Origin of the sequence: Pseudomonas sp. C1C7 (assembly GCF_013359595.1) — a bacterium.
Taxonomy (GTDB): domain Bacteria; phylum Pseudomonadota; class Gammaproteobacteria; order Pseudomonadales; family Pseudomonadaceae; genus Aquipseudomonas.
Genome location: NZ_JABFMP010000017.1, coordinates 1 through 55,797, shown reverse-complemented (window position 1 = coordinate 55,797; position 55,797 = coordinate 1). Strand labels below are relative to the sequence as shown.

Here is a 55,797-nt window from a genome sequence, read left to right as displayed (position 1 = left end):
GACAAGCGTTCGCTGACCGACGTGGTCGATGGTCTGCATCGCGACGTTCTGATCGCCGAAGGGCGCCTGGAACCCTGTGTGATTGCGGCGATGCGCAATGCCGCGCAGGACAAGTTGGTGGCCAGCCGAAATTGAATTGTCATTTTCACGAAACTTCCTGCAATCAGGTCAGTCAGACCCTATAACAGCAGGATCAAGCATTGTGCTCCGGTGCTTGTAGCTTGCTGCTACGGGTCTTGATTACGGACCTTGTTTAACCCCGAGTCGTCTCCCCACTTCTCGGGGTTTCTTTTTGCCCGGCGTGTCCTCTATTGCGCCGCTTGCTCGGCGAAAAACGCACGGGCCGCCTCCAGGTATTCGCTGCGACTGTCCGGGTCGAGCCAGGCGGCGTAGGCCTCGCTCAGCTGATCCCGGGGCAGGGCGTGCAGCAGTTGATTGATCTCAGAGATGACCTGCCGACCTTGTGGAGTGTCGGTGCAGCCGATATAGCCGGACAGGTATTTGCCGGTGCCGCGAATCGGATAGAACTGCAAGTCATCCTCGGCAATGCCTCGCTGCTGGGCCTGATAGCGGATTTCCGGACGATAGCCCAGCAGCAGTTGCAGGCGTCCCAGGCGCTGCATCTGTAGCAGGCTGCCCAAGGCCTCGTTGCCGTAGTGGAGTGTCAGGGTCTGGGGTGGCGCCTGCTTGAGCAGGGTATCCAGGTATTCGCCGTAGTTTCGCTCGGCGACGATGCCCAGAGTCAGGCTGCCGGTGGCGAGCAGGGCCGCCAGATCCACCTCGCCGTCCTTGATAAAAGGCAGCAACAGATCACGATCGACGCGCCGTACCGCCAGACCGTTGCTCATGGCGCGAAATACCGGGATGGAAAAGACAATCCAGGTTTCCCGTTCCTTGCTCCAGTTCAGTGCCGCATCGCAGGTCAGAGATGGCTCGTGGAGCATTTGCAGGCCGCGCGCGCGGTTGACCCGCAGGACGCTGTGCCGGTACTGCGGCAGGTCGGCGATCAGCTGGGTCAACAACTGATCGATGATGCCCTGGCCCTTTTTCGGACCCTCGAAAATAAACAGCGGCGGCAGATCACGCTTGAGCCAGATCAGGGTCGGCTTGGGTTGCGCCATTGCCGAAGACATGAGCACAGAGATCAGCAACGCACCCAGCAACGCACAGATGGCCCGTGCGCTCGGCGACAGGCCGCGCTGAATGCCGCGCGCAATCAAACGCCCGAGCTCAGATGGCCCCGTCCTTGCGCAGTTGTGTGATCTGCGACGCGTCATAGCCAAGTTCCTGGAGTACCTGTGTGTTGTGCTCACCCAACTGCGGTCCGACCCATTCACAATCTCCGGGAGTCTCTGAGAGTTTCGGCACGATTCCCGGCATCTTGAAGCCTTTGCCATCTGGCAGCTTGGCTTGCAGGAACATTTCCCGTGCCAGGTATTGCGGATCGTTGAACATGTCTTCGGCGCTGAAGATCCGGCTGGCGGGCACGTCGGCCTGGTTCAGGTGCTCGAGCACCGTATCCAGCGGCAGCGAGTTGACCCAGCGATCGATGATCCCGTAGAGCTCGTCGCGACGGCTGTCACGGCCGTCGTTGCTGGCCAGGGTCGGATCATTGGCCAGGTCTTCGCGGCCGATGATCAGCATGAAGCGCTTGAAGATTGCATCGCCATTGGCGCCGATCTGCACGTGCTTGCCGTCGGCGCTGGTGTGAATGGAAGAGGGCGTGATGCCGGGCATGATGTTGCCGGTGCGCTCGCGGATGAAACCGAATACGTCGAACTCCGGGACCATGCTTTCCATCATGGCGAAGATCGCTTCATACAGCGCCACGTCCACCACCTGGCCCTGGCCGCCGTTGACCTCGCGGTGACGCAGCGCCATCAGCGCGCCGATCACGCCCCAGAGCGCAGCGATCGAGTCGCCGATGGAAATGCCGGTGCGCACCGGTGGACGGTCCTCGAAGCCGGTGATGTAGCGCAGGCCGCCCATGGATTCGCCGACGGCGCCGAAGCCTGGCTGATCTTTCATCGGGCCGGTCTGGCCGAAACCCGAAAGCCGCACCATCACCAGTTTCGGGTTCAGGGCATGCAGGGTTTCCCAGCCAAGGCCAAGCTTTTCCAGCACGCCGGGACGGAAGTTCTCGATCAGAATGTCCGCTTCGCTCAGCAGCTTTTTCAGAATCGCCAGTCCGTCCGGGTGTTTAAGGTTCAGGGTCAGGGACTTCTTGTTGCGCGCCTGCACGAACCACCACAGCGAAGTGCCTTCATACAGCTTGCGCCATTTGCGCAGGGGGTCGCCGCCGTCCGGAGACTCGATCTTGACCACATCGGCGCCGAATTCCGCGCAGATGCGCGAGGCGAACGGGCCGGCGATCAGCGTGCCCAGTTCGATGACTTTGAGGCCGGAAAGCGGTTTGGCGGTGAACGACATACAAGATCCTGTAGGACAAAAGGCTGAGCGAGTAGAGACTTTTAACATAGCCGACTGTCAGGCGCTCACGGTAGATCGCCATCAACTCGATGATTGCCCGTCGCATCGGTTAGACTTGCCGCCTTTCCCCGTCTCAAGAAGCCCGTTCATGGCCCAGCCGTCCACGACCTACAAGTTTGAACTGAACCTCACCGACCTCGACCGCAATGTCTACGAGAACGTGAAGCAGACCATCGCCCGTCACCCTTCGGAAACCGAAGAGCGCATGACCGTGCGTCTGCTGGCCTACGCCCTCTGGTACAACGAGCAGCTGTCGTTTGGCCGTGGTCTGTCGGAAGTGGATGAACCGGCCCTGTGGGAAAAAAGCCTGGATGACCGCGTTCTGCACTGGATCGAAGTCGGCCAGCCCGATGCCGAGCGCCTGACCTGGTGCTCGCGTCGCACCGAGCGCACCAGCCTGCTGGCCTACGGCAGCCTGCGCGTCTGGGAAGGCAAGGTGGTGCCGGCGGCGAAAAGCCTGAAGAACGTCCACATCGCCGCGGTGCCGCAGGACGTGCTGGAAACCCTGGCCAAGGACATGCCGCGCGTCATCAAGTGGGACGTGATGATCAGCGAAGGGACGATCTTCGTCACCGACGACCGTGGTCAGCACGAAGTCCAGTTGCAGTGGCTGGCCGGCGAGCGCGGTTGATCGCTCGCTTTCCCCATGCATCATCCTGTTTGATCCCCAGTACTTGAGAGAAGCACCTGTCACCCCATGCGTATCGAACCCCGCCAGCTGCCCGACACCCTGCCGTTCCTCGGTGATATCCCGCCTCTGCTGACCCGCCTGTATGCGGCGCGAGGCGTGCAGTCCGAAGCCGAACTGGACAAGAGCCTGGCGCGGTTGATTCCGTTCCAGCAACTCAAGGGCATCGAGGCGGCGGTGGATTTGCTGGTGGTGGCGCTGGAGCAGCGCCAGCGCATCCTGATCGTCGGCGACTTCGACGCCGACGGCGCGACCGCCAGTACGGTCGGCACCCTGGGCCTGCGCCTGCTCGGTGCGGCCCATGTCGATTACCTGGTGCCGAACCGCTTCGATTATGGCTACGGCCTGACCCCGGAAATCGTTGCGGTGGCGCTGGAGCGTCAGCCACAGTTGCTGATCACCGTGGACAACGGCATCTCCAGCGTCGAAGGCGTGGCGGCGGCGAAGAAGGCCGGGCTCAACGTGCTGGTCACCGACCACCACTTGCCCGGCGACGAGCTGCCGCTGGCCGATGCCATCGTCAATCCGAACCAGCCGGGCTGCGAGTTCCCGAGCAAGGCGCTGGCGGGTGTCGGGGTGATTTTCTACGTGCTGATGGCCTTGCGCGCGCGGTTGCGCAGCCTGGGCTGGTACGAGAACCGGCCGCAGCCGAACATCGGTGAATTGCTCGATCTGGTGGCCCTGGGCAGCGTCGCCGACGTGGTGCCGCTGGATGCCAACAACCGGATCCTGGTGCATCAGGGCCTGGAGCGGATTCGTGCCGGACGCGCACGACCGGGGATAAAGGCGATCCTCGAAGTGGCCAAGCGTGACCATTCACGCATTACCTCCACCGATCTGGGGTTCATCGTCGGCCCGCGCCTGAACGCGGCGGGGCGTCTGGATGACATGAGCCTGGGCATCGAATGCCTGCTCACCGAAAACTCCGGTCTGGCCCGGGAAATGGCCGCCCAGCTGGACGGCATGAACCAGGACCGCAAATCCATCGAGCAGGGCATGCAGCGCGAAGCCATGGCGCAGCTCAAGGATCTGCCGGTGGAATCGATGCCGTTCGGCCTTTGCCTGTTCGATCCCGAATGGCACCAGGGGGTGATCGGTATTCTCGCCTCGCGCATGAAAGAGCGTTATTTCCGCCCGACCATCGCGTTTGCCGATGCCGGCGACGGCCTGCTCAAGGGCTCGGGGCGTTCGGTGCAGGGCTTTCATATCCGCGATGCCCTGAGTGTGGTGGCCGCGCAGCATCCGAACCTGATCACCAAGTACGGTGGCCACGCCATGGCCGCCGGCCTGACCTTGCCCGAAGCCAATTTCCCGCTGTTCGCCGAGGCCTTCGATGCCGAAGTGCGCCGGCAATTGCGCGAAGAAGACCTGACCGGCCGCCTGCTGTCGGATGGCACCCTGGCGGTCGAGGAATTTCACCTGGAGCTGGCCCGGGCGCTGCGCCATGCAGGGCCCTGGGGCCAGCACTTCCCCGAACCGCTGTTTCACGGGGTGTTCCAGTTGGTGGAGCAGCGGGTGGTCGGCGAGCGGCACCTCAAGGTGGTGCTGCGCAGCGAATGCGGCTCGGTGAAGCTCGACGGCATCGCTTTTGGCATCGACCGCGAGGTCTGGCCGAACCCGACCATCAAGTGGGTGGAGCTGGCCTACAAGCTGGACGTCAACGAGTTTCGCGGCAACGAGACCGTTCAGCTGATGATTGCCCACATCGAGCCGCGCTGACCGTTTTTGCTTTTGTGGTGAGGGGGCAAGTCCCCTCGCCACAGCTTCTGAATGACTTTTGAATCGATCGCTCCAATCTGAACCCTCCCTCATCCCCCGATGTCGACTAGGCTCTAAGCACTGCTTGATTATCCTTGTGACGTCTTGTCCAATTTTTTGCCCGCGGGGGCGGGTGCTTCGCCTTTTTCCTGTCACTCGTCGACTTTTCAAACAGAACCCTGGAGCCTGACCACTGATTTGAGAGGTGCCCCATGAGTCTGCTGCTTGAACCCTTCACCCTTCGCCAACTGACCCTGCTCAACCGCATCGCGGTATCGCCGATGTGCCAGTATTCCAGTGTCGATGGCCTGGCCAATGACTGGCATCTGGTTCACCTCGGCAGTCGCGCCATTGGCGGCGCGGGACTGGTCTTTACCGAAGCCACGGCGGTCACCGCCGACGGGCGCATCACCGCGCAGGATCTTGGTCTGTGGAACGATGAGCAGATCGAACCCTTGCAACGCATTACCCGCTTCATCGCCGCTCAAGGCGGTGTCGCCGGCATCCAGCTGGCCCATGCGGGGCGCAAGGCCAGCACCTACCGACCCTGGCTCGGCACCCATGGCAGCGTGAAACCCGCTGATGGCGGCTGGCTGCCGGTCGGCCCGTCACCGATCGCTTTCGACCCGGAACACACCAAACCCAAGCAGCTGGAAGAAAGCGAGATCGCCGACCTCATCCAGGCCTTCGTCGACGCGGCCAAACGTGCGCTGATCGCCGGTTTCAAGGTGGTGGAAGTGCACGCGGCCCATGGTTATCTGCTGCACCAGTTCCTGTCGCCTCTGAGTAATCAGCGGCGCGACCAGTACGGCGGTTCATTCGAAAACCGCATCCGTCTGGTCTTGCAGGTCACCGAAGCGGTCCGTGCGGTGTGGCCGCAGGAGTTGCCGCTGTTCGTGCGGGTATCGGCCACCGATTGGGTGGAGGACGGCTGGAACCCCGATGAAACGGTCGAACTGGCGCGCCGTCTGAAGGCGCTGGGCGTGGACCTGATCGATGTGTCCTCGGGCGGGACTGCGGTCAACGCGGAAATCCCCACCGGGCCGGGCTACCAGACCCGTTTCGCCGAACGGGTGCGCAAGGAGTCAGGGATCGCCACCGGCACCGTGGGCATGATCACCGAACCGGCGCAGGCCGAGCACATCCTGCGCACCTGCCAGGCGGACATCATCTTCCTCGCCCGCGAACTGCTGCGCGATCCGTACTGGCCGCTGCATGCGGATGATGATCTGGGCGGACGCAAGGCGGTGTGGCCGGCGCAGTACCAACGGGCGACCCACCGAGACCAGCCGATCCATGAGTCGGATCTGCGGGACTGATCGAGCGCAAAGAGCGCTTGATTAACAGATCGAACAGGCAACACGGTCACTGTGGCGAGGGGGCTTGTCGAAACGTCGCACCGCCCCGTTGGGCTGCGAAGCAGCCCCAAAAGATAGGACTGCTGCGCAGTCCAACGGGGGTAAACCCCCTCGCCACAGGTACGCGTTGACTGGCTTTCTGTAAGAACAATCAGGCCGCTTCGATCTTGCTGCGGTTCTGTTCGACCTTATTCAGGTAATCCTCGAGCTTGTCCTGCTCCGCCGCGGTGGTGAACAGGCCGAGTTTGCTGCGCCGCCAGAGGATGTCATGGGCAGTGGTGGCCCACTCTTCGCTGCACAGGTAATCGACTTCGCGGGTATAGAGACCGCCGCCGATGTGCTCACCCATATCGCCCAGGTCCTGCACGCCTTCGAGCATGCGCCAGGTGCGGCTGCCGTAGGTGGTGGCCCAGCGCCGCGAAATCTCGGTCGGGAGCCAGTCGTACTTGTCACGCAGCTGCGAGCTCAGCGCCTGCGGGGTGGTCATGCCTTCGCCGCCCGGCAGAGGCGCGCTGGCGGTCCAGCTTGGCTTGATGTGTTCGAAGTAGGGTGCCAGTTGCGCCAGCGCCGATTCGGCCAGCTTGCGATAGGTGGTCAGCTTGCCGCCGAACACCGACAGCAGCGGCGCTTCCTCTGCGCTGCCCGACAACGCCAGGGTGTAGTCGCGGGTGACGGCCGACGGGTTGTCGGACTCGTCGTTGCACAGCGGGCGTACACCGGAGTAGCTGTGCAGGATGTCGTCGCGGCCGATCTGCTTCTTGAAGTGGGCATTGACCACATTGAGCAGGTAATCGGTCTCGCCTTCGGTGATCGCCACGGCCGCCGGATCGCCGGTGTATTCGCGGTCGGTGGTGCCGATCAGGGTGAAGTGATTCAGGTACGGAATGGTGAAGACGATGCGCTGATCTTCGTTCTGCAGAATGTGCGCGTGCTCGCCTTCGTACAGTTTCGGCACGATCAGGTGGCTGCCCTGGATCAGGCGGATGCCGTAGGGCGATTCCATCTTCAGATCGTCGCGAATGAATTTCGCCACCCAGGGGCCGGCGGCGTTCACCAGCGCCTTGGCGCGGATCGAAAACAGGCTGCCGTCGGCGCGTTCCAGGTGCAGGTGCCACAGGCCCTTGGTGCGACGGGCGCTGACACAACGGGTCTGGGTGTGGATATGCGCGCCTTTTTCCCGGGCGGCCATGGCGTTGAGCACCACCAGGCGGGCATCGTCGACCCAGCAGTCGGAGTATTCGAAGCCCTTGGTGATTTCGCTTTTCAGCGCACTGTCCGGACCGAACTTGAGGCTTTTCGAACCCTGCAGCTGTTCGCGCTTGCCCAGGTTGTCATACAGAAACAGGCCGGCGCGGATCATCCAGGCCGGACGCAGGTGCGGGCGATGGGGCAGCACGAAGCGCATCTGCTTGACGATGTGCGGCGCCTTGGCCAACAGCACTTCGCGCTCGGCCAGGGCTTCGCGCACCAGGCGGAATTCGTAATGTTCGAGATAGCGCAGACCGCCATGGATCAGCTTGCTGCTGGCCGACGAGGTGTGGCTGGCCAGGTCGTCCTTTTCGCAAAGGAACACCGAAAGACCGCGACCGGCGGCATCGGCTGCGATCCCCACGCCATTGATCCCGCCACCGATGACGGCGATATCGTAGATCTCGGCAAGAGGGGGCACGGGCAAGGTAGAGGTGGGCATCGGCTAAGCCTCGGAATTCTTTGATGTTCGGTATTTGAAACCGAACAATAAATGTTCATTTGCGAAAATGTTAGCCGATAAATATGCACGCAGCCAGTCGCGTTCGATTGAAAAAACTCATCGAAAGGCGGTTAAAGGAAAATTATCGAAAAGAAATGCGCGCCACGCCCCTGTAGGAGCCGAGCTTGCTCGCGATGGACGTCAACGATAACGCGGGCTGTCAGAATGCCTGCGGTGTCTGGACGGGCATCGCGAGCAAGCTCGGCTCCTACAGGGGGGCGGGGGTTAGACGACTTCGAGGCGCACCTTGTGCTGGTTCAGCAGCTGGGTCAGTGCAGGGGAGGGTGGCTGGTCGGTGACCAGGCAATCGACCAGGCTGATCGGCCCAAGACGGATCATGGCGTTGCGCCCGAACTTGCTGGAGTCGGCGGCGAGGATCACCTGGCGAGCGTTGGCGATGATCGCCTGGGAAACCCGCACTTCCTGGTAGTCGAAATCCAGCAGGCTGCCGTCTTCGTCGATGCCGCTGATGCCGACCAGGGCGAAGTCGACCTTGAACTGATTGATGAAATCGACACTGGCCTGACCGACCACGCCACCGTCGCGGCGCACGTTGCCGCCGGTCAACAGCACGTCGAAATCGTCCTTGGCGCTGAGCATCGAGGCCACGTGCAGGTTGTTGGTGATGATCTTCAGGTGGCTGTGATTGAGCAGGGCGCGGGCGATGGATTCGGTGGTGGTGCCGATGTTGATGAACAGCGAGGCGTGATCGGGAATCTGTGCGGCGATGGCTTCGGCGATACGCTGCTTTTCATCGCGCATCTGATCGGCGCGCATGGCGTAGGCGGTGTTTTCGACGCTGGAGTCGTAAGCCGCGCCGCCGTGGTAGCGACGCAACAGATTGGCTTCCGCCAGTTGATTGATATCGCGGCGGATGGTCTGCGGAGTGACAACGAACAGCGTGGCCATTTCCTCGATGCTGACATAGCCGCGCTCGCGGACCAGTTCGAGGATTTGCTGCTGGCGGGGAGGCAGATTCATGGGGCGTCCTTTGGGCTGCCGTGCAAAATTTGCCCATGATGCCGCACGAATGGACTCCCTGCCAGTTACATCAGGGCCCGAATCGCTTATTCGGCGCCTTCCTGCGGCTCCCAGTCGCGGGTGCGGCTGACGGCTTTTTTCCAGCCGGCGTAGAGTTTTTCCTTCTCGGCTTCGTCCAGGGTCGGCTCGAATCGGCGCTCGATCACCGCCTTGCCGCGCAGTTCTTCCAGGCTGCCCCAGAAACCGCAGGCCAGGCCGGCCAGATAGGCCGCGCCCAGGGCCGTGGTTTCGCGCATCTTCGGCCGTTCGACCTGGGTGCCGAGGATGTCGGCCTGGAACTGCATGAGGAAGTTGTTCGCCACCGCACCGCCGTCCACCCGCAGGGCCTTGAGGCGTTCGCCGGCGTCCTGCTGCATGGCGTCGAGCACGTCGCGGGTCTGGTAGGCGATGGATTCCAGGGTCGCGCGGATGATGTGGTCCACGCGCACGCCACGGGTCAGGCCGAACAGGGCGCCCCGGGCATACGGGTCCCAGTAGGGCGCGCCAAGGCCGGTGAAGGCCGGGACCAGGTACACGCCGTTGCTGTCCTTGACCTTGCTGGCGAAGTACTCGGTGTCGTGGGCGTCATTGATGATTTTCAGCTCGTCGCGCAGCCACTGCACGGTGGAGCCGCCGTTGAACACCGCGCCTTCCAGCGCATAGGCCACTTCGCCACGGGGGCCGCAGGCGATGGTGGTGAGCATGCCGTGGCTGGATTTGACTGCCTTGGCGCCGGTGTTCATCAGCAGGAAGCAGCCGGTGCCGTAGGTATTTTTCGCCTGACCGGCCTCGACGCACATCTGGCCGAACAGTGCCGCCTGCTGGTCGCCGGCGATACCGCCGATGGCGATGCCGCTCTTGGTGCGCCCGTAGATTTGCGAGGAGGCTTTCACCTCCGGCAGCAGTTCCTTGGGAATGTCCAACAGCTCCAGCATCTTCGCGTCCCACTTAAGGGTGTGGATGTTGAAGAGCATGGTGCGTGAGGCATTGGTGTAGTCGGTGACGTGGACCTTGCCGCCGGTGAATTTCCAGATCAGCCAGCTGTCGACGGTGCCGAACAGCAGCTCGCCGTTGCGCGCGCGCTCACGGCTGCCTTCGACGTGGTCGAGGATCCACTTGAGTTTGGTCCCGGAGAAATACGGGTCGGTGACCAGGCCGGTGGTTTCGCTGATGTATTGCTCGTGACCGTCGCGCTTGAGCTGCTGGCAGATCTCGGTGCTGCGACGGCATTGCCAGACGACGGCGTTGTAGATCGGCCGACCGGTGTTCTTGTCCCAGACCACGGTGGTTTCGCGCTGGTTGGTGATGCCGATCGCCGCGACCTGATCGTGATGCAGACCGGCTTGCGCCAGGGCCTCGACCATCACCGCGCTCTGGGTGGCGAAGATCTCCATCGGGTCATGCTCGACCCAGCCCGCTTGCGGGTAATGCTGGGCGAATTCGCGCTGGGCAGTGCAGACCACATTCGCATCGCGATCGAAAATGATCGCCCGGGAACTGGTCGTCCCCTGGTCGAGGGCAATGATGTAGTTCTTGTTCTGTGTGTCGGTCATGTCGATTGCCTTGGACGGAAAAGGAAAAGCCAGGGTTCATAAACGAAAAAATATAGACAGGAAACGGGGCTGTCAAAGGTCGAAAGTGAACGCCCGGTCACTTTGAAAATTCACCTGCCTCCTGTAGGAGCTGCCGAAGGCTGCGATCTTTTGACTTTAAAGAGCAAGATCAAAAGATCGCAGCCTTCGGCAGCTCCTACAAGGGTGCATTGGTTAACCGGTGGAGCGTTTTATGGATCAATGTCCTAGAATCCGCCGCAGTGTTTTTCTACTGCCCACCCGTCTGGAGCTGTCATGACACCCGCGTTGGATTTGCTGAAAAAGGCTCGCGCCGAACACCGTGTGCACAGTTACGAGCATGACCCCAAGGCCGCGTCCTATGGGCTGGAAGCCGCGGAAAAGCTTGGCCTGGACCCGGCGCAGGTGTTCAAGACCCTGCTGGCGGCCAGTGAAAAGAACGAACTGCTGGTGGCCGTGGTGCCGGTGGGCGGCACGCTGGACCTCAAGGCCCTGGCCCATGCCGCTGGCGTAAAGAAAGTCGAGATGGCCGACCCCGCCGCCGCGCAGCGCTCGACCGGCTACCTGCTGGGCGGGATCAGTCCACTGGGGCAGAAAAAGCGCCTGCGGACCTTCATCGACAACTCCGCCCAACCCTTCGCGAGCATTTTCGTCAGCGCCGGTCGACGCGGCCTGGAGGTCGAACTGGCCCCGGCGGTGCTGGCCGAGCATACCCAGGCGAAGTTCGCCGACATCGGTCGCGCCTGAGCGCTCTGTATGGTGTAAAAAAGCCAGCTCTGTCACTGGTGGGTTTCAAACAACGACTTCATGCTCGGTGGCCTGACAAAGGGAGAATGTTATGCAGCTTGAGTTTCATCAGGTCGACGCGTTCAGCGATCGCGCCTTCAGCGGTAACCCGGCGATGGTCTATCGGCTGGACGCCTGGCTCGCCGACGAGTTGATGCAGAAAATTGCCGCCGAGCACAACCTGGCGGAAACCGCTTTCGTGGTGCGTGAAGGACTGGGCTGGCACATCCGCTGGTTCACCCCGACCACCGAAGTGCCGTTGTGTGGTCACGCGACCCTGGCCAGCGCCTACGTGCTGTTTGAAATCTACAAGGAACCGGTGGAGCGCCTGGACTTCACCTGCAAATCCGGTCCCTTGAGCGTGACCCGCGACGGTGGCCGGCTATGGCTGGACTTTCCGGCGATCGTGCCGTCGGAGCTGGGCGTGACTCAGGAGGTCGAGCGGGCGATTGGCACGGAGATCGTCGACGTGCTGGGTTCCAATGAATTGTTCGTGGTGCTGGAGTCGGAGCAGGCCGTGCTCGACTGCACGCCGGACATGGTCGCCCTGGCGAAGCTGCCTTGGCTGGGGGCGATCGTGACCGCCCGGGGCAGCAAGCACGATTTCGTCTCGCGCTATTTCGCGCCGGCCATCGGCATCAACGAAGACCCGGTGACCGGTTCGACCCATTGCAGCCTGATTCCTTATTGGTCCAAGCGCCTGGGCAAGTCGAGCCTGACGGCCTACCAGTGTTCGAAGCGGGGCGGTGAGCTGTTCTGCCGGCTGGAAGGGGATCGGGTGAAGATTGGCGGGAATGCGACGTTGGTGGCCAGTGGCAAACTGATGATCGCCTGAAACCTGCAGGAGCGAGCGGTGCGACGCCTTCGCGGGCAAGTCGAATCGTCGCACCGCTCGCTCCTGCGGGGTGTGGTGTCAGCTGGCGGTGCTGTAACGCCGCACACCGGACTCCACGCTCGGAATCTGCGCCGCCATGCTGCTGCTCGCCTGGAACAGCACCAGGTGTTCCGCCGCCACGCGTATCCCCACCTCGGCCCCGACCTGATGATCGACATGGCTGGGGAAGATCGACTCCAGCTGCGCGCCCGTGTGCATCTGCAGGCGGTAAAGCGTCGACGCACCCTGGAACGACTTGCCGACGATACGAGCCTTCAACGCGCTGTCCGGTGCATAAACGATATCGTCCGGACGCAGCAGCACATCCACCGCACTACCGACCGGCCAGGTGTAGGCCCGGTTGCCGCGCAATTCGCCGAGTTCGGTCTGCACCGACTCCGGGCTGCTCAACTGACCGCGAATGAAATAACCCTGACCGATGAAGCTGGCCACGTAAGGCGTCAGCGGCTCGTGATAGAGGTTGTAGGGCGTGTCCCACTGTTCCAGCCGGCCTTCCTTGAACACGCCGACGTGGTCACTGACCGCGAAGGCTTCTTCCTGATCGTGGGTCACCAGGATGGCGCTGGTGCCGCGGGCCTTGAGGATGTCGCGCACCTCGTGGCTGAGCTTGCGGCGCAGTTCGCCATCGAGGTTGGAGAAGGGTTCGTCGAGCAGCAGCAGTTGCGGCTCCGGCGCCAGGGCGCGGGCCAGGGCGACGCGTTGCTGCTGGCCACCGGAAAGCTCATGGGGATAGCGCTTGCCGAGGTTCTTCAGGTTGACCAGTTCCAGCAGCTCTTCGACCACGCGATCCTTTTGCGGATGCTTGCGAATGCCGAAGGCGATGTTGTCGGCCACGGTCAGATGCGGGAACAGCGCGTAGTCCTGGAACACCATGCCGATCCGGCGTTTCTCCGGCGCCAGGGTGAAGCCGGCGCTGGAGATGGTCTCGCCGGCCAGCTGGATATCCCCATCGTGCACCGGTTCGAAACCGGCAATGGCACGCAGGGTGGTGGTCTTGCCGCAACCGGAGGAGCCCAGCAGGCATCCGATGTCACCGGCGTTCAGGTGCAGATTGAGGTTCTGCACCACGCGTTGGTCCTGGTAACCGCAAGCGAGGTTGCGCAGGTTAAGCAGTAATGGCTGGCTCATGCGTGGTGGTACGCCGGCTCGACGAGGAACTCAAGCAGGGCCTTCTGCGCATGCAGGCGGTTCTCGGCCTGATCCCAGGCCACCGAACGCGGATCGTCCAGCAGGTCGACGCTGATCTCTTCGCCACGGTGAGCCGGCAGGCAGTGCATGAACAGCACGTCGCTGGCGGCCAGGTCGAGCAGGGCGCGGTTGACCTGGTACGGGGCGAACAGCTGCAGGCGCTTGGCGGTTTCCTCTTCCTGGCCCATGGAGGTCCAGACGTCGGTGCTCACCAGGTGGGCGCCGCGCACGGCATCCTTCGGATCGCGGACGATGGTCACGCGATCGCCGGCCTGGGCGAGGAATTTCGGATTCGGCTCGTAGCCTTCCGGGCAGGCGACACGCAACTGGAAGTCGAACTGGATCGCCGCTTCTATATAGCTGTTGCACATGTTGTTGCCGTCGCCGATCCAGGCCACGGTCTTGCCCTGGATGGAGCCGCGGTGTTCGAGGAAGGTCTGCATGTCGGCCAGCAACTGGCACGGGTGCAGATCGTCGGACAGGCCGTTGATCAGCGGCACGCGGGAATTGGCGGCGAATTCGGTCAGGGTGCTGTGGGCAAAGGTACGGATCATCACCACATCGAGCATGCTCGACATGACGATGGCCGCGTCGCTGATCGGCTCGCCGCGACCCAGCTGGGTGTCGCGCGGGGACAGGAAGATCGCCTGGCCGCCGAGCTGGATCATGCCGGCTTCGAACGAAATGCGGGTACGGGTCGAGGACTTCTCGAAAATCATCCCGAGCACGCGGTTTTTCAGAGGCTCGAACAGTACGCCGCGGTTACGCAGGTCCTTGAGCTCAACGCCTCGACGGATCACGCTGACCAGCTCTTCGGGCGTGCAATCCATCAGGGAGAGAAAGTGCCTTGCGCTCATCATTGACTACCTTTTTGCTACAAACCGCAGATGCTCAAAGCCTTGTTTTTCGGAACAACGGGCGAGACCTGCGGCGTAAGCCGCACGGGGCGACGAAATAGGGGAAGGCGCGATCTTATAATTAAATGTCGCGTCTTACCAATAGGGCTACGGTTATTAGGGGGATTTCAGAGGGGCTACGGGATATCCGCAGTAGCGCTTTTGAAGCCTGTTTCCTGACAGCAGCCAGGCATTTGTACACCGCGTTCGCGCCGCTTGGCAATCGAGCAGGCGGTGGCGGAGCACTGGCGGTCGGTTTCTGAATGGTGGTTCACCGGAGCGCGTATGTGCGTTCCATCTGAAACATTTGCTAATGCAAAGTGCTTAGTTATAAATAAATCACCCGCGACGCAGGAAGCCTCCGCAAATGGAATCGAAAGAACAACAGCTAATGGAATTGCTCGGCCTCACGGCCCGCTCCCTGACCCACCTCACCGCCTCCATGACGTCCATGTCGTTCGAACTGCTGCGCAGTCCCGATCCCGTGACCCGGGATGCCGGCCGGCGCATGATCGACCGCATGGCCACCGTCAGCAGCGGGCTCGACGAGCACTGGCGACTGATCGGCGAACTGACCGGCGTGCATGTCGGCCACGAACAGATCGAAACCATCGAGGAAATCCAGATGCAGTCACCGCCCAGGCTGCCATCGAGCTGATCCTGCGTGGCCATCGGCTGGCCTGATGGTCCTCGATTCACACAATGAACGTCGCTGGCGCGGTAGCGGGGCACGCGCCATAGTTTTGTTCCCGCGGCCGACATTGCCCGCCCAGAACAAGACAGAGACTGGCCATGACCAAGACTCTCCATCACCGTGCCTGCCACCTGTGTGAAGCCATCTGCGGCCTGACCATCGAAACCACCGAGGTCGAAGCCGGGCAGGTCCAGATCACTTCGATCAAGGGTGATCCGCTGGACACCTTCAGTCGCGGCCACATCTGCCCCAAGGCCGTGGCCCTGCAAGACATTCAGAACGACCCGGATCGCCTGCATCAGCCGATGCAGCGCGTGGGCCACGAATGGCAACCCATCGAATGGGAGGACGCGTTCAACCTGGTGGCCGAGCGGCTGGCGGCGATCCAGGAGCGGCACGGACAGAATGCGGTGGCGGTCTATCAGGGCAACCCCAGCGTGCACAACTATGGGCTGATGACCCACAGCAACTATTTCCTCGGCCTGTTGAAAACCCGTAACCGCTATTCCGCAACCTCGGTCGATCAACTGCCCCATCACCTGACCAGTTACCTGATGTACGGCCACGGCTTCCTGTTGCCGATCCCGGACATCGATCACACCGACTTCATGCTCATCCTCGGCGGCAACCCGCTGGCGTCCAACGGCAGCATCATGACCGTGCCGGATGTGGAAAAACGCCTGAAAGCGATCCAGGCCCGGGGCGGCAAGGTCGTGGTGGTCGACCCGCGCCGCAGCGAAACCGCGGCCATCGCCGACCAGCACCTGTTCGTGCGCCCCGGTGGCGATGCCGCGTTGCTGTTTGGTCTGCTCAACACCTTGTTTGCCGAGGGCCTGACCCGGGACAGCCATCTGCCGGTGGATGGTCTGGATCAGGTGCGCGAGTCCATTGCCGGTTTCACCGCCGAAGCGATGAGCCCGTTGTGCGCGGTGCCCGCTGAAGACATTCGCCAGCTGGCCCGTGATTTTGCCGCTGCGCCGAGCGCCGTCTGCTACGGGCGCATGGGCGTCTCGACCCAGGCGTTCGGTACCCTGTGTCATTGGCTGGTGCAGTTGATCAATCTGGTCACCGGCAACCTGGACAGTGTCGGCGGCGCCCTGTGCACCGAGCCGGCGGTGGACCTGGTGGCTTCGACCTCCGGAGGGCATTTCAATCTGTGGCAGAGCCGAGTCTCCGGACGCCCCGAGTACGGCGGCGAGCTGCCGGTGTCGGCGCTGGCCGAAGAAATGCTGACCGAAGGGGAAGGGCAGGTCCGCGCGCTGATCACCGTGGCGGGCAATCCGGTGCTTTCGACACCCAACGGTCGTCAGCTGGAGCAGGCGCTGGACGGCCTGGAATTCATGGTCAGCGTCGACCTGTACATCAACGAGACCACCCGTTACGCCGATCTGATCCTGCCTTCTACTTCGGCCCTGGAAAATGATCACTACGACACCACCTTCAATATGTTCGCCGTGCGCAACGTCAGCCGTTTCAACCGGGCGATCCTGGCCAAGCCTGAAGGCGCGCTGCATGACTGGGAGATTTTCGTCGGGCTGGCCAAGGCCTTTGCGGCGAAGACCGGCAAGGAGCTCAAGCCGACCATCGCGCCGGCGCAGATGATCGATCGCGGCTTGCGCATGGGCGCCTATGGCGATGCTTCCGAGCACAAACTGTCGTTGTCGACCCTGTTCGATCATCCCCATGGTGTCGATCTGGGCGCGCTCGAACCCAACCTCGCTTCACGCCTGAAAACCGCCAATCAACGGGTCCAGGCCGCCCCCGATGTGATCCTCGCCGACCTCGCACGCTTCGCCGCGTTGCAGGCGCCGGCCGCCGATGAGTTGCTGATGATCGGCCGCCGACATGTGCGCAGTAACAATTCCTGGATGCACAACTACCATCGATTGGTGAAGGGCAAGCCGCGTCATCAGTTGCTGATGCATCCGGAGGATCTGGTCAGTCGCGGGTTGAGCGATGGCCAGCGAGTGAAGGTCAGCTCCCGCGTGGGCGTGATCGAAGTGGAAGTGCTGGGCAGTCTGGATATGATGAAAGGCGTGGTCAGTCTTCCGCACGGTTGGGGTCATGCGAGACCGGGCGTACAGATGACCATCGCCAGTGGCCAGCCGGGCTCCAGTGCCAATGACCTGACGGACGAGTGCCAGCTCGATGAACTGTCGGGGAATGCAGCGTTGAATGGCGTTCCGGTGACCGTGGCGGCGGCTTGATCGATCTGATGGAGAGACCGAGCAGTGCGCTCGGCTTTCCGTTACAATGCGCCACCGTGCCGACCCATGAGTCGGAAAGTTCAGCCGAGGTGCTCCATGGATATCATCGAAACGATTAAAGAGCAGATTGCCAACAACACCATTCTGCTTTACATGAAAGGCTCGCCGAATGCCCCACAGTGTGGCTTCTCCGCGAAAGCCGCGCAGGCCGTGATGGCTTGTGGTGAAAAGTTTGCGTACGTGGACATCCTGCAGAACCCGGAAATCCGCGCCAACCTGCCTAAATACGCCAACTGGCCAACCTTCCCGCAACTGTGGGTCGCTGGCGAGCTGGTGGGTGGTAGCGACATCATGACCGAGATGTCGGCTGATGGTTCGCTGCAAAGCACCATCAAGGCTGCTGTTGCCGCTGCCGCTGCCAAGAACGAAGCCTGATTCGCCGCTGTAAACCTGCAGGAGCGAGCACGCTCGCGATGGTCGTCAACGATAACGCGGGAGACCAGATGCCCCGCGGTGTCCTCTGGTTCATCGCGAGCATGCTCGCTCCTGCAGTTACAGCGCAGGCATAAAAAAGCCCCGCCTCTTCAGAGAGAGCGGGGCTTTTTAATGCGCCGGGAAACTTACTCGTCGTCACCCATCTGCGATTGCAGATAGTTCTCGATACCGATCTTGTCGATCAGGCCAAGTTGGGTTTCCAGCCAGTCGATATGTTCTTCTTCGGACTCGAGAATATCTTCGAGCAATTCACGGCTGCCGAAGTCGCCGACTTTTTCGCAATGAGCGATAGCGACCTTCAGGTCAGCGTGGCCGGTTTTCTCGATCTTCAGGTCGCACTCGAGCATTTCCTTGGTGTTCTCGCCGATCAGCAGCTTGCCAAGGTCCTGGACGTTGGGGATACCTTCGAGGAACAGGATGCGCTTGATCAGCTTGTCCGCGTGCTTCATCTCGTCGATGGATTCGTGGTACTCGTGCTTGCCGAGCTTGTTCAGGCCCCAATCTTCGTACATGCGAGCGTGCAGGAAGTATTGATTGATCGCGATCAGCTCGTTGGCAAGAATCTTGTTGAGATGCTGAATGACTGTAACGTCGCCTTTCATGATGGGGTCCTGCCCTTTGTTAGCCGTCTATAAGGCAGAGTTTGAGCCGACCAACTAAGGGTGTCAAACTTAAGTTATTGAATAATAAATGAAAATTAATCGGAATAAGAATGTTTTTATTCCGCGTCTAGACTCTAAGCAATTGATTTTCAGGCATAAAAAAACCGGACATCAGTCCGGTTCTTTGAATTAACGGCATTTTATGCGGCAGTAAATTCTGCAGGATAAGGAATCGCGGCCTGGGCCGTCTGCAGAGATGTCAGGGTCTCGCGGACCACTTCCTTGGCAAGGCAGGCACATTTACCGCATTGACTGGCAACGCCGGTGGCCTGGCGTACTTCCTTGTAGCTGCAGCATCCTTCATAGATCGCATCGCGGATTTGGCCGTCGGTGACGCCAGTGCAGAGGCAAACATACATAAGTGAAAACCGTCGCTTGTTTATGTCTCGAATGCGATGGATCTTAATGTTAACGAGAATGATTGTCAAAGTACTTCCCCGGGGCTTTTTTCCAAGGCTGACGAACGGTACGCATCCTGTGAAAGAGGGCGGTTCGCCATCGCGAATTTCACCGCTCAGGGAAAAACCCAAGGACAGGCCAAACTCGCAGTGTATGATGGCCGGTCTTTGCGAATGGGCTTGTGTCACAGGGCTGTCGCCTCAGGGTGGCAGGCTGGCGCAAACCCGGTTTTTCACGTTTCTACACCAGGAGATATCCAATGAGCGTACTCGTAGGCAAACAAGCCCCTGACTTCACCGTACCGGCCGTGCTCGGCAATGGCGAGATCGTTGACAGCTTCACCCTGTCCTCGGCTATCAAAGGCAAATACGGCCTGGTGTTCTTCTACCCGCTGGACTTCACCTTCGTTTGCCCGTCCGAGCTGATCGCCCTGGACAACCGCATGTCTGAATTCAAGGCTCGCAACGTTGAAGTGATCGCTGTTTCGATCGACTCGCACTTCACCCACAACGCCTGGCGCAACACCCCGGTCAACAATGGCGGTATCGGCGAAGTCCGTTACACCATGGCTGCCGACATCAAGCAGGAAATCATGAAGGCCTACGACGTTCAGTCCGCTGACGGCGTTGCGTTCCGTGGCGCTTTCCTGATCGACGACAAAGGCGTTGTCCGTTCGCAGATCATCAACGACCTGCCGCTGGGCCGTAACATGGAAGAGCTGCTGCGTCTGGTCGACGCTCTGCAATTCCACGAAGAGCACGGCGAAGTCTGCCCTGCCAACTGGAAAAAAGGCGACAAGGGCATGAACGCTTCGCCAGAAGGCGTTGCTGCTTACCTGACCGAGCACGCTGCTGCTCTGTAAGGCATGTTCCTGCTGTAAAAAGCAGACGTAAAAAAACCGGCCATCATGGCCGGTTTTTTTATTCCTGAAATTTGGCTCCTGTGGGAGCGAGAGGATCAATCGTCGAAATCTTCCCATCCGCCCATCTGCTTCCAGCGATTGACGATGCCGCAGAACAGCTCGGCCGTCTTCTCGGTGTCGTAGCGAGCCGAGTGGGCCTCGCGGCCATCGAAGTCGATGTCGGCAGCCTGACAGGCCTTGGCCAGCACCGTCTGACCGTAGGCCAGGCCGGCGAGGGTGGCGGTGTCGAAGCTGGAGAACGGGTGAAACGGGTTACGCTTCATGTCCAGGCGCGCAACCGCGGCATTGAGGAAACCCAGGTCGAAGCTGCTGTTGTGGCCGACCAGAATCGCCCGCTTGCAGCCGTTGGCCTTCAGCGCCTTGCGCACGCCGCGGAAGATATCGTTCAGCGCCGTCTCTTCACTCACGGCCATGCGCAGCGGGTGATCGAGCTTGATCCCGGTGAACTCCAGCGCCGCCGCTTCGATGTTCGCGCCTTCGAAAGGCTCGACGCGGAAGAAGTAGGTGTGATCAGGATAAACAAAACCCTTTTCATCCATGGCGATGGTGGTCGCGGCAATCTCCAGCAAGGCGTCGGTGGCCGAGTTGAAGCCACCGGTTTCTACGTCGACGACTACCGGCAGGTAACCGCGGAACCGCGCAGCCATTGGATGACGGGAACCGCCTCCGCCACCTTGACCGTCCAGTTCGTCGTCGAAATGGTCTTCACTCACGCGTGTTCCTCCAGCAGGCGCCAGCGCAGTTTTTCACCGGCGCGCAGCGGGATGACGGTCAGCTCGCCAAACGGCAGGCTGCTTGGGGCGGTCCATTCTTCGCGAACCAGGGTGATGCGATCGGTGTTCACCGGCAGGCCGTAGAAACGCGGGCCGTTGAGGCTGGCGAAAGCTTCGAGCTTGTCCAGCGCGTTGCGCTGTTCGAAGGCTTCGGCGTACATCTCGATGGCCGCGAATGCGGTGTAGCAGCCGGCGCAACCGCAAGCGGCTTCCTTGGCGTGCTGGGCGTGGGGCGCCGAGTCGGTGCCGAGGAAGAACTTGGCGCTGCCGCTGGTGGCGGCGTCGAGCAGGGCTTCCTGGTGCGTGTTGCGCTTGAGGATCGGCAGGCAGTAGAAGTGCGGCCTGATCCCGCCAACCAGCATGTGGTTGCGGTTGTACAGCAGGTGATGCGCGGTGATGGTGGCGCCTACGTTGGCCGAGGCCGAGTTGACGAACTGCACGGCGTCCGCGGTGGTGATGTGTTCGAACACCACCTTGAGGGTCGGGAAACGCTCGACCACACGACGCATGTGCTCATCGATGAAGATTTTTTCGCGGTCGAACACGTCGACATCGCCACGGGTGACTTCGCCGTGGATCAGCAGCGGCATGCCCACTTCGGCCATGGCTTCCAGGGCCGGGAAGATCTTGTCGATGCTGGTGACGCCAGAGTCCGAGTTGGTGGTCGCGCCGGCCGGATATAGCTTGGCGGCGTGAACGAAACCGGTGGCCTTGGCCTCGCGAATTTCCTCGGGCTGGGTACGGTCGGTGAGGTACAGAACCATCAGCGGTTCGAACCGGCTGCCGGCCGGGCGGGCAGCGAGAATACGCTGGCGATAGCCGTCGGCCTCGGCCGCATTGCGGACCGGAGGTACCAGGTTGGGCATGATGATGGCGCGACCAAAGGTGCGCGCGACATCCGCGACGGTATTGGTCAACACGGCACCATCGCGAAGATGAATGTGCCAGTCGTCGGGACGCAGCAGGGTCAGGCGGTCGGACATGAGGGGGATTCCAGGCGGGTCAAACTGAGGGGAATGCTACCGGAAAAGACTCTTGCAGGCACTCGCTATCAAGTTTTGCCGAAACCTTCCGATATCCAACAGGTATGCCGTAAACATCTGTGTGTCGGTCTTTGTGTTGTAGAAGCCAGTGGAGCCTTCCGTGCGCCAGCGTTATTTAGCCTTGCTCAGTGTGTTTGCCAGCCTTCCCGCGATGGCGCTCACTTTCCAGACCCGTCTGGAGAGCATCGAGTGGACGGTCGAAGGCGACAAGTTCGAGTGCCGCCTGACACAGCCGATCACCGATTTCGGCTCGGGGCAGTTCGTGCGCCGCGCCGGTGAGCAGGCGACGTTCCGGCTCAACGCCTCCAACGCAATGATGGGCGGAGGATCGGCCACCTTGCTGGCCGCCGCGGCGCCCTGGCAGCCGGGACGCGGCGATATCAACCTGGGCACCGTGCGAATCGGCAGCGGCAATGTGCTGTTCAGCAGCTCCCAGGCTCAGGCCGGACGCCTGATCAGTGGCCTGATCGATGGGCGCAGTCCGGTGGTCCGACGCTCCTCGGGAGATGGCGGAGTCTCGGAAGTGCGCCTGTTGCCGGTCAGGTTCAACAAGGCGTTTGCCGATTATCAGGGCTGTGTCGCCAAGCTGTTGCCGCAGAATTTCGATCAGGTGAAGCAGTCCCAGATCGGGTTCCCCGGTGGCGGAATCGAACTGGACGCCGCCGCAAAAGCCAAGCTGCAGGTGATGCTCGAATACATGAAGGCCGATCCGACGGTTAATCGCATTGAGCTGGACGGTCACTCCGACAATGGCGGCAACCGCCTGACTAATCGCGACCTGTCACGCCGCCGGGCGCTTGCCGTCATGGAGTACTTCAAGGCCAATGGCATCCAGGAATCGCAGATCACTGTGCGTTTCCACGGTGAGAGTTATCCGTTGGCGCCCAACACCAACAGCGCCAACCGCGCGAAGAACCGCCGGGTGGCGGTCCGCCTGGAGCGGGGCGCGCCGCCGGAGCAGGTGGCGCCTCAAGCTACGAAACAGGCCACTTCGGCAACTTCCTGACCGATTGGTCATCGTCGCGCCCTCGACAGATTCTGTCGCTTCGTCGTCATAAGCTGTCGCGCCACTGTAATTTATTCTGTATGAGCGGTAGACTTCCCGGCTTTCCGTAGAACCCCGTGGAGTGATGGCATGGCGGACGTAAACAAGGTCGTTCTGGCGTATTCCGGCGGCCTGGACACTTCGGTGATCCTCAAGTGGCTGCAGGATACTTATAACTGTGAAGTGGTGACCTTCACCGCTGACCTGGGTCAGGGCGAAGAGGTCGAGCCTGCACGTGCCAAGGCTCAGGCCATGGGCGTGAAAGAGATCTACATCGACGACTTGCGCGAAGAGTTCGTGCGCGATTTCGTGTTTCCGATGTTCCGCGCCAACACCGTTTACGAAGGTGAGTACCTGCTGGGTACTTCCATCGCTCGTCCGTTGATCGCCAAGCGCCTGATCGAAATCGCCAACGAAACCGGCGCTGACGCCATTTCCCATGGCGCCACCGGCAAGGGCAACGACCAGGTTCGTTTCGAACTGGGCGCCTACGCCTTGAAGCCAGGCGTGAAAGTGATTGCTCCGTGGCGCGAGTGGGACCTGCTGTCCCGTGAAAAGCTGATGGATTACGCTGAAAAGCACGCCATCCCGATCGAGCGTCACGGCAAGAAGAAATCCCCGTACTCGATGGACGCCAACCTGTTGCACATCTCCTATGAAGGCGGCGTGCTGGAAGACACCTGGACCGAGCACGAAGAAGACATGTGGCGCTGGACCGTCTCCCCGGAGAACGCTCCCGACAAGCCGCAGTACCTGGAACTGACCTACCGCAACGGCGACATCGTGGCACTGGACGGCGTCGAGATGACTCCGGCTACCGTGCTGGCGACCCTGAACCGTATCGGTGGCGAACACGGCATCGGTCGTCTGGACATCGTCGAGAACCGTTACGTGGGCATGAAGTCCCGTGGCTGCTACGAAACCCCGGGCGGCACCATCATGCTGCGCGCTCACCGTGCGATCGAATCGATCACCCTGGACCGCGAAGTGGCTCACCTCAAAGACGAGCTGATGCCTAAATACGCAAGCCTCATCTACACCGGCTACTGGTGGAGCCCTGAGCGTCTGATGCTGCAACAGATGATCGACGCCACCCAGGCCAACGTGAACGGCGTCGTGCGCCTGAAACTGTACAAGGGCAACGTGATCGTGACCGGCCGCAAGTCCGACGACTCGCTGTTCGACGCCAACATCGCGACCTTCGAGGAAGATGGCGGCGCCTACAACCAGGCCGATGCGGCGGGCTTCATCAAGCTCAACGCCTTGCGCATGCGTATTGCTGCCAACAAGGGCCGGAAACTGTTCTGAGTGCCTTGAGCGGTAAATGAAAGGGTGGCCTCGTCGTTGACGGGGCCACCCTTTTTTTGCCTTGGAATCGCGATACGACAATTGCACGGCAATCTGCCTGATACCTCCTGGTTTGCTTCTCACTGATAAGACTTGCCTCGTGCTCAAGTGATTGTCAGGGGGCGCTGGTCCATGACCATCACCCTTTTCGAATTCAAGTCGTACGCGACGCAGCAATTGGCGTTACCGCGTTTGCTGTTGCGCCTGGAAAACTCGAACAGACTGTCCCCCAGTGATTTTTCCAATGCGTTGTCGGTAAGAAACAGGATCATCTGGGATTTTCCTTCCTGCGGTTTCTTTATTCGCGCAAGTAATGCGTTGAACTCCATTCTGTTTTTCATCCATCGGGTATCGATGATGTGCATGCCCTTGAGTTGCTTGGGCAGGCGAACGTGCTGCAATTCGATTGGCCCGGGTGGCGCCTGGGCGCTGCAAGGAAGTTCGCCGGCGCGCGGGCCTTTTGCTGAAGGGCTGGTTAAGGGTTCGGCCTCGTCCATGGCCTTGAGAAAGTGCTCGTCCTTTTCAAAGTCCGAAGGTGAATACAGCGATCGGTAATTGAAGTTGAGGGTCACGAAGAAAAGAAACAGCAGATAAAAAGGAAAACTGATCAGGAACCAGACGTAGATCTCTCTTTCATCGTTATCGAGGAAAGGCAGGGAAATGGCGGCCGAGGTTTCAGACAGTGTTGCGAATGTCGCGATGATGGTCATGGGGTTGGTCATTCTTTTCTTGAGCTTGTTCATGTTCATTACTCATGGTTGTCGATGCCCGTTTGAATGGTTTTATTTAAGGTCATTTTTATTGGGTTTAAGGATGGGGTGTCGTTAATGATTATCCATGGGTGAATTTTTGCTGTAAGAGCTAACGGATACTCGGTGTGTGATATTTCTGCTGTTAATGTTTTTCGCCGTCGGTGTCAGTAACATTCCGGCCGACTTGTTTTTCAAGAATGTGATCGTTCATTTCGGATCCAGGCCGATAGCGCACTAACCAAGGCCATGGATACAGTTTCCAAGGCGTTGGGTTCGCAGGGTTTTTGTAGGATTAATCCGCGAATCTTGTAGGGAATGTCTCTCGGTGCAGGTCGCCGGGGGGCGCGGCATGCAACGCGCCAAACGACTAGGCTATTGTGCGGGCTCTAAAAATTCGAACAGCGAAAATTGGACCTGCCCATGAATAAAGTGCTGATCGTGGATGATCATCCCGTCATTCGTCTTGCGGTACGTATGCTGATGGAGCGCCATGGCTACGAAGTTGTCGCAGAAACCGATAACGGCGTGGATGGATTGCAACTGGCACGGGAATTTATGCCGGATATTGTCATTCTGGATATCGGGATACCCAAGCTGGACGGTCTGGAAGTTATCGCGCGACTGACAACGGCAGGCATGCCGATCAAAGTGCTGATATTGACCTCCCAGTCCCCCGGGCACTTTTCCATGCGCTGCATGCAATCGGGAGCTGCCGGATACGTCTGCAAGCAGCAGGACCTGACCGAACTACTCAGTGCAATAAAGGCGGTATTGTCCGGTTACAGCTATTTCCCCAATCAGGCCTTGCATACCGTGCGGGCAAGCCTGGGTAACGCCAGTGAAGCGGAAATGGTGGATCGCCTGTCGGGGCGGGAAATGATGGTGTTGCAACAGTTGGCCAGGGGCAAGACCAACAAGGAAATTGCCGATGGCATGTTTCTGAGCAACAAGACCGTCAGCACTTACAAGACGCGCCTGTTATTGAAACTCAATGCGCGCTCACTGGTCGACTTGATCGAACTGGCTCAACGCAATGGAATAGTGTGACTTTATCCCGGGAGAGACGGTTGAAATGAGCGCGCAATTATCACAGTACGGCGCAATGAAAAAAGCCTCCGTTTCGGAGGCTTTCAGGTGTCATAAGTCAAAATCGTAATCGGCCAATTGCTTTTGCAGTCGGCGCTCCTCCAGTAGATTGTCGATGGTACGGCGTTTGCTCAGGTTGGTTTTCGCTACTTCGACAACCGGTTCGGCTTCATCTGCTTCAACGGCAGTGAACTCGTCATCTACGTCCAATTGCTCTTTGCCAGTGCTCATTTAGTTACCTCAGGCTAAGAAGGCCTTTGGCGCTCCTTATATCGATAATCGCCCGGCGGGTAAAAAAGATTTTTTCAATCGATATATCAATAATTTTAATAGCGGCTCAATCGTCGGAGGTCTTGTGCTTGTATTCGCACAAGTCTTCGATTCGGCAACTGCCGCAGCGAGGCTTGCGGGCCAGGCATACATAACGTCCGTGAAGGATCAGCCAGTGATGGGAGTCGAGCAGGTACTCCTTGGGCACGAACTTCATCAGTCTCTTCTCGACCTCCACCACATTCTTGCCTGGCGCAATGCCGGTGCGGTTGCTGACCCGGAATATATGGGTATCGACAGCCATCGTCAGCTGACGGAATGCGGTATTGAGCACCACGTTGGCTGTCTTGCGGCCAACACCGGGCAGGGCCTCCAGCTCTTCGCGGGTTTGCGGCACTTCGCCGGCGTGACGTTCAACCAGCAGGCGGCAGGTCTCGATCACGTTTTTCGCCTTGCTGTTGAACAGGCCGATGGTCTTGATGTATTCCGACAACCCTTCAACCCCCAGGGCGTGCATCGCAGCGGGCGTGTTGGCGACCGGGAACAGTTTTGCCGTGGCCTTGTTGACGCCGACGTCGGTCGATTGCGCCGACAGGATCACCGCGATCAGCAACTCGAAAGGCGATGAGTAAGCCAGTTCGGTCTTCGGTTCCGGATTGTCTTCGTGAAGCCTGCGGAATATTTCCAGACGTTTTGCGGCATTCATGGGCAGTGCGTTTCCTCGAAAGCGATCATTGTTCAGGTGTCGGGCGGCGCCAGGCCTGCCACGCGGCGATGAGCAATCCCAGCAGAATGAATCCGCCGGGCGCCAGTGTGGCCAGGCGCAGGCCACCCAGTGTGTCGTTGCCGAGCAGTACGCGCAGTAATCCCAGACCCAGCATCAAGGCGCCGAACGCCGCGCACAGGTTCAAGCGACTGCGCCGGGGGCTCTGGAAGAATCCCGTGTACTCCAGCACCACACATTGCAAGGCGATCAACGCCGAATAAATCCCCATCTGCTGATACCACTGCAACGACCAGAGTTGCACGGCAAGTTGCGCGCAACTGGTCAGGGTTGCGGCAAGAATCACGCTGGCCAGCCATTGCATCGACGTCAGCAGACGCGGTCGCAAGGCGTTCATTACCAGGCCGAACACCGCGATCACCACGATGAACATCAGCCACAGGCCCAGAGCGGTCGTGACTGAGCCGGTGGCACCGATCAGGGGTGCGAGCATCAACGAGTTCTGCAGCAGCGGCGATTTACTCATGGTCGGAACTCCCGAGCAGTGGTTGCCGGTGTTCATCAAAGTAGCGCAGGGCATCGTGGGTGGCGTTGATCACCGCTCTCGACGTGATGGTCGCCCCGGCGATCTGGTCGAACTGTCCCTGATCTTTCTTCAGGGCCCAGCCGTTGTCGCCTGGGTCGTTGAGGGATTTTCCGGAAAACAGCCCGAGCCAGGTGTTGGGCCATTCGGCGATACGAGCCCCCAGGCCCGGCGTTTCCGCCTGCTTTAGGGTTTTCACACCGATCAGCCGGCCATTGAGGTCAATGGCTATCAGCAACTCGATGCTGCCTTCGTATCCCAAGGTCTGGCTTCGCAGCAGAACCGCATAGGGTTGTCCGGCTCTGGTTGCCCGGTAACCCGCCAGCAGTGTGCTGTTGGCCAGCGTGGGTTTTTCCAGGGCGAGCGGTTGTTCCAGTGGCTGATTGTCGTAGCTGTCCGGCGGCAGTACATCCAGCAGGTTGCGGCTGTCGATCAGGCGCTGCTCGGCTTCGATGCGCGGCAGGCTGCTGTGCTGCACGAACCAGGTCAGGCCAATCCCGACGGCGGCCAGCAAACCGACAATGACAATGCTCGATGCGCGGCTCATGGTGCGGTTCGCTCCTGTCGGGCGGCAGCGAAACGCTCCAGCATTGGCACACACAGGTTCATCAGCAGCACGGCGAAGGCCACGCCATCAGGGTAACCGCCCCAAGTGCGAATCACATAGGTCAGCAGCCCGACGCCGATCCCGAACAGTAATTTCGCACCCGGGCTTCTGGCGCCGGACACCGGTTCCGTGATGATAAAAAACGCGCCCAGCATGCTGGCGCCGGTGAGCAGATGAAACAGCGGCGAGCCATTGGAATCCGAACCGGAGCCGTTCCAGCACAACAGGCTGATGATGAACAGGCTGGCGAGCATGCCGACGGGCGCGTGCCAGCTGAACACCCGACGTTGCAGCAGGAAGGCGCCACCGGCGAGAAACGCCAGATTGACCCATTCCACGCCGCGACCGCCGAAGTGACCGAACGCCAAATTGCTCGCGAACAGTTCATCCATGGTCAGGCTTTTGTTGATGCGCAGGCTGTCCAGCGCCGTGGCCCGGACCCAGGCGTCCGGCTGATTGCCGAAACCGAAGACCTGCTGCAACCCGCCCCACAGATCCATGCCATGGGCTGCCGGCCATTGGGTCATCGGTTGTGGAAAGCACACCATGACCAGGGCGAAACCGAGCATCGCCGGGTTGAAGGGATTACTGCCGACACCGCCGTACAGGTGCTTGCCGAACAGCATGGCAAGGGCGGCGGCGCTGACGGTCAGCCACCAGGGGCAGTAGGGCGGCAAAGCCAGAGCCAAGAGGGTTGCGCTGACCAAGGCGCTTCCATCGCTCAAGGTCGGTTTGAGCGCGCGCTTGCGCAGGTACAGCACCGCGGCTTCAGCAGCCAACGCGCCGCTGGCGGCCAGCAGCAGATTGATCAGCACACCCCAGCCAAACACCCAGAACATCGCCAGCATCCCCGGCAGCGTCGCCAGGAGCACCAGTTTCATGGCCTGTTGCAGGCGGGTGTCGACCGACTCAAGGGGTGGCATAGTTGTCCACCTGACGCTCGGCTTCGCCGAGTGCGCGCTCCAGGGCTTGGATCTGCTCGGCGGGTGCCTGGGCGGCCTGGGCTTTTTTCAGCTCGGCGCGGCGCATGGCCAGCTGGATCTTCGCCCGATTCAAATCGGCATTCTTCGCAGGGGCGGTTGCAGGCGCCGGAGTCGGGGCCGGTGGCGCGACGCTTTCCAGTTGCGCCAGGGCCTGCTCGGCCGCCTCGAATTGCTGTTGCAGGACGATCAACTGCGACTGCTGTTCGAACGTCGGCGGATGACCGAAGGCCTTGAGGGATTTGGTCAGTTGCGCCCGGCTCATCGCTACATCGATCCTGGCTTTCTTCAGCGCCGCATCGGCATTGGCGGCCTTCTGCGCGCGTACGCGTTCAAGGGCGGCCTGCACCGGATCGAGGCTGGTCACGGCAGGCTGGGCCGCCTGTTGCGCCCGGGCCTGACGTTCGGCGGCTTTCTGTTGTTCTTCGCGTTGCAGGCGGGCATTGCGCTGTTCGAAACGGCGTCGTGCGTGATTGCGCTTGGCTGCGCGGGCACGCTGCTCTTCGAGACTGAACGCCAGGCCGCCGACCACCGGCACCACCGTGGCCGTCGGCAACGGGCGCATTTCGATGCAATCCACGGGGCAGGGCGCCACGCACAGGTCGCAGCCGGTGCATTCATCGATGATCACCGTGTGCATCAGCTTGGCCGCGCCGACGATGGCATCCACCGGGCAGGCCTGGATGCATTTGGTGCAGCCGATGCATTCCGCCTCGCGGATATAGGCAAGCTGCGCCGGAGCCGAACCCCGGCTGACATCCAGCTCCAGCACCGGCACGTTCAGCAGTTCGGCAAGGGCTGCGATGGTTTCGTTGCCGCCCGGCGGGCATTTGTTGATCGGCTCGCCGCTGGCGATGCCTTCTGCGTAGGGCTTGCATCCGGGATGACCGCACTTGCCGCATTGGGTCTGCGGCAACAGTGCGTCGATGCGTTGAATCAGACTCATGTTTTGATCAGTCCGCTGAATCCGAGAAAAGCCACTGCAATCAGTCCGGCACCGATCAGGTCAATCGGCAGGCCGCGAAAGGGCAGGGGAACATCATTATCGAGGGTGCGCTGGCGCATGTCGTTGAACAGGCTCAACGCCAGCCAGAAACCCAGTCCGGCACCCAGGCTCAGGGCCGTGGCGCTCAGTAGTCCCTGGTCGTTGCGCACATTGAACAGCGCCACGCCAAGCACACCGGCGTTGCCCAGCAACAGCGGCCAGAGACCTTCGAACGACAGCGCTGGAAACACCCGTGACAGCCCGGTCAGCACAGGGTTGATCAGCAGCACACTCAGGGGTAGCAGGACAAACAGGCTCAGCGCCGTGACTTGCAGCGGCATCAGCAGCCAATGCCAGAGCGCGTAACCCAGCACGCCGACGATCAACATCAGGCAGGTCGTCGCAACACCCAGCGCCTGCACTGGCCGGCGCTGGCTGGCCAGCAGCGGATCGACGCCCAGTGGCCAGTGCAACACGAGGTTGTTGATCAGGGCGGTGCTGATAAGCGTGAGCAGTGCTTCGGTCATGTTCGTGCCGACGGGAAGGGGGCTTTTTAAAGCGGCGCTCTGAAAAGCTTAGGCATTTTCCGACCAGGGCGGAGGGTGCCCGGACATGAAAATCCCACAGTCGCGCCGGGCACGACTGTGGGATCGGTTTGCCGCCGGATCTTACTTGATCCGCTGACCAGGCTTGGCGCCGCTGTCAGGGCTCAGCAGGTAGATCTCTTCACCGCCGGGGCCGGCAGCCATCACCATGCCTTCGGAAATACCGAACTTCATTTTCCGTGGCTTGAGGTTGGCGATCATCATGGTCAGGCGACCGTCGAGCTTGGACGGATCCGGGTAAGCGCTCTTGATGCCGGAGAACACGTTGCGTTGTTCGTCGCCGATATCCAGAGTCAGACGCAGCAGCTTGTCGGCGCCCTCCACGGCTTCGGCCTTGACGATCAGGGCGACGCGCAGGTCGACCGCGGCAAAGGTGTCGAAGTCGATTTCCGGCGACAGCGGATCCTTGGCCAGTTCGCCGTTGCCGGCAGGCTGGGCGGCGCCGGTGTCGGTCTGGCTGGCGGCCAGGTCTTCTTTCGAAGCGTCGGTCATGGCTTGAACCTTGGCCGGGTCGATCCGGGTCATCAGCGCCTTGAACTCGTTCAGCTGGTGGTTGGCCAACAGGGTGGTGTGATCGTTCCAGGTCAGCGGCGCGACGTTCAGGAACGCCTCGGCATCGGCGGCCAGCAGCGGCAGCACCGGCTTGAGGAAGATCACCAGCTGGCGGAACAGGTTGACGCCGGTGGCGCAGATGGCCTGGACTTCAGCCTGCTTGCCTTCCTGCTTGTTCAACGACCACGGCGCCTTGTCGGCGATCCAGGCGTTGGCGCGGTCGGCCAGGGCCATGATTTCGCGCATGGCACGGGCGAAGTCGCGGGCTTCATAGGCGTCGGCGATGCCGGGCGCTGCGGCCAGGAAGGCATCGGTCAGTTCCGGCGCGGCGTTGGTGTCGACCATCACGCCGGCATTGCCTTTGTGGATGAAACCGGCGCAACGGCTGGCGATGTTGACGACCTTGCCGACCAGGTCGGAGTTGACCTTCTGCACGAAGTCTTCGAGGTTCAGATCCAGGTCGTCGACGCCACGGCTCAGCTTGGAGGCGTAGTAGTAGCGCAGGTACTCCGGCGACAGGTGGTCCAGGTAAGTGCGGGCCTTGATGAAGGTGCCGCGGGACTTGGACATTTTCTGACCGTTGACGGTCAGGTAGCCGTGTACGTTGATGCCGGTCGGCTTGCGGTAGCCCGCGCCTTCGAGCATGGCTGGCCAGAACAGGGCGTGGAAGTTGACGATGTCCTTGCCGATGAAGTGGTACAGCTCGGCGGTGGAGTCCTTGCCCCAGAACGCGTCGAAGTCCAGCTCCGGCGTACGGTTGCACAGGTTCTTGAAGCTGGCCATGTAGCCGATCGGCGCGTCCAGCCAGACGTAGAAGTACTTGCCCGGCTCATCGGGAATTTCGAAGCCGAAGTACGGCGCATCGCGGGAGATGTCCCACTGTTGCAGGCCGGCGTCGAGCCATTCGGCGATCTTGTTGGCGACGGCGTCCTGCAGGGTGCCGCTGCGGGTCCAGGTCTGCAGCATTTCCTGGAAGTCCGGCAGCTTGAAGAAGAAGTGCTGGGAATCCTTGAGCACCGGAGTCGCGCCGGAAATCGCCGATTTCGGATCTTTCAGGTCGGTCGGCGCGTAGGTGGCACCGCATTTCTCGCAGTTGTCGCCGTACTGGTCCTCGGTGCCGCATTTCGGGCAGGTGCCCTTGATGAAGCGGTCGGCCAGGAACATTTTCTTTTCCGGGTCGAAATACTGGGTGATCGAGCGGGTGGCAATGTGCCCGGCGTCGCGCAGTTTCAGGTAGATCTGGCTCGACAGCTCACGGTTTTCTTCGGCGTGAGTGGAGTGGAAGTTGTCGAAGTCCACCAGGAAGTCGGCGAAGTCGCCGCTGTGCTCGGCCTGAACGTTGGCGATCAGTTGTTCCGGGGTGATGCCTTCCTTTTCCGCGCGCAGCATGATCGCCGAACCGTGGGCGTCGTCGGCGCAGACATAAATGCATTGGTTGCCGCGGTGCTTCTGGAAGCGCACCCACATATCGGTCTGGATGTACTCCAGCATATGGCCAAGGTGAATCGAACCATTGGCATAGGGCAGGGCGCTGGTGACGAGGATCTTGCGTGGCTCGGACATGGGGCTCGGCTACTTGATGAAACGGAGGTCGGCCACTATAAAGCGCCGGCGTTTATTTTTCACCCCCAAGCCCCGGCACCCCGAACCCTTGTAGCCGCTGGCGAAGCCTGCGTCCGGCGGCGAAGCCGTCGCCAAACCAGTGTCCCGCAATAGTCTGAAAGACCGAGTTCTGCGGATTTACGACTGCTGCGCAGCCGAACGCAGGCTTCGCCAGCGGCTACAGGGATCGCGTTTTGCCTTAAGCAGGCATAAGACCCCTCCTTGCCATACGACCGCATTGGCAACAAATGATCGTCAGGCATGCCGACTTTGATGCGGAACGGTTACGATACCCCCCTCGATTTTCCAGCCTTGTTATCGGAGTTGCCCATGAGCGCCGTCAATCGCGCAGCGGTGGAAGCCGTTCTTCGCCAGTACACCGACCCTTACCTGAACCAGGACCCGGTCAGCGCCGGATGCGTGCGCAGCATCGATGTCCAGGGCGACCGCGTCAGCGTCCAGCTCGAACTGGGCTACGCCGCCGGTCTGTTCAAGAGCGGTTGGGCGCAAATGCTGCAAATGGCCATCGAAGGTCTGGATGGCGTAGCGACAGCTCGTGTCGATATCACCAGCGTCATCGCCGCGCACAAGGCTCAGGCCCAGGTGCCGGGGCTGGCCAACGTCAAGAACGTGGTGGCCGTGGCTTCCGGCAAGGGCGGCGTGGGCAAGTCCACCACCGCCGCCAACCTGGCATTGGCCCTGGCCCGTGAAGGCGCCAAGGTCGGCATCCTCGACGCCGACATCTATGGCCCGAGCCAGGGCATCATGTTCGGCATCCCCGAAGGCACCCGCCCGCAGGTCAAGGATCAGAAGTGGTTCGTGCCGGTCCAGGCCCATGGCGTGGAAGTGATGTCCATGGCGTTCCTCACCGACGACAACACGCCGATGGTCTGGCGCGGGCCGATGGTCTCCGGCGCCTTGCTGCAACTGGTGACCCAGACCGCGTGGGGTGACCTGGATTACCTGGTCATCGACATGCCGCCGGGCACCGGCGACATCCAGCTGACCCTGGCGCAGAAAGTCCCGGTGGCCGGCTCGGTCATCGTCACCACACCGCAGGACCTGGCCCTGCTGGACGCGCGCAAGGGCGTGGAGATGTTCCGCAAGGTCAACATCCCGGTGCTGGGCGTGGTGGAAAACATGGCCGTGCACATCTGCTCCAACTGCGGACATGCCGAGCATCTGTTCGGTGAGGGTGGTGGGGTGAAGCTGGCCAGCCAGTACGGTGTCGAACTGCTGGCCTCGCTGCCGCTGTCGATGGACATCCGCGAGCAGGCTGATGGTGGCAAGCCGACGGTTATCGCCGAGCCGGAAAGCCCGATCGCCATGGTTTACCAGGAACTGGCCCGCCATGTCGGCGCGCGGATCGTGTTGCAGGAAGCCTTGACGCCGGCGATGCCGAATATCAGCGTCAGCGACGATTGATGCGTTAAAGCACGCGGTCCAAATGTGGGAGCGGGCTTGTTCGCTCCCACATTGGTTTTTGGTGTTCTTAGATACGCAACCCGCCATCCATCTCCAGAATCCGGCCGGTGTAGTAGTCGTTCTCGAAAATGTAAGCCGCCGAATGGGCGATCTCTTCCGGCTTGCCCATGCGCTTGAGCGGAATTCCCGACGTCATCTTCTCCAGCGCCTCAGGCTTCATGCCCAAGGTCATCTCGGTCTCGATGAAACCCGGTGCAATGCCGGCCACGCGGATACCGTAGCGCGCCAGTTCCTTCGCCCAGGTCACGGTCGCCGCGGCGACACCGGCCTTGGCGGCGGAGTAGTTGGTCTGGCCGACGTTGCCAGCGCGGGAGATCGACGAGATATTGATGATCGCGCCGCTGTTGTTCAGCTCGACCATTTTCGCCGCCACTTCGCGGGTGCACAGGAACACGCCGGTCAGATTGACGTCGATGACCGCCTGCCACTGGGCCAGGCTCATTTTGGTCATCTCGCCGTCCTTGACCTTGAGCAGCAGCCCGTCGCGCAGAATCCCGGCGTTGTTGATCAGGCCATGGATCGCCCCGAAGTCCTCGGCGACCTGCGCGACCATGTGGCTCACTTGCTCTTCATTGGCCACGTTGCACAGGTAGGCGCGGGCTTCGACGCCTTTGGCCCGGCAGGCGGCGACGGCGTCATCGAGCTTTTCCTGATTGAGGTCGACCAGGGCCAGCTTCGCGCCCCTGGCGGCGAAATACTCGGCCATGGAGCGGCCCAAACCCTGGCAACCGCCAGTGATAATGATTACTTTGTCAGTGAGTTGCATTCGCATGCCCCCGGTGGCAGGTCTGAGTGGTTTGCTGGCAGGGCTCCCTCGATCTGCGTCTGGCATGGCCTGGCTGCACATGAGAATCGCCCCGTTGGCGTGCTGGAACGTTATCCAGTCGTCTGTCCGTTTTTCTGACGGATTCTTAATAAGGAGTCATAAATTGAGCGTTGAAGTTGCCAAGCATGCACGAGAATTGCTGCTCAAGGAATACCGTGGCGTCCTGTCGACGCTCTCCAAGGCCATGCCCGGTTTTCCGTTCGGTTCCGTGGTTCCTTATTGCCTCGACGACCAGGGCCGGCCGCTTATCCTGATCAGCCGCATCGCCCAGCACACCCACAACCTGCAGAAGGATCCCAAATGTTCGATGCTGGTGGGCGAACGTGAAGCCGAAGACGTGCAGGCCGTCGGACGCCTGACCTACCTGGCCGAGGCGCAGCGGATCGAGGACGAGGCCGCCATCGAAGCGGCTGCCGAGCGCTACTATCGCTACTTCCCCGACTCGCAGAACTACCACAAGGCCCATGATTTCGATTTCTGGGTGTTGCAGCCGGTGCGTCACCGCTACATCGGCGGTTTCGGCGCCATCCACTGGGTCAACGACCTGACCCTGGCCAACCCGTTCGCCGGCAAGGCCGAGGTGAGCATGGTCGAGCATATGAACGCCGATCACGCCAAGGCCATCGCCCATTACGTCGAGCTGGCGGGGCTGCCGAAGAATTCGCCGGCACAAATGGTCGGCATCGATAGTGAAGGGATGCACCTGCGCATCGGTCAGGGGATCTACTGGTTGCCGTTTCAAGCGCCATGTAATACGCCGACACAAGTTCGCGAAGCCTTGGTTTTCCTGGCTCACGCCGAACATTGGCCGAAAAATGAAGTGGCGGACGCTTGAATTCACGAAACGGCGACGTCATCTAAGTTGAACTGCAAGGCATTCTTGCGTTGAGGATCTATTTGATGCGCCCTTTTTTGTTGCTCTTTCTGCTGTTTCCGGTGCTGGAGCTGTTCGTATTCGTCAAGGTGGCAGGGTCGATCGGGTTTTTCCCGGCCCTGGCGCTGATCATTCTCGGCTCGATGTTCGGTGTGTTCGTCCTGCGGGTTGCCGGTCTGGCCACCGCATTGCGCGCCCGTGAAAGCCTGAACCGCGGCGAGTTGCCTGCGCAGACCATGCTCGAAGGGCTGATGCTGGCGCTGGCCGGCGGTCTGTTGATTCTTCCCGGCTTCATCAGCGACGTGATCGGCCTGATCATGCTGCTGCCGATGAGCCGTCGTCTGCTGGCCGGTAAAATGCGCCAGCGTGCCGAGGAACAGGCGATGCGCCAACGTGCGTTCGCCGATGACCTGCAGCCCCGTGGCGGCCCGTCGCCGCGCGAGCCGCTGGGTCGCGAGCCCAACGTGATCGAAGGCGAGTTCGAACACCGCGACAGCAAGTAACCGCTCTATCGACACGGCACCTTCGGGTGCCGTGATCGTTTGCGCGGGATCGGCCTGAAAAAAATTCGATACCCGCCCTTGTAATAAGCTTATGCGCCCTTATGTAGCTGTCACCGCAAGGTTTATGGCACTTACGCCAGACTGACTTCCGCGGTTCGCTTGGCGAGCCGCAACCGGCACCGCCGGACTTTGTTAAACCCGCCGGGACCACACCGGCCGATGAAAACCACAATTAGGAGAGATCGACAATGAAGCTTCGTCCTCTGCATGACCGCGTCGTAATCCGTCGCAGCGAAGAAGAAAAGAAAACCGCTGGCGGTATCGTCCTGCCAGGTTCGGCTGCTGAAAAAGCCAACAGCGGCGAAATCCTCGCTGTAGGCGCCGGCCGCGTACTGGATAACGGTGAAGTGCGTGCACTGTCCGTAAAAGTGGGCGACAAGGTTGTGTTCGGTCCTTACTCCGGCAGCAACACTGTGAAAGTCGACGGCGAAGACCTGCTGGTAATGGCTGAGAACGAGATTCTCGCTGTTATCGAAGGCTGATTTCCCGCTCATTTTCCCGCTACTACAAAGTATTTAAGGAATATCGATCATGGCTGCTAAAGAAGTTAAATTCGGCGACTCCGCCCGCAAGAAAATGCTCGTTGGCGTCAACGTCCTGGCCGACGCGGTAAAAGCGACCCTGGGCCCGAAAGGCCGTAACGTGATCCTCGAGAAGAGCTTCGGCGCTCCGACCATCACCAAGGACGGCGTTTCCGTAGCCAAGGAAATCGAGCTGGAAGACCGTTTCGAAAACATGGGCGCACAGCTGGTCAAGGACGTAGCGTCCAAGGCCAACGATGACGCCGGTGACGGCACCACCACCGCTACCGTTCTGGCTCAAGCCATCGTCAACGAAGGCCTGAAAGCCGTCGCTGCCGGCATGAACCCGATGGACCTCAAGCGCGGCATCGACAAGGCGACCATCGCTGTCGTCAAAGAGCTGAAAGCTCTGTCCAAGCCATGCGCCGACACCAAGGCTATCGCTCAGGTAGGCACCATCTCCGCCAACTCCGACAACTCCATCGGCGACATCATTGCCGAAGCCATGGAAAAAGTCGGTAAAGAAGGCGTGATCACCGTTGAAGAAGGCTCGGGCCTGGAAAACGAACTGTCGGTCGTGGAAGGCATGCAGTTCGACCGTGGCTACCTGTCCCCGTACTTCGTCAACAAGCCGGACACCATGGTGGCCGAGCTCGACGGCCCGCTGATCCTGCTGGTCGACAAGAAAATCTCGAACATCCGCGAAATGCTGCCAGTACTGGAAGCCGTTGCCAAAGCCGGCCGTCCACTGCTGATCATCGCTGAAGACGTTGAAGGCGAAGCCCTGGCGACTCTGGTTGTGAACAACATGCGTGGCATTGTCAAAGTCGCAGCCGTCAAGGCGCCAGGCTTCGGCGACCGTCGCAAGGCCATGCTGCAGGACATCGCCGTTCTGACCGGCGGTACCGTTATCTCCGAAGAGATCGGCCTGAGCCTGGAAAGCACCACCCTGGAGCACCTGGGTAACGCCAAGCGCGTAACCCTGACCAAGGAAAACACCATCATCGTTGACGGTGCTGGCGTTCAGGGCGACATCGAAGCCCGTATCTCCCAGATCCGTGCCCAGGTTGCCGAAACTTCCTCGGACTACGACCGTGAAAAACTGCAGGAGCGTCTGGCCAAACTGTCCGGCGGCGTTGCAGTGATCAAGGTTGGCGCTGGTTCCGAAGTCGAAATGAAAGAGAAGAAAGCCCGCGTTGAAGACGCCCTGCACGCTACCCGTGCAGCCGTTGAAGAAGGCGTGGTACCTGGCGGTGGCGTAGCGCTGATCCGCGCTCTGCAAACCCTGTCGGACCTCAAAGGCGACAACGCTGACCAGAACGTGGGTATCGCTGTTCTGCGTCGCGCTATCGAAGCCCCTCTGCGCCAGATCGTTGCCAACTCCGGCGACGAGCCAAGCGTAGTGGTCGACAAGGTCAAGAACGGTCAGGGCAGCTTCGGCTACAACGCTGCTACCGGCGAATACGGCGACATGATCGAAATGGGTATCCTGGACCCAACCAAGGTCACCCGTTCCGCTCTGCAAGCTGCAAGCTCGATCGGCGGTCTGATCCTGACCACCGAAGCGGCGGTAGCTGACGCACCGAAGAAAGACGCTCCAGCTGGCGGCGGCATGCCAGACATGGGCGGTATGGGCGGCATGGGCGGCATGATGTAAGCCAGCCTTACCCCTGTAACGAAGAACCCCGTCTGCGAAAGCAGGCGGGGTTTTTTATTGTCTGTTGTCAAGTTGTGTTGTTTTCGAGGGGCTCTTCGCGGGCAAGCCTCGCTCCTACGGTTCGGTAATTTCTGTAGGAGCGAGGCTTGCCCGCGAAGACGTCAGATCAGGCGCCGACAGGTTCAGCCTTGCTCACCCGCTCCGTCGTAGACGCCGGCCGATACAGCAGCCAGTAATAAGACCCCAGGCAAATCAGCCAGCAGAACACCGCCGTCCACACGTTGTGCGAGAAAAAGTGCGCGCCCTGCATCATCCGCCCGATGGAAAACACCGACCCCAGAGCGAAAGCGAAGACAAGCGCCGCGCGGGCCAGCCGGGGGCGACGATCGCGCAACACGAAGAACAGCGCAAACAGCGTGAACCCGGTGGCAGCGTGACCGCCGGGCCAGCACCGCCCCGGTTTTTCGGTCTGCGGACGAGGACTCAGTAATTCGCTGTACTTCTCATGACCGCCGAACTGCTCAAGACTCCACGGGCACTGCACCGCCGTCACCGCCTTCATCGGCGTGACAAAGGAAGTCGCCAGCCCCAGGGACAGCACCAGGCAGCCCAGCTCGCGCTTGAACGGTTTGAGCCGTTCGACAAAAAATGAACCCATGTAGCCGAAGATGGCCAATACCGAGAAGGCGATGACCACCTGTTTGGCGCGGTCATGCAGGATGTCTTCGAGGAAGTAACTGTGTCGGCCGATGAAGTCGCCGGCAACCGGATCGTAGAACAGATTGGCCAGGCTCATGTCCAGTGAGGTCAGCTCGAGCAACACCAGGATGATCGCGGTAACGGCGGGAATCCCCAGGCATATCCAGAAATTGAGCGGGCGTGAGGCGGGGCGAGTAGCGGTCGAAACCATGGCAATTCCTGGGTCGGTGAAGTGATCTGAGAAGCGCAACCGCGCGGATTATGAACCTGATCCCGTGGTCTGCCTGTGAATCGATAGTGAAAAAAACGTTAAGGTTCGCGGTTTATTCGCACAAGATCGGCAACTGCACGCAACTCTGGCAGTGAGCCAGACTTGGCCGTAAGCTGCGCGGGCCAAGACGGCCGTTACTGTGTACGGAGAGATACCCATGCGAATTCTTTTGGTTGAAGACAACCGCGATATCCTGGCCAATCTGGCTGATTACCTGGGGCTCAAAGGCTATACCGTGGATTGCGCTCAGGACGGTCTGTCGGGCCTGCATCTGGCGGCCACCGAGCATTACGATCTGATCGTGCTCGACATCATGCTGCCCGGCATCGACGGCTACACCCTGTGCAAACGCCTGCGTGAAGATGCCCGTCGGGACACCCCGGTGATCATGCTGACCGCTCGCGATCAACTGGACGACCGTCTTCAGGGCTTCAAGTCCGGTGCCGACGATTATCTGATCAAGCCTTTCGCCTTGTCGGAGCTGGCGGCACGGGTCGAAGCGGTCATGCGTCGCTCCCAGGGCGGCGGTCGCCGCACCCTGCAGGTTGCCGACCTGAGCTATGACCTGGACACCCTGGAAGTCACCCGCGAAGGCCGCTTGCTCAAACTCAACCCCGTTGGCCTGAAGCTGCTGGCGGTGTTGATGCAGAAAAGCCCGCACGTGCTGCGCCGGGAAATTCTCGAGGAAGCCCTCTGGGGCGATGACTGCCCGGACAGCGACAGCCTGCGCAGCCATGTCCACCAATTGCGTCAGGTGATCGACAAGCCGTTCGCCAAACCCCTGCTGCAAACCGTGCATGGTGTGGGTTATCGCCTGGCCGAGGGGCGCGATGGAGTTTAAACAGAGCCTTGCTCAGCGGATCATCATCGCCTTTGCGCTGATGAGCGCACTGGTGGCGGGCGCCTTTGCCATGGGCATTGTGGCGACGGTGCACCTGGTGGAAGAAAAGCTGATCTCGGCGGGGCTGGGCGGCGATCTGCAGCGTCTGTTGCTGATGGATAACGTCTCCGACTGGAGCCATCGCCCCGAGCCGGACCAGCTGTTCTATTTCAGTGGCGGGCCGGGGGATTTCGAGCTGCCCAAGGATTTGCGGCACCTGGATTCGGGGTTCCACGAGGTGTTTCGCGAGCAGTTGTCTTATCACGCGATGGTCGAAATCGTCGATGGGCGACACTACGTGCTGTTGCAGGATCAGAGCGACTTCGAGGAGCGTGAGCGGGTGCTGTTCGCTGTGGTGCTGGTGGGATTCGTGCTGAGCCTGGCGCTGGCGGTTTTCCTCGGCTGGGTCCTGGCACGCAAGGTCATGGCACCGGTCGTGCGACTGGCCCGCCAGGTGCGTCACCGCGACCAGTTGCTGGGGCTGGCGCCGCCCTTGGCCCCGGATTATGCGGCGGACGAAGTCGGTGAACTGGCGGTGGCGTTCGATGCGACCCTTGGACGTCTGCGTCAGGCATTGACCCGTGAGCGCCTTTTTACCAGTGACGTCAGCCACGAACTGCGTACGCCATTGATGGTGCTTGCCAGTTCCTGCGAACTGCTGCTGGAAAACCCCCGAATCGATCAGCGCGGCCGGTCTCAGGTCGAGCGCATCGCTCGTGCCAGTGAAGAAATGCGTGAACTGGTGCAAACCTTTCTGATGCTGGCCCGTGCCCAGCGCGAAGATGCCAGCATGTCGCCGCAACAATCCCTGGGGCAGGTGGCCGATGGGTTGCTGAATCTGTGGCGCGAGCCGATCGAGGCCAAAGGCTTGCGATTGATTTTTGAGCCGGGAGGTGCACACGACGGTCGTTATAACGCGACGTTACTGCACGCGGTGATGGGCAATCTGTTGCGTAATGCCTTGCATTACACCGAGCAAGGCTTCATTCGCCTGACACTGACCGACAACGGTTTCACCGTGGAAGACAGCGGCGTAGGCATCCCCGAGGAAAAACGCGAAGCCATGTTCGAGCCGTTCGTGCGGGGCACGGAAAAACGCGGCGACGGGTTGGGGTTGGGGCTTTCGCTGGTACAGCGAATCTGTGAAAACCAGGGCTGGACGGTCAGCCTGACCACCATGGAACCCAATGGTTGTCGCTTTCAGGTGGATTTGCACACGCCGGACCAGAAAGGCTGAAAAAACAATCATCCTGACAGGCGGCATACCTTGTAAAACCTCGAAATACTTCGAGGTTTTACATGACAAATTTTTCACAATTGCATGACCTGACGTCGACATTGGGCTACCTAAGGTAGTTGCCATTCGAAAATACAGGAGACCTTTGTGATGGCCGGCCCGATCAAACTTGATTTTTCCGAGAAATATGACGACGAACATGCCAAGCGCTATCTGCGCAAGCACAAGGACGGTCTGGGCCGCCGGCTGTCGCACTGGCGTGATGTTCAGATGGCCCGAAAGGCCCTGACAGCGGTCGGCGAGCCAGGCCTGGTACTCGATCTGCCCTGCGGCGCGGGACGTTTCTGGCCGATGCTGGCGGAAAAACCCAACCGCGTGATCATCGGCGCCGACAACTCCGAATCGATGATCAAGATCGCCACTCAGTCGCAACCGGCCGAAGTGGTAAAACGGGTACAACCCTTGCACACGTCTGCATTCGACATCGCGTTACCTGATAACGCCGTCGACAGCATATTCTGTATGCGTTTGCTTCATCACATCGGTGAGGCCGAGCATCGGCTGGCTATTTTGCGCGAATTCGAGCGCGTCAGCCGTGACAGCGTGATCCTTTCGCTGTGGGTGGATGGCAATTTCAAAGCCTGGAAACGCAAGCGCGCAGAGAAAACCCGTGGGCAGGAAGGTTACCAAAATCGATTTGTGTTACCTGCTGCTACGGTAGAGAAGGAATTTGAGCAGGCTGGGTTCCGAATTCAGGAACGTCTGGACTTTATACCGCTCTATGCCATGTGGCGAGTTTACGTATTACGCAAGAGGTAACAGGATGGCAGTGCAGTATGCAGAGGGATCGGGTATGGGGTCCGAGGACCGTTTCGACTATTTCTGGAATCAGCGTGGTGACTGGGTGGAAGAACCCAATGTCCGCCGTGGTGGAGAAAGTGGTGTTCAACGGGTCATGGGCAGTGATGGTCAGCTGCTTTATGTGAAGCGCCAGACCGGGCATATCCATCGCACGCTGCTGCACCCGTTCGGCCGGCCTACGGTTCTGCGCGAGCGTGACGCCCTTACCGGCGTCAGCAAGCTGGGAGTGCGCGTCCCGCAAATCGTCTACTGCGGCGCACAGCGCGACCCGGTGCACAAATGGCGCGCATTGCTGGTCACCAAATCCCTGGACGGCTTCGACGAAATCGAAAACTGGTACGCGGCGGGCGGCCGGGAGCGTTATGGCGAGGCGGTGCACGATCGCGTGCTGAAGGATCTTGCCGAGAACCTGGCGCGCATGCACAAGGGGCGTTGGCAGCACAGTTGCCTGTACATCAAGCACGTGTTTTTGCGTGTGACGGGCGAAGGTGAGGCGGCCAAGGTCGAGGTGGCGCTGATCGATCTGGAGAAGTGCCGGCAGCGGATGACCGCGGGGCAAGCGGCGGCTCATGACATGAAGCAACTGCGTCGCCACTCGTCGTTCAATCCGGCGGATTGGGGAAAGCTCGTCTATTTTTATAAGACGGCGTTTGGCAGCGCTATCAAAGGTTTATAGCGATGAAACTCGAAGTTGCGCGAGGTTTGTTTCTAGTAGGAGCCTTGGCAGTCGCTTCACTGGCGGTGGCTGCCTGGGAGCAGCCACGCACGCAAGTTCTCAGTTCGGGTAACGGTGAGAGTTGTCCGTTGCCGCGGGTGGTCAAAGCGGTATCGGCGAGTCAGCCGGATCATGATTTGTTGTTGTTTGTGTTTGGGATGTCGCAGGGGTTGAGGCCATAGCGTTTGAGATGGTTGAAGCCAAGATGAAAGGCCTCGCTGAAATGCGGGGCCTTTTTTGTTGTGCGTGTTTCTGTGGGAGCGAGCCTGCTCGCGAATGCGGTGGGGCAGGCGCCATCTATGTATCTGATCCACCGCCTTCGCGGGCAAGCCTCGCGCCTACGGGGGGGCGGGTTTGTCGGGTTTGGCCAGCAGGGTGTAGACGCAGGGCAGTACGAACAGCGTAAACAATGTACCGATCGACATCCCCGTCGCGATCACCGTACCGATGTCGAACCGGCTGACCGCGCCCGCGCCGGTGGCGATGATCAGTGGGACCATGCCGAAGACCATGGCGGCGGTGGTCATCAAGACTGGGCGCAGGCGGATGGAGGCGGCTTCTTCTACGGCTTCGCGGGCGGTCAGGCCTTTTTCCTTGCGCAGCTGGTTGGCGAATTCGACGATCAGGATCCCGTGTTTGCTGATCAGGCCGATCAAGGTCACCAGACCGACCTGGGTGTAGATGTTCATGCTCGACCAGCCGAGGAACAGCGGCAGCAAGGCGCCGCAGATCGACAGCGGCACGGTCACCAGGATCACCAGCGGGTCGCGGAAGCTTTCGAACTGGGCGGCCAGGACCAGGAAGATGATGGCCAGTGCCAGGGCGAAGGTGACCCACAGCGCGCTGCCTTCCTGCACGTATTGCCGCGAGGCGCCGGCGTAGTCGATGGCGAAGCCCACGGGGGCTTCTTCCTGGGCGATCTGGCGCACGGTGTCGATGGCTTCGCCCATGCTGACCAGGGGAACGCCGGAGAGGATCGCCGAGTTGAGTTGCTGGAACTGGTTCAGCTGTCTCGGTCGGGCCCGGTCCTTCACCGTGATCAAGGTCGAAAGGGCCAGCAGTTCATTATTGTTGTTCCTCACGTAGTAGTTGTTCAGCCAGTCCGGGTTGTCCCGGAACGGTCGCTCGACCTGGGCGATGACCTTGTAACTGCGGCCCTCGATGGTGAAACGGTTGATTTCCGCCTCGCCCAGCAAAGTCGCCAGCGTTCCCCCCAGCTCCTGCATCGACACGCCCATCTGTGCAGCCTTGGCGCGGTCGATGTCCACCACCACTTCCGGCTTGTCGAAGGCCAGGTCGACGTCGACGAAGGCGAACTTGCCGGATTCGGCTGCACGCTTCTTCACCCGGTCAACCACTTGCAGCAGCAACTCGTAATCGTTGGCGGTGTTGATGACGAACTGGAACGGCAAGCCCTCGCCGGTGCCCGGCAAGGAGGGCAGGTTGAAGCCGAAAATCTGCAGGCCGGCGATGCCTTCGAGCTTGGCCTGGACGTCGGGCAGGATCTGCATCTGGGTCCGGTCCCGGTCGTTCCACGGCTTGAGCAGGAAGCCGCCGATGCCCGATTGCACGCCGTTGAAGCCGTTGATCTGGAATGAGGAGTAGTACTCGGGGAAAGCCTTGAAGATCGAGACGAACTCATCGGTATAGGCGTTGAGGTAATCGAGGTTGGTCGGCTGCGGGGCGCTGGCCATCATGAAAATGATGCCCTGGTCCTCATCCGGCGCCAGTTCCGACTTGGTGAACTTGAGCAGCACCGGAATCAGGCACAGCACGATCACGGCAAACACCAGCACCACCGGCCGGGTGTTGAGCGTGCCATGCAGCAAGCTCTGATAACGACGTTTGAGGCTTTCGAAAATCAGGTCGAGGCGGTGCGCCAGGCCGGTGGGGTTTTCGTCGTGGCGCAGCAGGTAGGCGCACATCATCGGCGACAGGGTCAGGGCGACGATGCCGGAGATCACCACCGCTCCGGCCAGGGTCAGGGCGAACTCCTTGAACAGTGCCCCGGTCAGCCCCGTCAGGAAACCGATCGGCGCGTACACCGCCGCCAGGGTGATGGTCATCGAGACCACCGGCATGGCGATTTCCCGCGCGCCTTCGAGGGCGGCGTCAAACGGCGTCTTGCCTTCCTCGATGTGCCGGTGGATGTTCTCCACCACCACGATGGCGTCGTCCACCACCAGACCGATGGCCAACACCATCGCCAGCAGGGTCAGCAGGTTGATCGAGTAACCCATCATCTGCATGAAGAACATCACGCCGATCATCGACAGCGGGATGGTCACCACCGGGATCACCACCGAACGCAGCGCGCCGAGGAACAGGAACACCACCACGATCACGATCAGCACCGCTTCGAACAGGGTTTTCACCACTTCGTCGATCGACGCCTGGATGAACAGCGTGGCGTCGTAGGCGATTTCGGCCTTGAGGTTGGGCGGAAGCTGGGCCTCGAGGTCCGGCATGATCTTGCGCACTTCCTTGATCACGTCCAGCGGGTTGGCGCCGGGCGTGGCCTTGATACCGATGTATACCGAGGGCGTGCCGCCGAAGGAGCTGATGGTGTCGTAGTTTTCCGCGCCCATCTCGACCCGCGCGACGTCGCGCAACAGCACCCGGCTGTCGCCATCGACTTTGAGCGGGATTGCGGCGAAGGCTTCGGCGGATTTGAGTTCCGTACTGGCGTTGATACTGGTGACCACGTACTCGCCTTTGACCTCGCCGGCGGCGGAGAGGAAGTTGTACTGGCGCACCGCATTGGTCACATCGCTTGCCGTCAGGCCGAAACCGGCGAGTTTCACCGGGTCCAGCCACAGGCGCATGGCGAACACCTGGTTGCCGAGAATCTCGGCTTCGGCCATGCCGGGCAGGGTCGCCAGCTTTGGCTGGATGACCCGCGACAGGTAGTCGGTGATCTGCGGGTTGCTCAACTCCTTGCTGAAGAAACTGATGTACATCAGCGCCGAGGCGTCCGCGGCTTCCTTGCTCAGGACCGGGTCTTCTGCGTCTTGGGGCAACTGGTTCTTGACCTCGTTGGCCTTGGCCAGAAGTTCCGTGAACAGCCGGTCGCTGTTGGCGCCGATGCGGGCGTAGATGGAAATCACCGAGAAGTTCTGGCGACTGACCGAGGTCATGTAGTCGATGCCCTCGGCACTGGCCAGGCTCTGTTGCATCGGCTGGGTGATGTAGCCCTGGATGGTTTCGGCGTTGGCCCCGGGGTAGGCGGTGGTGACCGTGATCAGGGCGTTTTCCATTTGCGGATACTGGCGCAGCGGCAGCTTGCTCCAGGCCTGGAAGCCCAGCAGCACAATCAGCAGGCTCACCACGGTCGCGAGGACCGGGCGGCGGATGAACGGATCGGTAAAAGCCATTGGGAGTTCCTTGATCAGTCAGCGCGTGGCTGGCTGTTCTTCTCGGCCAGGGTCTTGTCATCGCTGATGGCGATGTGTGCACCGTTATCCAGTTTGATCTGGCCGGCGGTGACGACGGTTTCGCCGTTCTGCACGCCTTTGGTGATCATCACCATGCCGTCGCGACGTTCGCCGGTTTCGACGAAACGTCGTTCGGCGACCAGGATCGGCTGGCCCTTGTCGTCTTTCTCGACGCTGCCGTCTTCGGCTTTCTTCTGCGCGGCGACATACAGCGAGTTGCCATAGAGGGTGTAGGTGATCGCGCTTTCCGGCACGACGATGCGCTGCTGCGGGTTGGGCAACATCACCTCCAGGCTGGCGAACATCCCCGGCAGCAGCTTGCCGTCGGGGTTGGCCAGGGTCGCGCGCACCTGCATGTTGCGCGTGCTGTTTTCCAGTTTCGGGTTGATCGCGCTGATGGTGCCGGGGAAGGACTGAGTGGGGTAGGCCGCGACGATGATTTCAACCGGTTGGCCGAGGGCGATTTTCGGCACCGACTGCTCGGGCACGAAGAAGTCCACATAGAGGCTGCTGAGGTCTTGCAGGGTGGCGATCTTGGTGCCGCTGGCGAGGTAGTCGCCGACGTCCACCTGACGAATACCGATGGTGCCGCTGAAGGGGGCGACGATGCTCTTTTTGCCCAGGGCGGCCTTGAGCTGATTGACCGTGGCCTTGCTCTTTTTCAGCACGGCGGAGAGACGGTCGAATTCACCTTTGGAAATCGCCTGGCTGCCGACCAGTTGGCTGCCGCGACCAAAGTCCAGCTGGGCCAGCCCCAGATCGGCCTGGGCGGTTTCCAGCAAGGCGGTTTCCACGGCGCTGTCGAGTCGCAGCAAGGGTTGACCGGCCTTGACCTTCTGTCCTGACTCGAACTGCAGATCGACGACCGTGCCATCGGTTTCCAGGCTCAGGTCCACGCCCTGCAATGCCTTGAGCGTGCCGACCGTCGGCAGCCGGGCCTGCCATGGCTTTTCGGCGGCCGTGGCGACGGCGACGCTGATGGGCGGCTTGGGCGCGGAGAAACCCTGAATCATCGTATAGATGGAGAAGGCTTTGTACCCGGCCAGTACCAGCACGATCAGCAGCACAACACCCAACATGATCAGCATGCGGCGACGCAGCATATTTCCTGTTCCTTGGAGAAAATCAGGTGAGACAAGAAGGCACATTACCGCGAGTGGGAAGGGGATTCCAACTGCGGGTCGTCAAGGCTTGAGCGCGTGGCAGGTTGCGGATGGGAAAGATCGCAGCCTTCGGCAGCTCCTACAGGGTGGACATCATGCCCGAGCGGGAGTTGGCGAAGGTTGCGATCTTTTTCGCAGGATTTACGCCATCAAATGCAGATGGTTGTCCCAGAGCCCCGCAGGCAGCTCCAGTGGTTTTGCAACAAGGTTTGTCTGGCGGCAATCGTAGTAACGGCAGCGGCCCTGGCCGGAGGTCACGACGAAGCCGTCGGCCACGGCGCCCACACCTGCGCAATCGGGAAGCGGCGCGTCCAGGCGCACTTCGCCGCTGTCCAGGTCCCAGATGAAAAAGCGGTTGCCCCGTGGCGCGGTCAACGCCACCAGGCGCAGGTCACTGTGCACCGCGACGCTGGCGGTGTAGTGCCCCATGGCCTGCAGCTGGTGTTCGGGCACCGGGAAGGCCACGAACGGTTTGCCCGGACGCTTGATCGCCAGCAGCTCCGACCGCTCGTGGGAGGCGCCCATGAATTGCTGGCCGGCGACGATGGTGCCGTCGCTGGCGATTCCCAGGTGCCGCACGCTGTTCATCTGCTGGGCCAGGGTTTCCTTGCTCAGCAGGGTGCCGTCGCGCTGCATCAGCACCAGGCTCGGCTCCATGGCGTCGAGGTTCATGTCGACACGGCTTTCCGCCTCGGTGCGAATGCCGCCGTTGGCCACCACCAGGGTTTCGCCATCCGGCATCCATGACACCTGATGCGGGCCCAGGCCGTGGGTGGAAATCTCGCCGCTGTGCACCAGGCGCTCGCCTTCGAACTTGTACACCCCGAGCAGGCCGCGACCCGGATCGGTGGTGTCGTTCTCGGTGGCGTACAGCCAGTCGCCGCTCTGGTGAATTACCGCATGGCCGTAGAAATGCCGATTCGGTTGCGAGGTGATGGTTTGCAGCAGCGTGCCGTCACGCAAGTCGATCAGGTAGCTCTCGGTGCCCGGGCGCCGGGCGACGAACAGGGCGATGGGCTGCGTCGGGTGGTTGATGATGTCGTGGCAGCGCTGGCCGACCTGGGTGGCAAACACTCGGGTGCCGTCCAGCCGATAGCCGACGGCATAGTGTTTGCCGTCGGTATCGTCCCGTGCCGACAGCAGCAGCGGGCTCTGATCCTTGCGCTTGAACAGCGTCCAGCCGCCCAGTGTCACTGCTCCCAGCAGCAAACTACCTAAAGTCAGAGCCTGACGTCGCAGCATGGCACTCGTCCTCATCAGTCACCGTCGTTGGCGTTGAAGCCCAGTTGGATGCCCAGCGCCTTGGCCAGTTCGCCTTCGTGCAGGCGGTGGACGACGTTGAGGCTGTCGTAGATATCGTTGAGTTGCTGGCGACCGGCGTCGTCGTTGAGCATTTCAGTCAGCGAACGCTGGTTGCTGGCGAACAGCTTGAGCGAGGCGGCATAGGCGGCGTCGATCTTGTCGGCCAGGGCTTTCTGCTCGCTCGGCAACAGGCCGCGCAGGCCTTTGTTGTCGACACCTTCCCAGACGGTCTTGGCGGCGGCGAGGCTGGCTTCCATGCTGGTCAGGGACGACTGGCTGCGCCAGGCATCGGCCTGGAACGGCTGCGGCACGCCCTTGGTCTGGCGGCCCATCGGCGTGCCGAGTTTCTTTTTCAGGCTGTCGAGGGCGGTGACCTGGACGCGCAGCAGATCGGCGATCGCTTCGTGGGAGTCGGCATAACGCTGGTTCGGGAACTTGCTCATCTGCGCGAGCATGCCGTCGGTATTGTTCCATGTTTTCAGGATCTCTTCGGCCAGCTGCTTCTGACGCTCGCCGATGGCGACCAGCAGTGGGCAGTACTTGGCTTTCTGTTCGGCATTGGCCACATCGGGCTTGCTGTCGAACAGAATGTATTCGTAGGCCGACAGACCCTGGACCACCACGCTGGACTTGGCCAGTTCAGCGGCATTGATCTGCGGCTGGGCGGTGACCAGTTGCTCGACCTGACGGCCGACGAGGTTTTTCTTGTCCGGCCAGAACTGCACCTGCCACGAACGGTTGCCCTCGGCCAGCGGGCCGATCAGCAGCGGTTGCAGCTCGGCCCAGGCTTTTTGCGCGTGAAGGAAGTCGGCACGGGCGGTTTCCAGGGTTTCCTTGCCTTCGCAGTAGGCCAGGGCGCTGACGGCCAGCTGGCGATCGGCTTCGACCCAGCGGGTGTAGGTCGGCAGGATCACCGATTTGGCGATGGCCGCCGAGGTGACGGCTTGCGGGTCCTGGGGCGAGCAGGCGCCCAGGGCAAGCGCGGCAAGGCTGGTGAACAACAGTTTGGGACGGAACATGTCGGGCTCCCGCGGGAATGGGTATTAAAGGGAATTCAGGAACGCCAGCAGCGCAGCGCGCTGCTCGGCATCGAAAGTCAAAACCTGTTGCTGCGCCTTTTTCGCTTCGCCGCCATGCCAGAGCACGGCTTCGAGCAGATTGCGGGCGCGGCCGTCATGCAGGAACTGGGTGTGGCCGCCGACCGCTTCGGTCAGACCGATGCCCCACAACGGCGGTGTGCGCCAGTCGCGGCCACCGGCCTTGAATTCAGTGCGGTTGTCGGCCAGGCCGTCGCCCATGTCGTGCAGTAGCAGATCGCTGTAGGGGCGAATCACTTGATTGGCCAGTTCAGGTTCGGCGGCGTTGGCGGCGGTGGTGTACTTGGGGGTGTGACAGGACTGGCAGCCAGCCTGATAAAACAGGTTCTTGCCGGCCAGCACTTCAGGCGCGCCGACATCGCGGCGCGCCGGTACGGCGAGGTTGCGGCTGTAGAACAGCACCAGGCGCAGGATGTTGTCGCTGACTTCAGGCTCGCCGTCCGGACCATTGCCGTTCGGGGCCTGCTTGCAGGTGGTTTGTGCGTCCGTGCAGTCATCAAAGGGTCTCAGGCTTGTCGTGAGGCCCATATCACCAGAAAACGCGTGAATATTTTGTTGATTGAGGTTCGGTTGCCCGGCTTTCCAGCCAAACCGGCCGAGAACGGTTTTCTGCTGGGCGTCATCCCAGACTTGGTTCGGGCGGCCTGCGATGCCCTTGTTCTCCTTCGCCTGAGCCTCGGCATTGGCCAGGATGGCCTCGTCGGGAATGGCTTCGAGCAGGCCCAGGCCGATCATCGGCGGGGCGACCCGGGCGGAGAAACGGGTGTCGGGGTGCATGGGACCGTAGCCCAGCTGGGTGATGTTCAGGGTCGGCTTGCGCAGCTCCACTTCGGTACCGTCCTTGAAACGCACCGACACAGGCGTGTAATCGACCCGCACCTTGCCCTCGGGAACGACGCCGGGAATGGCCATGTCCTGGAACTGTCCGCCGTAGACCGGCTCGGGCACGACGCCCTGTTGCTCGATGATTTTTGCGTAGGCCGGGTCATCGGGAATCGACAGGCGCACCAGCATCGACACGGCGCTGGTCGCATCCGGCCCCGGCGGATGACCGCGGCCGTCCTTGACGTGGCAGTTCTGGCAGGCGTTGGTATTGAACAGCGGGCCGAGGCCGTCGCGGGCGGTGGTGGTCGACGGCGCGATCACCCAGGGGTTGCGAAAGAAACTGTTGCCGACGCTGAAGTCCACGCGCCGTGAGGGCGGCAGGTTGGCGGAGGGCAGCGAAAAGGCGTTCTGATCGGTCTTGCGCACGGTCGCACTGCCCCCGGAGCGGGCTTCACCGGGTTCTGCCTTGGTAAAACGCGGGGCGTCATCGCAGGCACTCAGGCCCAGGGCCAGAACCAGTGCGGACAAGCGAAGCAGCAGCGGGGGCATCAGAGATCCTGCAAGACGAGCAAAACAAAGGCGCGAAGTTTAACAGGGCGGGGGAGTTTGAATAAGAGGAATTATCGTTTGCTTGATGTAGGACAGGGTTAACCTGCAAGCCTTGCTCCTACAGAGTATCGTGTTCAGGCCAATGAAAAAGGCGACCCGAAGGCCGCCTTTTCTTGTTCACTCAGCCAGCGTTGATCAGAACTCGTGATCAGCGTTGTCCGGGTTCAGGTCGGCGATGCCCAGTTTGCCAGCGGCGGCTTCGATTGAACCGGTCTGCTTGACCAGGGACGCGATGGCGTCGCGAACGATCTGGTTGCCAGCGGTGTTGCCCGCGGCGATCAGTTGGTCGTAGTGCTCACCCTTGTTGGCGTGATCGACGATGACCTGCATCTTGGCTTCGGTGTTGGCCAGGTCGGCCTTCAGCGCGGTGTCGGTGGCCGGGTCGATTTTCGCGACCAGGGACGACAGGCTGGCGCCGGTCATCTTGGTGCCGTCGACGCGGGTGTACTCGCCCAGGTAGACGTTACGAATGCCCTTGGCATCGTAGAACTGCGAGTTGTGGGTGTTGTCGCTGAAGCAGTCGTGTTCGTCTTCAGGGGAGTTGGCTTCCAGGGAAACCTTCATGCGCTCGCCCGCCAGTTCGCCCAGGGACAGGCTGCCCATGCCGAACAGCATTTTGCGCAGGCCGCTTTCGGCAGGCTCGGCTTCCAGGGTGGCGCGGTAGTTGTCGGCCACGTTCGGCTTCCAGTTACCGACCATTTCTTCCAGGTCGCTGACCAGCAGTTGGGTCACGGCTTTCAGGTAAGCGCGACGACGGTCGTTGTGACCGCCGGTGGCGCCGGCGCCTTCCAGGTAGTCCGAAGCAGGACGGTTGCCGGCGCCAGGGCCGGTGCCGTTCAGGTCCTGGCCCCAGAGCAGGAATTCGATGGCGTGGTAGCCGGTGGCGACGTTGGCCTCGGAACCGCCCAGCTCGTTGAGGCTGGCGAGTTTTTCCGGGGTGATTTCCTTCACGTCGATCTTGTCTTCGCCGACCTGAATTTCGGTGTTGGCAATGATGTTGGCGGTGGCGCCCGGGTTACCCAGTGCATGCTCGTAGGATTTGTCGACGTAGTCGATCAGGCCTTCGTCCAATGGCCAGGCGTTCACCTGACCTTCCCAGTCGTCGATGATGGTGTTGCCGAAGCGGAACACTTCGCTCTGCAGGTAAGGAACGCGGGAGGCGATCCAGGCTTCGCGGGCCGCTTTCAGGGTGTCGGCGTTCGGCTTGGCCAGGAAAGCGTCGACGGCGGTTTGCAGGGTCTTCGCGGTGGATTCGGCATCGCTGTAGACGGCGAAAACCATGTCGGCGTAGTGGGCGACAACGGCTTTGGCGGCGGCTTCATCGACTTTGCCGGCAGCGGCAGGCGCGGCGGCTGGGGCAGCCGGGGCAGCAGCGGTGCTGGCAGCAGGTGCAGGTGCGGCAGCTTTTTCTTTGTCTTTGCCTTCACCGCAACCGGCGAGGGAAATAGCGATGGCCAACAGACTGGCGGTAGCCAGAGGCATACGAATCATGGCGAACATCCTGCTTCGAGAGGGGGTGGTGTGGCGCGTTCGGCGCGCAAAACTGCGACATAATGCAAATCTTTCGCATTATGTGTAAAGAGTTGTTCTTGGAAATATTTCCTATTCAGACATCCCTGTAGGAGCGAGCTCGCTCCTGCAGGGGGGCGGGGCGGATTTACCAGATCGCGGCATTACTGCGCTGCGCCTGCTTGAGGTAGAGGCTCAGCTCCCGCGAGGACAGCGGTTTGCTGTAGTGGTAGCCCTGACCTTCGTGGCAGCCCTCGGAGATGATGTAGGCCTCCTGCTCGGCGGTTTCCACGCCTTCGGCGATCACCTGCATGCCCAGGCTCTTGCCCAGCTGGATGATGGCGCGAACGATGGTCGCGTCATCGTCGTCATCGAGCAGGTCCTGCACGAAGCTCTTGTCGATCTTGATCTTGTCCAGCGGCAGGCTTTTCAGATAACTCAGTGACGAGTAGCCCGTCCCGAAGTCGTCGATCGCGATCAGCGCGCCGGAGCGGCGCAGGCTGAGCAGGTGCTGGGCGGCGGTGCTGATGTCTTCCATCAGGCCGGTCTCGGTGACCTCCAGCTCCAGGCTGCGCGGCGGCAGGCGATACATCTGCAGCAGGTTGTTGACTACCCGGGGCAGCTCGGCGTGGTGCAGTTGCACGGTGGACAGGTTCACCGCCATGCGCAGGTCGCTGAAACCCTGGTCATGCCAGTCGCGCAATTGCTTGCAGGCCTGATCCAGCACCCACTCGCCAATGGCGATGATGGTACCGTTCTGCTCGGCGAGCGGGATGAACAGGTCCGGCGGCACCAGCCCGTGTTCGGGATGCTGCCAGCGAATCAGCGCCTCGACGCCCACGACGCGGTTGTCGCGGTAGCTGATCTGCGGCTGGTAGACGAGGTAGAACTGCTCGCGGGTCAGGGCGTCGCGCAGGTCTTTTTCCAGCTCGCGACGACGGCGCATCTCAGTGTCGACGCTGGCGATATAGAACTGATAACGGTTGCGCGAGCGGGTCTTGGCCAGGGTCATGGTTTGCTCGGCCTTTTGCAGCAGCTTCTCGGTGCTGTCGCCGTCTTCGGGGAACAGGGTGATGCCGATGGTGGCGCGCAGGCGGATTTCCTGATGATCGAGGGCGAACGCCGCTTCCAGGTCATCGAGAATGCTTTGTGCCAGTTCCGCCGCTTCGTAAGGCTGTTCGATATCGGCCTGGACCAGGGCGAACTGGTCGCCACCCAGACGGGCGAGGGCGCCGAGGCGTCCGCTGTGCGCCCGCAGGCGATCGGCCAGGGCCAGCAGCAACTGGTCGCCGGTCTGGTAGCTGAACTGTTCGTTGATGCCCTTGAAGTCATCCAGGCCTACGCACAGTACCGCGACCCGGCGTTGCAGCTTGCCGGCGTCGACGAGGATCTTGTCCAGCTGCGTCTGCAATTGCTGGCGATTCGGCAGGCCGGTCAGGAAATCGTACTGGGCCATGCGCAGCAGGCTGTTTTCCGCTTCGTGGCGCAGGTGGGTGTTGCGTTCGATGGATTCGAGCAACTGGTTGGCGGTGTTGATCCAGATGCCCAGCTCGTTCTTTTCGTGGCCCTTGAGCTGCGGAATCTTGTGTTCGCTGGGGCGATCGGGGTTGATTTCGGTCAGGTGCTCGATGATCCGCGACAGCGGCTTGGTCAGCAGCCAGTGATAGACCAGATACAGCACCAGGCCCATCGCCATGGCGCGCAGGACGCCGGAAATGAAGATGATCACCGAACTGACGATGAAACCCTGGCCGTAGGTGGCGGTGTCGAGGGTGATGCTCAAGTCGCCGTAATACTCGCTGTAGGGCCCGCGGCCCACCAGTTGGGTGGTGAAGGTGCGTTCCTGGCCGAGGATCAGGTCGGTCAGCCAGCGGCTGTTGGAGTGCTGCAGGTCGCGGGATTTCTGCGCGAGCATGGCTTCGTTGGGATGGCCGATGGAGGCCTGGCGCACGGCGTCGTCCTGGAACAGGCCTTCGATCACCTGCATGCCCATTTCCCGGTCCAGGCTATAGACGGCCTGAGTCGACGGGTCGCGAAACATGTCGAGGATCCGTTCGGCATCGTTGGCGACGGCCTGGCGTGTTTTATAGGCATCGAAGACGATCTGCGCGCAGCTCAAGACCACGCCGACGATCAATGCCGACAGGAGCACGACCCGGAGCAACTTCACCGACAAGCTGTTTTTGAGTTCCAGCTTCAAAGGGTAATTCCTTGTTCCGTGCGGGTAGCATCAAGTTGCCATGAGTATTGGCAATCCCGAGATGGCAGTCAAAGGGTCAATCATCCTTGCGGGATTTTGCCTGCAGCTTGGCCGATATGCTGGATTATGGGTTCGATTGGTACTGTGTCGGTTGTCGAGTCCTTCAACTTGAGGGGGCGGGGAGATAATTTCCTTCAGGTTGATGGTAGACGGTCTGGGGCTCGGGTGTGTTTTGTTGTGTTCTTTGGATGGGGGGCATATCCGTTGCTGCGGTAACGGCGGCTTTCTTTGTTTCGGCCTGGCGGCCGACTCCCTTTGGCAAACGCCGGAGTGCCG

The 55,797-nt window shown here is 60.9% G+C and carries 52 protein-coding genes (1 of these 52 only partly in view); 23 read left to right on the top strand and 29 right to left on the bottom strand.

Annotated features, from left to right (window positions below; translation table 11 throughout):
* Positions 1-135 carry the end of a DUF3509 domain-containing protein gene (locus HNO86_RS15800; protein ID WP_175377874.1) on the top strand. It extends 153 nt beyond the left edge of the window, so the window shows 135 of its 288 coding nt (coding positions 154-288); the start codon falls outside the window, past its left edge; it ends in the stop codon at positions 133-135.
* A 173-nt stretch (positions 136-308) separates the two neighbouring features.
* Here HNO86_RS15800 and HNO86_RS15795 read toward each other — a convergent pair whose 3' ends face one another.
* Both HNO86_RS15795 and HNO86_RS15790 read right to left on the bottom strand, forming a co-directional pair.
* On the bottom strand, positions 309-1,277 hold the full coding sequence (locus tag HNO86_RS15795) for a TIGR02285 family protein (RefSeq protein WP_175377873.1): 969 nt from the start codon (positions 1,275-1,277) through the stop codon (positions 309-311).
* Positions 1,231-2,430, bottom strand: coding sequence for a CaiB/BaiF CoA-transferase family protein (locus tag HNO86_RS15790; RefSeq protein WP_175377872.1), 1,200 nt, complete (start codon positions 2,428-2,430; stop codon positions 1,231-1,233). The genes HNO86_RS15795 and HNO86_RS15790 overlap by 47 nt, the downstream gene beginning before the upstream one ends.
* A 148-nt stretch (positions 2,431-2,578) precedes the next feature.
* Between HNO86_RS15790 and HNO86_RS15785 the strand changes: the two genes are divergently transcribed.
* From HNO86_RS15785 to HNO86_RS15775, 3 genes are all read left to right on the top strand, one after another.
* Entirely contained in the window at positions 2,579-3,121 is a 543-nt protein-coding gene (locus HNO86_RS15785) for a YaeQ family protein (RefSeq protein ID WP_175377871.1), read from the top strand.
* Positions 3,122-3,187: 66 nt separating this feature from the next.
* Positions 3,188-4,897: a single-stranded-DNA-specific exonuclease RecJ gene (gene recJ, locus HNO86_RS15780; RefSeq protein ID WP_175377870.1), complete on the top strand. Its 1,710-nt coding sequence runs from the start codon at positions 3,188-3,190 to the stop codon at positions 4,895-4,897.
* Between the two features lie 251 nt (positions 4,898-5,148).
* Positions 5,149-6,255: an NADH:flavin oxidoreductase/NADH oxidase gene (locus HNO86_RS15775; protein ID WP_175377869.1), complete on the top strand. Its 1,107-nt coding sequence runs from the start codon at positions 5,149-5,151 to the stop codon at positions 6,253-6,255.
* A gap of 190 nt (positions 6,256-6,445) precedes the next feature.
* Here the strand turns inward: HNO86_RS15775 and glpD are convergent, their stop codons facing one another.
* From glpD to glpK, 3 genes are all read right to left on the bottom strand, one after another.
* Positions 6,446-7,984 carry a glycerol-3-phosphate dehydrogenase gene (glpD, locus tag HNO86_RS15770; RefSeq protein WP_175377868.1) on the bottom strand — a complete coding sequence of 513 codons (1,539 nt, stop codon included), beginning with the start codon at positions 7,982-7,984 and terminating at the stop codon, positions 6,446-6,448.
* A 285-nt stretch (positions 7,985-8,269) separates the two neighbouring features.
* Complete coding sequence (locus HNO86_RS15765) at positions 8,270-9,025, bottom strand: DeoR/GlpR family transcriptional regulator (protein ID WP_175377867.1); 756 nt, start codon at positions 9,023-9,025, stop codon at positions 8,270-8,272.
* A gap of 86 nt (positions 9,026-9,111) precedes the next feature.
* Complete coding sequence (gene glpK / locus HNO86_RS15760; RefSeq protein WP_175377866.1) at positions 9,112-10,617, bottom strand: glycerol kinase GlpK; 1,506 nt, start codon at positions 10,615-10,617, stop codon at positions 9,112-9,114.
* A gap of 294 nt (positions 10,618-10,911) precedes the next feature.
* Here glpK and ybaK point away from each other — a divergent pair, with 294 nt between their 5' ends.
* On the top strand, positions 10,912-11,382 hold the full coding sequence (ybaK, locus tag HNO86_RS15755) for a Cys-tRNA(Pro) deacylase (RefSeq protein ID WP_175377865.1): 471 nt from the start codon (positions 10,912-10,914) through the stop codon (positions 11,380-11,382).
* A gap of 91 nt (positions 11,383-11,473) precedes the next feature.
* Complete coding sequence (locus HNO86_RS15750; RefSeq protein ID WP_175377864.1) at positions 11,474-12,256, top strand: PhzF family phenazine biosynthesis protein; 783 nt, start codon at positions 11,474-11,476, stop codon at positions 12,254-12,256.
* Positions 12,257-12,334: 78 nt separating this feature from the next.
* Here the strand turns inward: HNO86_RS15750 and HNO86_RS15745 are convergent, their stop codons facing one another.
* Positions 12,335-13,444 carry an ABC transporter ATP-binding protein gene (locus HNO86_RS15745; RefSeq protein ID WP_175377863.1) on the bottom strand — a complete coding sequence of 370 codons (1,110 nt, stop codon included), beginning with the start codon at positions 13,442-13,444 and terminating at the stop codon, positions 12,335-12,337.
* The gene (argF, locus tag HNO86_RS15740) at positions 13,441-14,361 is read right to left on the bottom strand and encodes an ornithine carbamoyltransferase (RefSeq protein ID WP_175377862.1); all 921 of its coding nucleotides are present in this window, start codon (positions 14,359-14,361) and stop codon (positions 13,441-13,443) included. Before argF ends, HNO86_RS15745 begins: the two co-directional genes overlap by 4 nt.
* Before the next feature lie 406 nt (positions 14,362-14,767).
* On the opposite strand from argF, the gene HNO86_RS15735 reads away from it, so the two are divergent.
* From HNO86_RS15735 to grxD, 3 genes are all read left to right on the top strand, one after another.
* The gene (locus tag HNO86_RS15735) at positions 14,768-15,058 is read left to right on the top strand and encodes a hypothetical protein (RefSeq protein ID WP_175377861.1); all 291 of its coding nucleotides are present in this window, start codon (positions 14,768-14,770) and stop codon (positions 15,056-15,058) included.
* Between the two features lie 134 nt (positions 15,059-15,192).
* On the top strand, positions 15,193-17,301 hold the full coding sequence (locus HNO86_RS15730) for a molybdopterin oxidoreductase family protein (protein ID WP_175377860.1): 2,109 nt from the start codon (positions 15,193-15,195) through the stop codon (positions 17,299-17,301).
* A 96-nt stretch (positions 17,302-17,397) separates the two neighbouring features.
* Positions 17,398-17,736 carry a Grx4 family monothiol glutaredoxin gene (gene grxD / locus HNO86_RS15725; RefSeq protein WP_175377859.1) on the top strand — a complete coding sequence of 113 codons (339 nt, stop codon included), beginning with the start codon at positions 17,398-17,400 and terminating at the stop codon, positions 17,734-17,736.
* A 185-nt stretch (positions 17,737-17,921) separates the two neighbouring features.
* Here the strand turns inward: grxD and bfr are convergent, their stop codons facing one another.
* Both bfr and HNO86_RS15715 read right to left on the bottom strand, forming a co-directional pair.
* Complete coding sequence (gene bfr, locus HNO86_RS15720; protein ID WP_175377858.1) at positions 17,922-18,398, bottom strand: bacterioferritin; 477 nt, start codon at positions 18,396-18,398, stop codon at positions 17,922-17,924.
* Between the two features lie 200 nt (positions 18,399-18,598).
* On the bottom strand, positions 18,599-18,817 hold the full coding sequence (locus HNO86_RS15715) for a bacterioferritin-associated ferredoxin (RefSeq protein ID WP_175377942.1): 219 nt from the start codon (positions 18,815-18,817) through the stop codon (positions 18,599-18,601).
* A 299-nt stretch (positions 18,818-19,116) separates the two neighbouring features.
* Between HNO86_RS15715 and HNO86_RS15710 the strand changes: the two genes are divergently transcribed.
* On the top strand, positions 19,117-19,719 hold the full coding sequence (locus tag HNO86_RS15710; RefSeq protein WP_175377857.1) for a peroxiredoxin: 603 nt from the start codon (positions 19,117-19,119) through the stop codon (positions 19,717-19,719).
* Positions 19,720-19,814: 95 nt separating this feature from the next.
* On the opposite strand, the gene rnt is transcribed toward HNO86_RS15710, so the two are convergent.
* Positions 19,815-20,492 carry a ribonuclease T gene (gene rnt, locus HNO86_RS15705; RefSeq protein WP_110964713.1) on the bottom strand — a complete coding sequence of 226 codons (678 nt, stop codon included), beginning with the start codon at positions 20,490-20,492 and terminating at the stop codon, positions 19,815-19,817.
* Complete coding sequence (gene pyrC, locus HNO86_RS15700; RefSeq protein ID WP_175377856.1) at positions 20,489-21,535, bottom strand: dihydroorotase; 1,047 nt, start codon at positions 21,533-21,535, stop codon at positions 20,489-20,491. Before pyrC ends, rnt begins: the two co-directional genes overlap by 4 nt.
* A gap of 160 nt (positions 21,536-21,695) precedes the next feature.
* Here pyrC and HNO86_RS15695 point away from each other — a divergent pair, with 160 nt between their 5' ends.
* Entirely contained in the window at positions 21,696-22,601 is a 906-nt protein-coding gene (locus HNO86_RS15695; RefSeq protein WP_175377855.1) for an OmpA family protein, read from the top strand.
* A 129-nt stretch (positions 22,602-22,730) separates the two neighbouring features.
* Positions 22,731-23,948, top strand: coding sequence for an argininosuccinate synthase (locus HNO86_RS15690; RefSeq protein ID WP_175377854.1), 1,218 nt, complete (start codon positions 22,731-22,733; stop codon positions 23,946-23,948).
* 143 nt (positions 23,949-24,091) lie between these two features.
* On the opposite strand, the gene HNO86_RS15685 is transcribed toward HNO86_RS15690, so the two are convergent.
* Positions 24,092-24,730 (bottom strand): hypothetical protein, encoded by a 639-nt coding sequence (locus tag HNO86_RS15685; RefSeq protein ID WP_175377853.1) that lies wholly within the window; start codon positions 24,728-24,730, stop codon positions 24,092-24,094.
* A 429-nt stretch (positions 24,731-25,159) separates the two neighbouring features.
* Here HNO86_RS15685 and HNO86_RS15680 point away from each other — a divergent pair, with 429 nt between their 5' ends.
* Entirely contained in the window at positions 25,160-25,786 is a 627-nt protein-coding gene (locus HNO86_RS15680) for a response regulator transcription factor (protein WP_175377852.1), read from the top strand.
* 90 nt (positions 25,787-25,876) lie between these two features.
* Here HNO86_RS15680 and HNO86_RS15675 read toward each other — a convergent pair whose 3' ends face one another.
* From HNO86_RS15675 to metG, 8 genes are all read right to left on the bottom strand, one after another.
* A complete protein-coding gene (locus HNO86_RS15675) occupies positions 25,877-26,056 on the bottom strand; it encodes a PA3496 family putative envelope integrity protein (protein WP_110964707.1) in 180 nt (59 codons plus the stop codon).
* 106 nt (positions 26,057-26,162) lie between these two features.
* Positions 26,163-26,801, bottom strand: a complete 639-nt coding sequence (gene nth / locus HNO86_RS15670) for an endonuclease III (protein WP_175377851.1) — start codon at positions 26,799-26,801, stop codon at positions 26,163-26,165.
* Positions 26,802-26,826: 25 nt separating this feature from the next.
* On the bottom strand, positions 26,827-27,345 hold the full coding sequence (locus HNO86_RS15665) for an Rnf-Nqr domain containing protein (RefSeq protein ID WP_175377850.1): 519 nt from the start codon (positions 27,343-27,345) through the stop codon (positions 26,827-26,829).
* Positions 27,338-27,949, bottom strand: a complete 612-nt coding sequence (locus HNO86_RS15660; protein WP_175377849.1) for an RnfABCDGE type electron transport complex subunit G — start codon at positions 27,947-27,949, stop codon at positions 27,338-27,340. The genes HNO86_RS15665 and HNO86_RS15660 overlap by 8 nt, the downstream gene beginning before the upstream one ends.
* The gene (locus tag HNO86_RS15655) at positions 27,946-28,932 is read right to left on the bottom strand and encodes an RnfABCDGE type electron transport complex subunit D (protein ID WP_175377848.1); all 987 of its coding nucleotides are present in this window, start codon (positions 28,930-28,932) and stop codon (positions 27,946-27,948) included. Before HNO86_RS15655 ends, HNO86_RS15660 begins: the two co-directional genes overlap by 4 nt.
* Positions 28,919-29,935: an electron transport complex subunit RsxB gene (gene rsxB / locus HNO86_RS15650; RefSeq protein WP_175377847.1), complete on the bottom strand. Its 1,017-nt coding sequence runs from the start codon at positions 29,933-29,935 to the stop codon at positions 28,919-28,921. Before rsxB ends, HNO86_RS15655 begins: the two co-directional genes overlap by 14 nt.
* Entirely contained in the window at positions 29,932-30,501 is a 570-nt protein-coding gene (locus HNO86_RS15645) for an Rnf-Nqr domain containing protein (protein ID WP_175377846.1), read from the bottom strand. The genes rsxB and HNO86_RS15645 overlap by 4 nt, the downstream gene beginning before the upstream one ends.
* A 141-nt stretch (positions 30,502-30,642) precedes the next feature.
* Positions 30,643-32,694, bottom strand: a complete 2,052-nt coding sequence (metG, locus tag HNO86_RS15640) for a methionine--tRNA ligase (protein ID WP_175377845.1) — start codon at positions 32,692-32,694, stop codon at positions 30,643-30,645.
* Between the two features lie 369 nt (positions 32,695-33,063).
* On the opposite strand from metG, the gene apbC reads away from it, so the two are divergent.
* Positions 33,064-34,158, top strand: coding sequence for an iron-sulfur cluster carrier protein ApbC (apbC, locus tag HNO86_RS15635; protein WP_175377844.1), 1,095 nt, complete (start codon positions 33,064-33,066; stop codon positions 34,156-34,158).
* A 67-nt stretch (positions 34,159-34,225) separates the two neighbouring features.
* On the opposite strand, the gene HNO86_RS15630 is transcribed toward apbC, so the two are convergent.
* Entirely contained in the window at positions 34,226-34,984 is a 759-nt protein-coding gene (locus tag HNO86_RS15630) for an SDR family oxidoreductase (protein WP_175377843.1), read from the bottom strand.
* Positions 34,985-35,147: 163 nt separating this feature from the next.
* On the opposite strand from HNO86_RS15630, the gene HNO86_RS15625 reads away from it, so the two are divergent.
* The 4 genes from HNO86_RS15625 to groL all read left to right on the top strand — a co-directional run bounded on the left by HNO86_RS15625 (position 35,148) and on the right by groL (position 38,659).
* The gene (locus HNO86_RS15625) at positions 35,148-35,879 is read left to right on the top strand and encodes a HugZ family protein (protein WP_175377842.1); all 732 of its coding nucleotides are present in this window, start codon (positions 35,148-35,150) and stop codon (positions 35,877-35,879) included.
* Between the two features lie 65 nt (positions 35,880-35,944).
* Positions 35,945-36,421 carry an FxsA family protein gene (locus HNO86_RS15620; protein WP_175377841.1) on the top strand — a complete coding sequence of 159 codons (477 nt, stop codon included), beginning with the start codon at positions 35,945-35,947 and terminating at the stop codon, positions 36,419-36,421.
* 248 nt (positions 36,422-36,669) lie between these two features.
* Entirely contained in the window at positions 36,670-36,963 is a 294-nt protein-coding gene (locus tag HNO86_RS15615) for a co-chaperone GroES (protein ID WP_175377840.1), read from the top strand.
* Between the two features lie 49 nt (positions 36,964-37,012).
* The gene (gene groL, locus HNO86_RS15610; RefSeq protein WP_175377839.1) at positions 37,013-38,659 is read left to right on the top strand and encodes a chaperonin GroEL; all 1,647 of its coding nucleotides are present in this window, start codon (positions 37,013-37,015) and stop codon (positions 38,657-38,659) included.
* A gap of 166 nt (positions 38,660-38,825) precedes the next feature.
* Here the strand turns inward: groL and HNO86_RS15605 are convergent, their stop codons facing one another.
* A complete protein-coding gene (locus HNO86_RS15605) occupies positions 38,826-39,569 on the bottom strand; it encodes a phosphatase PAP2 family protein (protein ID WP_175377838.1) in 744 nt (247 codons plus the stop codon).
* Positions 39,570-39,786: 217 nt separating this feature from the next.
* On the opposite strand from HNO86_RS15605, the gene colR reads away from it, so the two are divergent.
* The 5 genes from colR to HNO86_RS15580 all read left to right on the top strand — a co-directional run bounded on the left by colR (position 39,787) and on the right by HNO86_RS15580 (position 43,504).
* On the top strand, positions 39,787-40,470 hold the full coding sequence (gene colR / locus HNO86_RS15600) for a two-component system response regulator ColR (protein ID WP_175377837.1): 684 nt from the start codon (positions 39,787-39,789) through the stop codon (positions 40,468-40,470).
* Positions 40,460-41,746: a HAMP domain-containing sensor histidine kinase gene (locus HNO86_RS15595; RefSeq protein WP_175377836.1), complete on the top strand. Its 1,287-nt coding sequence runs from the start codon at positions 40,460-40,462 to the stop codon at positions 41,744-41,746. The genes colR and HNO86_RS15595 overlap by 11 nt, the downstream gene beginning before the upstream one ends.
* Positions 41,747-41,896: 150 nt before the next feature.
* Complete coding sequence (locus HNO86_RS15590) at positions 41,897-42,565, top strand: class I SAM-dependent methyltransferase (RefSeq protein WP_175377835.1); 669 nt, start codon at positions 41,897-41,899, stop codon at positions 42,563-42,565.
* Positions 42,566-42,569: 4 nt separating this feature from the next.
* Positions 42,570-43,283: a lipopolysaccharide kinase InaA family protein gene (locus HNO86_RS15585; RefSeq protein ID WP_175377834.1), complete on the top strand. Its 714-nt coding sequence runs from the start codon at positions 42,570-42,572 to the stop codon at positions 43,281-43,283.
* A gap of 2 nt (positions 43,284-43,285) precedes the next feature.
* A complete protein-coding gene (locus HNO86_RS15580) occupies positions 43,286-43,504 on the top strand; it encodes a hypothetical protein (RefSeq protein ID WP_175377833.1) in 219 nt (72 codons plus the stop codon).
* Positions 43,505-43,660: 156 nt separating this feature from the next.
* On the opposite strand, the gene HNO86_RS15575 is transcribed toward HNO86_RS15580, so the two are convergent.
* From HNO86_RS15575 to HNO86_RS15545, 7 genes are all read right to left on the bottom strand, one after another.
* Positions 43,661-46,696 carry a multidrug efflux RND transporter permease subunit gene (locus HNO86_RS15575; protein WP_175377832.1) on the bottom strand — a complete coding sequence of 1,012 codons (3,036 nt, stop codon included), beginning with the start codon at positions 46,694-46,696 and terminating at the stop codon, positions 43,661-43,663.
* Positions 46,697-46,710: 14 nt separating this feature from the next.
* Positions 46,711-47,859, bottom strand: coding sequence for an efflux RND transporter periplasmic adaptor subunit (locus HNO86_RS15570; RefSeq protein ID WP_175377831.1), 1,149 nt, complete (start codon positions 47,857-47,859; stop codon positions 46,711-46,713).
* Positions 47,860-48,060: 201 nt separating this feature from the next.
* Entirely contained in the window at positions 48,061-49,161 is a 1,101-nt protein-coding gene (locus HNO86_RS15565) for a DUF1513 domain-containing protein (RefSeq protein WP_175377830.1), read from the bottom strand.
* A gap of 14 nt (positions 49,162-49,175) precedes the next feature.
* Positions 49,176-50,240: an imelysin family protein gene (locus HNO86_RS15560; RefSeq protein ID WP_175377829.1), complete on the bottom strand. Its 1,065-nt coding sequence runs from the start codon at positions 50,238-50,240 to the stop codon at positions 49,176-49,178.
* A 24-nt stretch (positions 50,241-50,264) separates the two neighbouring features.
* A complete protein-coding gene (locus tag HNO86_RS15555) occupies positions 50,265-51,692 on the bottom strand; it encodes a di-heme oxidoredictase family protein (RefSeq protein WP_175377828.1) in 1,428 nt (475 codons plus the stop codon).
* Between the two features lie 195 nt (positions 51,693-51,887).
* On the bottom strand, positions 51,888-53,243 hold the full coding sequence (locus HNO86_RS15550) for an imelysin family protein (RefSeq protein ID WP_175377827.1): 1,356 nt from the start codon (positions 53,241-53,243) through the stop codon (positions 51,888-51,890).
* Between the two features lie 166 nt (positions 53,244-53,409).
* Positions 53,410-55,461 (bottom strand): bifunctional diguanylate cyclase/phosphodiesterase, encoded by a 2,052-nt coding sequence (locus HNO86_RS15545; protein WP_175377826.1) that lies wholly within the window; start codon positions 55,459-55,461, stop codon positions 53,410-53,412.
* Positions 55,462-55,797 lie beyond the last annotated feature (336 nt).

What these genes read in the sequence shown, in the direction of transcription:
- HNO86_RS15795 (WP_175377873.1), bottom strand. Translation starts at nt 1,277, where the DNA reads ATGACGCGTCGCAGATCACACAACTGCGCAAGGACGGGGCCATCTGAG.
- HNO86_RS15790 (WP_175377872.1), bottom strand. Translation starts at nt 2,430, where the DNA reads ATGTCGTTCACCGCCAAACCGCTTTCCGGCCTCAAAGTCATCGAACTG.
- HNO86_RS15785 (WP_175377871.1), top strand. Translation starts at nt 2,579, where the DNA reads ATGGCCCAGCCGTCCACGACCTACAAGTTTGAACTGAACCTCACCGAC.
- recJ (WP_175377870.1), top strand. Translation starts at nt 3,188, where the DNA reads ATGCGTATCGAACCCCGCCAGCTGCCCGACACCCTGCCGTTCCTCGGT.
- HNO86_RS15775 (WP_175377869.1), top strand. Translation starts at nt 5,149, where the DNA reads ATGAGTCTGCTGCTTGAACCCTTCACCCTTCGCCAACTGACCCTGCTC.
- glpD (WP_175377868.1), bottom strand. Translation starts at nt 7,984, where the DNA reads ATGCCCACCTCTACCTTGCCCGTGCCCCCTCTTGCCGAGATCTACGAT.
- HNO86_RS15765 (WP_175377867.1), bottom strand. Translation starts at nt 9,025, where the DNA reads ATGAATCTGCCTCCCCGCCAGCAGCAAATCCTCGAACTGGTCCGCGAG.
- glpK (WP_175377866.1), bottom strand. Translation starts at nt 10,617, where the DNA reads ATGACCGACACACAGAACAAGAACTACATCATTGCCCTCGACCAGGGG.
- ybaK (WP_175377865.1), top strand. Translation starts at nt 10,912, where the DNA reads ATGACACCCGCGTTGGATTTGCTGAAAAAGGCTCGCGCCGAACACCGT.
- HNO86_RS15750 (WP_175377864.1), top strand. Translation starts at nt 11,474, where the DNA reads ATGCAGCTTGAGTTTCATCAGGTCGACGCGTTCAGCGATCGCGCCTTC.
- HNO86_RS15745 (WP_175377863.1), bottom strand. Translation starts at nt 13,444, where the DNA reads ATGAGCCAGCCATTACTGCTTAACCTGCGCAACCTCGCTTGCGGTTAC.
- argF (WP_175377862.1), bottom strand. Translation starts at nt 14,361, where the DNA reads ATGAGCGCAAGGCACTTTCTCTCCCTGATGGATTGCACGCCCGAAGAG.
- HNO86_RS15735 (WP_175377861.1), top strand. Translation starts at nt 14,768, where the DNA reads ATGGAATCGAAAGAACAACAGCTAATGGAATTGCTCGGCCTCACGGCC.
- HNO86_RS15730 (WP_175377860.1), top strand. Translation starts at nt 15,193, where the DNA reads ATGACCAAGACTCTCCATCACCGTGCCTGCCACCTGTGTGAAGCCATC.
- grxD (WP_175377859.1), top strand. Translation starts at nt 17,398, where the DNA reads ATGGATATCATCGAAACGATTAAAGAGCAGATTGCCAACAACACCATT.
- bfr (WP_175377858.1), bottom strand. Translation starts at nt 18,398, where the DNA reads ATGAAAGGCGACGTTACAGTCATTCAGCATCTCAACAAGATTCTTGCC.
- HNO86_RS15715 (WP_175377942.1), bottom strand. Translation starts at nt 18,817, where the DNA reads ATGTATGTTTGCCTCTGCACTGGCGTCACCGACGGCCAAATCCGCGAT.
- HNO86_RS15710 (WP_175377857.1), top strand. Translation starts at nt 19,117, where the DNA reads ATGAGCGTACTCGTAGGCAAACAAGCCCCTGACTTCACCGTACCGGCC.
- pyrC (WP_175377856.1), bottom strand. Translation starts at nt 21,535, where the DNA reads ATGTCCGACCGCCTGACCCTGCTGCGTCCCGACGACTGGCACATTCAT.
- HNO86_RS15690 (WP_175377854.1), top strand. Translation starts at nt 22,731, where the DNA reads ATGGCGGACGTAAACAAGGTCGTTCTGGCGTATTCCGGCGGCCTGGAC.
- HNO86_RS15685 (WP_175377853.1), bottom strand. Translation starts at nt 24,730, where the DNA reads ATGAACAAGCTCAAGAAAAGAATGACCAACCCCATGACCATCATCGCG.
- HNO86_RS15680 (WP_175377852.1), top strand. Translation starts at nt 25,160, where the DNA reads ATGAATAAAGTGCTGATCGTGGATGATCATCCCGTCATTCGTCTTGCG.
- HNO86_RS15675 (WP_110964707.1), bottom strand. Translation starts at nt 26,056, where the DNA reads ATGAGCACTGGCAAAGAGCAATTGGACGTAGATGACGAGTTCACTGCC.
- nth (WP_175377851.1), bottom strand. Translation starts at nt 26,801, where the DNA reads ATGAATGCCGCAAAACGTCTGGAAATATTCCGCAGGCTTCACGAAGAC.
- HNO86_RS15665 (WP_175377850.1), bottom strand. Translation starts at nt 27,345, where the DNA reads ATGAGTAAATCGCCGCTGCTGCAGAACTCGTTGATGCTCGCACCCCTG.
- HNO86_RS15660 (WP_175377849.1), bottom strand. Translation starts at nt 27,949, where the DNA reads ATGAGCCGCGCATCGAGCATTGTCATTGTCGGTTTGCTGGCCGCCGTC.
- HNO86_RS15655 (WP_175377848.1), bottom strand. Translation starts at nt 28,932, where the DNA reads ATGCCACCCCTTGAGTCGGTCGACACCCGCCTGCAACAGGCCATGAAA.
- rsxB (WP_175377847.1), bottom strand. Translation starts at nt 29,935, where the DNA reads ATGAGTCTGATTCAACGCATCGACGCACTGTTGCCGCAGACCCAATGC.
- HNO86_RS15645 (WP_175377846.1), bottom strand. Translation starts at nt 30,501, where the DNA reads ATGACCGAAGCACTGCTCACGCTTATCAGCACCGCCCTGATCAACAAC.
- metG (WP_175377845.1), bottom strand. Translation starts at nt 32,694, where the DNA reads ATGTCCGAGCCACGCAAGATCCTCGTCACCAGCGCCCTGCCCTATGCC.
- apbC (WP_175377844.1), top strand. Translation starts at nt 33,064, where the DNA reads ATGAGCGCCGTCAATCGCGCAGCGGTGGAAGCCGTTCTTCGCCAGTAC.
- HNO86_RS15630 (WP_175377843.1), bottom strand. Translation starts at nt 34,984, where the DNA reads ATGCAACTCACTGACAAAGTAATCATTATCACTGGCGGTTGCCAGGGT.
- HNO86_RS15620 (WP_175377841.1), top strand. Translation starts at nt 35,945, where the DNA reads ATGCGCCCTTTTTTGTTGCTCTTTCTGCTGTTTCCGGTGCTGGAGCTG.
- HNO86_RS15615 (WP_175377840.1), top strand. Translation starts at nt 36,670, where the DNA reads ATGAAGCTTCGTCCTCTGCATGACCGCGTCGTAATCCGTCGCAGCGAA.
- groL (WP_175377839.1), top strand. Translation starts at nt 37,013, where the DNA reads ATGGCTGCTAAAGAAGTTAAATTCGGCGACTCCGCCCGCAAGAAAATG.
- HNO86_RS15605 (WP_175377838.1), bottom strand. Translation starts at nt 39,569, where the DNA reads ATGGTTTCGACCGCTACTCGCCCCGCCTCACGCCCGCTCAATTTCTGG.
- colR (WP_175377837.1), top strand. Translation starts at nt 39,787, where the DNA reads ATGCGAATTCTTTTGGTTGAAGACAACCGCGATATCCTGGCCAATCTG.
- HNO86_RS15595 (WP_175377836.1), top strand. Translation starts at nt 40,460, where the DNA reads ATGGAGTTTAAACAGAGCCTTGCTCAGCGGATCATCATCGCCTTTGCG.
- HNO86_RS15590 (WP_175377835.1), top strand. Translation starts at nt 41,897, where the DNA reads ATGGCCGGCCCGATCAAACTTGATTTTTCCGAGAAATATGACGACGAA.
- HNO86_RS15585 (WP_175377834.1), top strand. Translation starts at nt 42,570, where the DNA reads ATGGCAGTGCAGTATGCAGAGGGATCGGGTATGGGGTCCGAGGACCGT.
- HNO86_RS15580 (WP_175377833.1), top strand. Translation starts at nt 43,286, where the DNA reads ATGAAACTCGAAGTTGCGCGAGGTTTGTTTCTAGTAGGAGCCTTGGCA.
- HNO86_RS15575 (WP_175377832.1), bottom strand. Translation starts at nt 46,696, where the DNA reads ATGGCTTTTACCGATCCGTTCATCCGCCGCCCGGTCCTCGCGACCGTG.
- HNO86_RS15570 (WP_175377831.1), bottom strand. Translation starts at nt 47,859, where the DNA reads ATGCTGCGTCGCCGCATGCTGATCATGTTGGGTGTTGTGCTGCTGATC.
- HNO86_RS15565 (WP_175377830.1), bottom strand. Translation starts at nt 49,161, where the DNA reads ATGCTGCGACGTCAGGCTCTGACTTTAGGTAGTTTGCTGCTGGGAGCA.
- HNO86_RS15560 (WP_175377829.1), bottom strand. Translation starts at nt 50,240, where the DNA reads ATGTTCCGTCCCAAACTGTTGTTCACCAGCCTTGCCGCGCTTGCCCTG.
- HNO86_RS15555 (WP_175377828.1), bottom strand. Translation starts at nt 51,692, where the DNA reads ATGCCCCCGCTGCTGCTTCGCTTGTCCGCACTGGTTCTGGCCCTGGGC.
- HNO86_RS15550 (WP_175377827.1), bottom strand. Translation starts at nt 53,243, where the DNA reads ATGATTCGTATGCCTCTGGCTACCGCCAGTCTGTTGGCCATCGCTATT.